Origin of the sequence: Acidovorax sp. PRC11, from assembly GCF_031844105.1 — a bacterium.
In the GTDB taxonomy this organism is placed as follows: Bacteria; Pseudomonadota; Gammaproteobacteria; order Burkholderiales; family Burkholderiaceae_C; genus Paracidovorax.
This window is the reverse complement of the sequence record NZ_JAUZUQ010000019.1, coordinates 1-57,061: the sequence shown is the minus strand read 5'-3', so window position 1 is coordinate 57,061 and position 57,061 is coordinate 1. Positions and strand designations below refer to the sequence as shown.

The 57,061-nt window shown below is 67.5% G+C and carries 49 protein-coding genes and 1 pseudogene (1 of these 50 cut by a window edge); 29 read left to right on the top strand and 21 right to left on the bottom strand.

Annotated elements, in window-relative coordinates:
* The 9 genes and pseudogenes from Q9R47_RS19090 to Q9R47_RS19050 form a co-directional block, all read right to left on the bottom strand.
* Positions 1-1,181, bottom strand: partial view of a relaxase/mobilization nuclease and DUF3363 domain-containing protein gene (locus Q9R47_RS19090; RefSeq protein ID WP_011517536.1) — the 5' portion only. Its footprint begins 796 nt before the window's first position; the window shows 1,181 of its 1,977 coding nt (coding positions 1-1,181); the start codon lies at positions 1,179-1,181; the stop codon falls past the left edge of the window.
* 435 nt (positions 1,182-1,616) lie between these two features.
* A complete protein-coding gene (locus tag Q9R47_RS19085) occupies positions 1,617-2,237 on the bottom strand; it encodes a S26 family signal peptidase (protein ID WP_061289771.1) in 621 nt (206 codons plus the stop codon).
* A complete protein-coding gene (locus Q9R47_RS19080; RefSeq protein WP_061289774.1) occupies positions 2,234-2,791 on the bottom strand; it encodes a DUF2840 domain-containing protein in 558 nt (185 codons plus the stop codon). Before Q9R47_RS19080 ends, Q9R47_RS19085 begins: the two co-directional genes overlap by 4 nt.
* The gene (locus Q9R47_RS19075) at positions 2,788-3,063 is read right to left on the bottom strand and encodes a hypothetical protein (protein WP_061289780.1); all 276 of its coding nucleotides are present in this window, start codon (positions 3,061-3,063) and stop codon (positions 2,788-2,790) included. Before Q9R47_RS19075 ends, Q9R47_RS19080 begins: the two co-directional genes overlap by 4 nt.
* Positions 3,060-3,697, bottom strand: a pseudogene (gene parA, locus Q9R47_RS19070) (ParA family partition ATPase). The gene Q9R47_RS19075 and the pseudogene parA overlap by 4 nt, the downstream one beginning before the upstream one ends.
* Positions 3,698-3,950: 253 nt before the next feature.
* Positions 3,951-4,811, bottom strand: a complete 861-nt coding sequence (locus Q9R47_RS19065) for a replication initiator protein A (protein WP_311234717.1) — start codon at positions 4,809-4,811, stop codon at positions 3,951-3,953.
* Between the two features lie 26 nt (positions 4,812-4,837).
* Entirely contained in the window at positions 4,838-5,128 is a 291-nt protein-coding gene (locus tag Q9R47_RS19060) for an AlpA family transcriptional regulator (RefSeq protein ID WP_061289704.1), read from the bottom strand.
* An 83-nt stretch (positions 5,129-5,211) separates the two neighbouring features.
* Positions 5,212-5,985 carry a DUF7011 domain-containing protein gene (locus Q9R47_RS19055; RefSeq protein WP_061289701.1) on the bottom strand — a complete coding sequence of 258 codons (774 nt, stop codon included), beginning with the start codon at positions 5,983-5,985 and terminating at the stop codon, positions 5,212-5,214.
* A gap of 345 nt (positions 5,986-6,330) precedes the next feature.
* Positions 6,331-6,678: a DUF2958 domain-containing protein gene (locus Q9R47_RS19050; protein WP_061289697.1), complete on the bottom strand. Its 348-nt coding sequence runs from the start codon at positions 6,676-6,678 to the stop codon at positions 6,331-6,333.
* A 223-nt stretch (positions 6,679-6,901) separates the two neighbouring features.
* Here Q9R47_RS19050 and Q9R47_RS19045 point away from each other — a divergent pair, with 223 nt between their 5' ends.
* Positions 6,902-7,195 (top strand): helix-turn-helix domain-containing protein, encoded by a 294-nt coding sequence (locus Q9R47_RS19045; protein ID WP_074931783.1) that lies wholly within the window; start codon positions 6,902-6,904, stop codon positions 7,193-7,195.
* Between the two features lie 222 nt (positions 7,196-7,417).
* Positions 7,418-8,458: a DUF4917 family protein gene (locus tag Q9R47_RS19040; RefSeq protein WP_061289692.1), complete on the top strand. Its 1,041-nt coding sequence runs from the start codon at positions 7,418-7,420 to the stop codon at positions 8,456-8,458.
* A 338-nt stretch (positions 8,459-8,796) separates the two neighbouring features.
* Here the strand turns inward: Q9R47_RS19040 and Q9R47_RS19035 are convergent, their stop codons facing one another.
* Positions 8,797-9,111: a DUF736 domain-containing protein gene (locus Q9R47_RS19035; RefSeq protein ID WP_019726278.1), complete on the bottom strand. Its 315-nt coding sequence runs from the start codon at positions 9,109-9,111 to the stop codon at positions 8,797-8,799.
* Between the two features lie 908 nt (positions 9,112-10,019).
* Between Q9R47_RS19035 and Q9R47_RS19030 the strand changes: the two genes are divergently transcribed.
* Complete coding sequence (locus Q9R47_RS19030) at positions 10,020-10,688, top strand: hypothetical protein (RefSeq protein WP_061289688.1); 669 nt, start codon at positions 10,020-10,022, stop codon at positions 10,686-10,688.
* Positions 10,689-10,855: 167 nt separating this feature from the next.
* Here the strand turns inward: Q9R47_RS19030 and Q9R47_RS19025 are convergent, their stop codons facing one another.
* The 3 genes from Q9R47_RS19025 to Q9R47_RS19015 all read right to left on the bottom strand — a co-directional run bounded on the left by Q9R47_RS19025 (position 10,856) and on the right by Q9R47_RS19015 (position 14,065).
* Positions 10,856-11,068, bottom strand: coding sequence for a hypothetical protein (locus Q9R47_RS19025; RefSeq protein WP_061289685.1), 213 nt, complete (start codon positions 11,066-11,068; stop codon positions 10,856-10,858).
* 61 nt (positions 11,069-11,129) lie between these two features.
* Positions 11,130-13,166, bottom strand: coding sequence for a ParB/RepB/Spo0J family partition protein (locus tag Q9R47_RS19020; RefSeq protein ID WP_061289682.1), 2,037 nt, complete (start codon positions 13,164-13,166; stop codon positions 11,130-11,132).
* Between the two features lie 74 nt (positions 13,167-13,240).
* Positions 13,241-14,065 (bottom strand): DUF932 domain-containing protein, encoded by an 825-nt coding sequence (locus Q9R47_RS19015; protein WP_061289679.1) that lies wholly within the window; start codon positions 14,063-14,065, stop codon positions 13,241-13,243.
* A gap of 669 nt (positions 14,066-14,734) precedes the next feature.
* Between Q9R47_RS19015 and Q9R47_RS19010 the strand changes: the two genes are divergently transcribed.
* The 3 genes from Q9R47_RS19010 (at position 14,735) to Q9R47_RS19000 (ending at position 20,130) form a co-directional block, all read left to right on the top strand.
* On the top strand, positions 14,735-16,105 hold the full coding sequence (locus tag Q9R47_RS19010; protein WP_050042450.1) for an RES family NAD+ phosphorylase: 1,371 nt from the start codon (positions 14,735-14,737) through the stop codon (positions 16,103-16,105).
* Positions 16,106-16,312: 207 nt separating this feature from the next.
* Positions 16,313-18,949 (top strand): AAA family ATPase, encoded by a 2,637-nt coding sequence (locus Q9R47_RS19005; protein ID WP_061289673.1) that lies wholly within the window; start codon positions 16,313-16,315, stop codon positions 18,947-18,949.
* 212 nt (positions 18,950-19,161) lie between these two features.
* Entirely contained in the window at positions 19,162-20,130 is a 969-nt protein-coding gene (locus Q9R47_RS19000) for an HNH endonuclease (RefSeq protein ID WP_061289670.1), read from the top strand.
* Between the two features lie 81 nt (positions 20,131-20,211).
* Here the strand turns inward: Q9R47_RS19000 and Q9R47_RS18995 are convergent, their stop codons facing one another.
* From Q9R47_RS18995 to dnaG, 4 genes are all read right to left on the bottom strand, one after another.
* On the bottom strand, positions 20,212-21,360 hold the full coding sequence (locus tag Q9R47_RS18995; protein ID WP_061289668.1) for a YhcG family protein: 1,149 nt from the start codon (positions 21,358-21,360) through the stop codon (positions 20,212-20,214).
* Positions 21,357-22,556: a site-specific integrase gene (locus tag Q9R47_RS18990; protein ID WP_061289664.1), complete on the bottom strand. Its 1,200-nt coding sequence runs from the start codon at positions 22,554-22,556 to the stop codon at positions 21,357-21,359. The genes Q9R47_RS18995 and Q9R47_RS18990 overlap by 4 nt, the downstream gene beginning before the upstream one ends.
* Before the next feature lie 228 nt (positions 22,557-22,784).
* The gene (gene rpoD / locus Q9R47_RS18985) at positions 22,785-25,151 is read right to left on the bottom strand and encodes an RNA polymerase sigma factor RpoD (protein ID WP_311234716.1); all 2,367 of its coding nucleotides are present in this window, start codon (positions 25,149-25,151) and stop codon (positions 22,785-22,787) included.
* Between the two features lie 234 nt (positions 25,152-25,385).
* Positions 25,386-27,440: a DNA primase gene (dnaG, locus tag Q9R47_RS18980; protein WP_311234715.1), complete on the bottom strand. Its 2,055-nt coding sequence runs from the start codon at positions 27,438-27,440 to the stop codon at positions 25,386-25,388.
* A 241-nt stretch (positions 27,441-27,681) separates the two neighbouring features.
* On the opposite strand from dnaG, the gene Q9R47_RS18975 reads away from it, so the two are divergent.
* Positions 27,682-28,566, top strand: a complete 885-nt coding sequence (locus Q9R47_RS18975) for an EAL domain-containing protein (protein ID WP_311234714.1) — start codon at positions 27,682-27,684, stop codon at positions 28,564-28,566.
* Positions 28,567-28,609: 43 nt separating this feature from the next.
* Here Q9R47_RS18975 and dctP read toward each other — a convergent pair whose 3' ends face one another.
* From dctP to Q9R47_RS18955, 4 genes are all read right to left on the bottom strand, one after another.
* Positions 28,610-29,590: a TRAP transporter substrate-binding protein DctP gene (gene dctP / locus Q9R47_RS18970; RefSeq protein WP_311234713.1), complete on the bottom strand. Its 981-nt coding sequence runs from the start codon at positions 29,588-29,590 to the stop codon at positions 28,610-28,612.
* Between the two features lie 164 nt (positions 29,591-29,754).
* The gene (locus Q9R47_RS18965; RefSeq protein WP_311234712.1) at positions 29,755-31,347 is read right to left on the bottom strand and encodes an alkaline phosphatase D family protein; all 1,593 of its coding nucleotides are present in this window, start codon (positions 31,345-31,347) and stop codon (positions 29,755-29,757) included.
* Entirely contained in the window at positions 31,331-32,881 is a 1,551-nt protein-coding gene (locus Q9R47_RS18960) for a diguanylate cyclase (RefSeq protein WP_311234711.1), read from the bottom strand. Before Q9R47_RS18960 ends, Q9R47_RS18965 begins: the two co-directional genes overlap by 17 nt.
* Before the next feature lie 81 nt (positions 32,882-32,962).
* Complete coding sequence (locus Q9R47_RS18955; protein ID WP_311234710.1) at positions 32,963-33,937, bottom strand: NADPH:quinone oxidoreductase family protein; 975 nt, start codon at positions 33,935-33,937, stop codon at positions 32,963-32,965.
* A gap of 139 nt (positions 33,938-34,076) precedes the next feature.
* Between Q9R47_RS18955 and surE the strand changes: the two genes are divergently transcribed.
* The 22 genes from surE (at position 34,077) to Q9R47_RS18845 (ending at position 56,877) form a co-directional block, all read left to right on the top strand.
* Entirely contained in the window at positions 34,077-34,898 is an 822-nt protein-coding gene (gene surE / locus Q9R47_RS18950) for a 5'/3'-nucleotidase SurE (protein WP_311234709.1), read from the top strand.
* Positions 34,898-35,683: a protein-L-isoaspartate(D-aspartate) O-methyltransferase gene (locus Q9R47_RS18945; protein WP_311234708.1), complete on the top strand. Its 786-nt coding sequence runs from the start codon at positions 34,898-34,900 to the stop codon at positions 35,681-35,683. Before surE ends, Q9R47_RS18945 begins: the two co-directional genes overlap by 1 nt.
* Before the next feature lie 11 nt (positions 35,684-35,694).
* Complete coding sequence (locus Q9R47_RS18940; protein WP_311234707.1) at positions 35,695-36,588, top strand: peptidoglycan DD-metalloendopeptidase family protein; 894 nt, start codon at positions 35,695-35,697, stop codon at positions 36,586-36,588.
* Positions 36,589-36,668: 80 nt separating this feature from the next.
* Positions 36,669-37,643: an RluA family pseudouridine synthase gene (locus Q9R47_RS18935; RefSeq protein ID WP_311234724.1), complete on the top strand. Its 975-nt coding sequence runs from the start codon at positions 36,669-36,671 to the stop codon at positions 37,641-37,643.
* Positions 37,644-37,804: 161 nt separating this feature from the next.
* Positions 37,805-38,581 carry an SMC-Scp complex subunit ScpB gene (gene scpB / locus Q9R47_RS18930; RefSeq protein ID WP_311234706.1) on the top strand — a complete coding sequence of 259 codons (777 nt, stop codon included), beginning with the start codon at positions 37,805-37,807 and terminating at the stop codon, positions 38,579-38,581.
* Positions 38,578-40,083, top strand: coding sequence for a pseudouridine synthase (locus Q9R47_RS18925; protein WP_311234705.1), 1,506 nt, complete (start codon positions 38,578-38,580; stop codon positions 40,081-40,083). Before scpB ends, Q9R47_RS18925 begins: the two co-directional genes overlap by 4 nt.
* A 95-nt stretch (positions 40,084-40,178) precedes the next feature.
* Complete coding sequence (gene ndk, locus Q9R47_RS18920) at positions 40,179-40,604, top strand: nucleoside-diphosphate kinase (RefSeq protein WP_311234704.1); 426 nt, start codon at positions 40,179-40,181, stop codon at positions 40,602-40,604.
* Positions 40,605-40,689: 85 nt separating this feature from the next.
* On the top strand, positions 40,690-41,811 hold the full coding sequence (gene rlmN, locus Q9R47_RS18915; protein ID WP_311234703.1) for a 23S rRNA (adenine(2503)-C(2))-methyltransferase RlmN: 1,122 nt from the start codon (positions 40,690-40,692) through the stop codon (positions 41,809-41,811).
* Positions 41,812-41,889: 78 nt separating this feature from the next.
* Complete coding sequence (gene pilW / locus Q9R47_RS18910) at positions 41,890-42,690, top strand: type IV pilus biogenesis/stability protein PilW (protein ID WP_311234702.1); 801 nt, start codon at positions 41,890-41,892, stop codon at positions 42,688-42,690.
* The gene (locus Q9R47_RS18905; RefSeq protein WP_311234701.1) at positions 42,683-43,669 is read left to right on the top strand and encodes a helix-turn-helix domain-containing protein; all 987 of its coding nucleotides are present in this window, start codon (positions 42,683-42,685) and stop codon (positions 43,667-43,669) included. The genes pilW and Q9R47_RS18905 overlap by 8 nt, the downstream gene beginning before the upstream one ends.
* 48 nt (positions 43,670-43,717) lie before the next feature.
* Positions 43,718-44,962: a flavodoxin-dependent (E)-4-hydroxy-3-methylbut-2-enyl-diphosphate synthase gene (ispG, locus tag Q9R47_RS18900; protein WP_311234723.1), complete on the top strand. Its 1,245-nt coding sequence runs from the start codon at positions 43,718-43,720 to the stop codon at positions 44,960-44,962.
* Positions 44,963-45,042: 80 nt separating this feature from the next.
* Positions 45,043-46,383, top strand: a complete 1,341-nt coding sequence (hisS, locus tag Q9R47_RS18895; RefSeq protein ID WP_311234700.1) for a histidine--tRNA ligase — start codon at positions 45,043-45,045, stop codon at positions 46,381-46,383.
* An 18-nt stretch (positions 46,384-46,401) separates the two neighbouring features.
* Entirely contained in the window at positions 46,402-47,067 is a 666-nt protein-coding gene (locus Q9R47_RS18890) for a tetratricopeptide repeat protein (protein WP_311234699.1), read from the top strand.
* Positions 47,068-47,123: 56 nt separating this feature from the next.
* A complete protein-coding gene (bamB, locus tag Q9R47_RS18885) occupies positions 47,124-48,251 on the top strand; it encodes an outer membrane protein assembly factor BamB (protein WP_311234722.1) in 1,128 nt (375 codons plus the stop codon).
* Between the two features lie 31 nt (positions 48,252-48,282).
* Positions 48,283-49,626: a ribosome biogenesis GTPase Der gene (der, locus tag Q9R47_RS18880; protein WP_311234698.1), complete on the top strand. Its 1,344-nt coding sequence runs from the start codon at positions 48,283-48,285 to the stop codon at positions 49,624-49,626.
* 96 nt (positions 49,627-49,722) lie between these two features.
* The gene (hfq, locus tag Q9R47_RS18875; protein ID WP_164594859.1) at positions 49,723-49,974 is read left to right on the top strand and encodes an RNA chaperone Hfq; all 252 of its coding nucleotides are present in this window, start codon (positions 49,723-49,725) and stop codon (positions 49,972-49,974) included.
* A 61-nt stretch (positions 49,975-50,035) separates the two neighbouring features.
* On the top strand, positions 50,036-51,211 hold the full coding sequence (gene hflX / locus Q9R47_RS18870; RefSeq protein WP_311234697.1) for a GTPase HflX: 1,176 nt from the start codon (positions 50,036-50,038) through the stop codon (positions 51,209-51,211).
* A gap of 56 nt (positions 51,212-51,267) precedes the next feature.
* A complete protein-coding gene (hflK, locus tag Q9R47_RS18865; protein WP_311234696.1) occupies positions 51,268-52,635 on the top strand; it encodes an FtsH protease activity modulator HflK in 1,368 nt (455 codons plus the stop codon).
* Between the two features lie 18 nt (positions 52,636-52,653).
* Positions 52,654-53,553, top strand: a complete 900-nt coding sequence (gene hflC / locus Q9R47_RS18860; RefSeq protein WP_311234695.1) for a protease modulator HflC — start codon at positions 52,654-52,656, stop codon at positions 53,551-53,553.
* 178 nt (positions 53,554-53,731) lie between these two features.
* Positions 53,732-54,886, top strand: a complete 1,155-nt coding sequence (locus tag Q9R47_RS18855) for an ATP phosphoribosyltransferase regulatory subunit (RefSeq protein ID WP_311234694.1) — start codon at positions 53,732-53,734, stop codon at positions 54,884-54,886.
* 28 nt (positions 54,887-54,914) lie between these two features.
* Positions 54,915-56,294, top strand: coding sequence for an adenylosuccinate synthase (locus Q9R47_RS18850; RefSeq protein ID WP_311234693.1), 1,380 nt, complete (start codon positions 54,915-54,917; stop codon positions 56,292-56,294).
* A 58-nt stretch (positions 56,295-56,352) separates the two neighbouring features.
* Positions 56,353-56,877 (top strand): phosphoribosyltransferase, encoded by a 525-nt coding sequence (locus Q9R47_RS18845; protein ID WP_311234692.1) that lies wholly within the window; start codon positions 56,353-56,355, stop codon positions 56,875-56,877.
* Positions 56,878-57,061: the final 184 nt, after the last annotated feature.

Here is a 57,061-nt window from a genome sequence, read left to right as displayed (position 1 = left end):
CTGGGATAGTTCGCCAGCTCGTCGCGGGCATTGAGCGCGACGTAGTGGGCCTTGCCGTCCACGCCGTCGATGACCAGATAGCCCCGGTCGCGCAGTTCGTCGGCCAGCCCCTTCGCGGCTACGCGGCCGAGAATAGTTCGGCCATCGTCGCCCGGCTCGAACACCGCCAGCTCGCGCGGCTGGCCGCTCATGGCCCGCTGGATGGTGCGGATGATGTCTCCACGCTCGCCCAGGGCGCGCAAGGTCTTCTCGGCATCGGCATGGACGGCCCAACTGCCGGGCTGCGTCTCGTCGACCAGGCCCAGGTGCTGCAAGCGTTGCAGGCGGCTGATCAGCAGCAGGCGCTGGCGTTGCAACGTCGGTTCGTTGAAGCGTTCGATCTGTACCCGGCCATCCTCGCCGGCCTCGCGTTTCAACGTGCGATCCAGGCTAGTCCACCGCTCTTGCTCCACCTCGCGCTGCAAGGTCTGCTGGATCTCCAGCTCGGTGCGTGGCCCCAGCCATTCGGTCGCCAGCTCGGCGGCGCGATGACGAAAACCATCAGTGATGTAGTCGCCCGCGATGATGAGGTCTTTGCCGGTGTCGTCGCGCCCGCGCACGATCAGGTGGGTGTGCGGGTTGTCGGTATTCCAGTGATCGACCGCCACCCATTCCAGCCGCGTGCCCAGGTCGGCCTCCATGCGTCCCATCAGGTGCCGCGTGTAGGTGCGCAGGTCTTCCAGCTCGGCCCCTTCCTCGGGCGAAACGATGAAGCGAAAGTGGTGCCGATCATCGGCGCAGCGCTCCTTGAATGCGTTCAGATCAGCTTCGTCGGTCTGCGGCCCATAGGCCCGACCCGGTTCGCCGTCGCGGCCCACGCCGTCGCGCTCGATGTAGCGCAGGTGCTTGGCGAGCGACTGCGGACTGGCCCGCTGCTGGTTGACCAGTAGTGTCTTGATGGTCACGCGCCGCGACATAGGCGTGAGCTTCGCCCCTGCGAAGCGCGCCGCCGTGTGGCCGCGTCCCAGGCGCGATCCGGGCCGCTGGCCGGTGCCCTTGCCACTGCCGCCAGGACGGCGCACCGTGGACTTGCCGCCGCTGGCCTTGCCTGCCTGCTGGAGCACCTTGGATACGAAGCCCTGGCCCCGGTTCTTCGGTGCGCTGGGGCGGATGCGGAAATCATCGTCGCGGCGGTTGGTCATGCCTGCGCTCCCTGCAAACTCTGGCGTGTCCGGGCGTGCGAAGCACGCGGACATGCCTGTATCGGTGCGTGCCTCACGCCCCAAGCGGCACGGCGGCAAAGCCGCTGCGTGCCTCGCCCCCCCACGTGCAGACTGGCTTTGCGGGCCGACAGGTGCCGCCCCCTTTTGTCTTGCCTTCCGCATTGGCCTCCCGCATCCGCTCCCAGCCCCTGCGGCCCGGTGGCGCTGCTGCGTGAGCAGCGAGCGCCCCGGCGAACGCGGCCAGGGCCACAGGCCCGGCAGGTTCGAGGCAAGACACCTGCACGTGAGAAAGCAGCGCCCAAGCCGCAGGATGGGCGCTTGCACTGCACGCGTGGCGACAGGTTGAATGCCACCGGATCAACACGCCCGATGGCACGACAAGATGCACGGCAACGTGCAGCGCGTCGGCGGCCATCACGGGCGTTTCTCCAGCCAGACCGGATGCGCGATGCCGATCACTGTGGATGCGCTGATCGGCCCGAAGTACCGGCTGTCGAACGACGCCGGATTGGTGACGCTAAGCAGAAACAGCTCACCCGGCTGAAGCCGCCTGCACTGCGGCCAGGACGCCAGCGGACGGCCCAGCCGGTCAGCGGGCAGCACGGCGGCCGAAGGCACGCCGTCGATGCGGACGCTGCCACCCGCGATGCACACTTCCTGCGGCGCGACGGCACCCACGCGCTTGAGCAGGGGCACGCGCGTCGGCAGGTAGCCGCGCTGCGCGGCCAGCGCGGCGGCGTCTGCCGGCAAGCGGGTCAGGACGATGCTACCGACGTGCAATGACGGTGGTAGCGGACGGGGTAGCGAACCCGCCCCCGGAGCGGGCGGATAGAGCGGATCGACGCGATACCAGCCGACCGCCACGCTGTCGGACGGGTTGTAGGCCAGGCGCGGCAGCGGATGCACGAAGGAGGCCCAGGCCAGCGCAGCGAGGCCGCAGGCGGCGAGGCCTGCGAGCACGATGCGAGCGCGCCGACTTGAGCGAGTGTGCGAACGAGGACGCGGCGTGGTGCCAGTGGTGGAAACGGCGCTCATGGCAGCGCCCTCCCGGCCAGCCAGGCGGCGTGCCGCTCGGCGGTGTATTCGGGCAGAGGCAGGCGGGCGGCGAGCCGATTGGCGAGCGTGCGCCAGTACGCGGGCGAGACGGCGGCGGGTGCGATGTCCAGCGCCTCGATGGTGTCGATGCGCTCCAGCACGGCGCGCACTTGCCCCTCGCCCTCGGCGTGCAGCAGCAGGCGCGCCCCCGGCTGCACGCCGGGGATGCGCTGGGCGCCGTCCAACGGCGTGCAGGCCTGCATCACCATGAGCTGCCAGCGTACGGTGCCATAGTCATTGGCCTGCCAGCGGATGCGGCAAAAGAGCGCGCCCGGCAGGAACACAGCGCTGCGCCGCCAGCGGTCGAGCTGGTGCGTACGCGCGGGTTCGCCGAAGCGCAGGTAGAGCTTGAAACGGGCCTCGATGTAGGCCAGCGCCACCCGCGTCAGCGGCGCGCTGGCCGGCTGGCCGCAGGGCGCGACGGATGATGGCTGGGGCGCAGCCGTGGCCGCGTCAGCGGCGGGCGCACAAACAGGCGAAGCGGATGCGGTCATGGTGTGTTCTCCCTGCGTTGTTCGGGAAACTCGCGCTCCAGCAGCGCGCGCAGCAGGTCGGCCACCGTCACGCCCTGCGTGAAAGCCGAGACCTTGATGCGCGAACGCATGGCGGGTGTGATGTCAAGGGTCAGGCGAGCCGTATAGACATCGCCTTTCTGGAGTTCGTCGGCGCTGCCCTGGCGAATCCACGCTTCGGCGTGCGGATTCGCGGGCGGGCGCGCGCCGATGCCAATGCGCTTGCCCGCGCGCTTGCTGGCGGGGCTGTTCATGGCGGCCACCGCAGCAGTTCGTCCACCAGGCGGTGACTTCGCGTGCGGCGGTGCTGTCGGGCGCCGTCTCGCGTGCGAGCCGGCCAGCGGCCACGCTGTCAGCGAACACGATGCGCTGATGCACTTCCGCGCGCAGCGCGGGCAGCGGCTGATCGGCCAGCGCCCCGCGAGCCTCGCGCCCGATCACGGTGGTGCTGACGCGCCGGTTGATGACGAAGGCCGCGCGCAGCACAGGCCGGAAGACTTGCGCCTCGCGGATCAGCGCCACCATCTCGGCGCTGGCCCACAGGTCGTAGGGACTCGGCTGCACCGGGATCAGCACGCGCTCGGCCGCCAGCAGCGCAGAGCGCGCCAAGGCGGCGATCCTGGGCGGCCCATCAATGACGACGTGATCGGCCCGCCTGGCGAGTTCTGGCGCTTCCTGGTGCAGCGTTTCGCGTGCCAGGCCCACGGCGCTGAACAGCCGTGGCAGACCTTGCTGGCTTCTACGCTGTGTCCAGTCCAGCGATGAACCTTGCGGGTCGGCGTCCAGCAGCACGACATGCTGGCCGCGCATCGCCAGCTCGCCGGCAATGTGGGTGGCGAGCGTGGTCTTGCCCACGCCGCCTTTCTGGTTGAGCAGCGCGACGATCATGGCCTAGCCCTCCGCGTTGGAAAGCGCGGCTGTTGCTGCTGCGTTTCTGCCCGCGCGGCGGTTGTCCACCGAGGCGCGGTGCTTCTACTAGAAGTTAGAGCATTTAAGTTAGGGAAGTTAAGGGAGGCCGAAACCCGTGCCAGCATTGGCTTTGCGGGCGAATGACACGCCTGATAGCACGATAGTCCCACGCCTGATAGCACGAGACCTGGCACGCCTGATAGCACGAGCTCGTCCACAGGCTTCGCACCGTTTATCCCCGTGCCGGCCACGGCACGGGACGCACCGGGCGGAACGTCAGCAGCTCGACTCCGTCCATCCGCTCGATGCCCAGGACATAGCCGGGCAGCGACTGCCGCGCGACCAGCGCGCGAAGGTCGCAGGCGAAGTCGTAGGGCTTCGCCGTGCTGCCCGACTTGCGGTGCAGGTGCCGGAAATCGAACTGCCAGCCGCCGGGCTGGTGCCCGCCGTGCTTGCGCACCAGGCGGTATAGCCAGCGCTCGATGCCACCCGTCAGCCGGAAATACCCCGCATCGATGGTCAGCACCAGTGCCGCATCCAGCACGCCACCATAGAACCAGTCCGGCAGGATCAGCTCGATGCCCAGCGGCGTGCCGCGGGCGTCGGCCAGCTCCTTCCACTCGTTGATCCACGAGAAGCGGTGCAGACGCCTTCCCGTGGTCTCGCGGATCGACGTGGCCACCGTGGTGGACTGCAAGCGATCCAAGGCCGCCTTGAGGCGCTGGTAGTCGCGCAGCGACGTACCGCGCCCGATGAAGCGCAGGATCTCGTAGGGTGTGGCCTGCATCAGCCGCGACGGGCGCAGGCCCGCGTCGCGCGCTTCCACGATCTGGCTGGCGGCCCAGATCAGCACGTCCGCATCCCAGATGGTGGCGATGCCGTGCTCTTGCGTGCCCTCCACGCGGATCGTCACGCCGCTGGCTTGGAAGTCGATCGGCGCCGTGCGCCGCGACTTCGCCAGCGAGAAGAACGGAAAGGCCATCAGGTCCTGGCTGTCGCGCGGCGCCATGGCGCCCGGCAAGGCGCGGAACAGGTCGAGCTGTTCGCGTTCTTGCGATAGCCGCTGCCGGGACGGCAGCGCAGGGCGGGACATGGCGATGGCCGGGCGCGTGCCAGCGATCAGCGCGCACGGGTGTCCGCCGCATGGTGCTCGGCGTACTCGGGATCGGAGGTGCTTTCGAAGCTGCGCTCGGCGGCCCAGGCATCGAGGTCGGCCACGGCGTACATCACGCGCCGGCCGAACTTGCGGAACTTGGGGCCGCCACCCAGCACGCGTTGTTTCTCCAGCGTGCGCGGCGACAGCCGCAGGTAGTCGGCGGCTTCGTCGTTGGTGAGATAGCGCTGCGGCTGCGCGGCAGCGGTCGAAGCAGTTGCGGGAGCGGCGGCAGGCCGCAGGGGAGCAGGACGCATGGGGTGTACCTCCATAGCTTTCAAAGCTCCGGCCACAGAGCGCAACCGGATGGAGGCAGTCTCAGAAAACGAAGCTCTGCTGCTCAGGGACGTTTTGCGTCCCCTTCAAAACGTCCCTTCTCAAGCGGGGGGAGCTGTGCTAGGCGGCGATAGCCGCCGCGCATCAGCGCATCGCCCCGGCGCGCCAGGCGGCGCACGCGGGCGCGCAGGTCGCCATCCGCGTGCCAGTCGGCGGCCACGGCATCGGCACCGAACAGACCCTCGGCCACCTCGCGCAAGGACGCGCCCGCCAGGGTCGCGTCGAGCGCCTGCAAGGTGTGCAGCTCCAGCAGCGCCGCAGGCGGTGGCCGGGGCCGGGCCATCGGGGCCGGCGTATCAGGCACATGCGGAGCGCCACGGCCGCGGTGGGCATAGGCGACCGCCATGCCGTCCTCCAGGCCGGGCGCCAGCGCGAAGCGCGCGCAATGGCCAGGGCCGCGCGCGATCAGCGCTAGCCCTTTGCCGTCATGCAGCAGTTGCTTGTGGCCGGGAATGCTCCAGAACGCGAAGGCCGCCGCCTCGGGCGGCGGATCGGCATCGGGATGGAGCTGCACCACAGCATCGTGGCCGGGCAGCCAGGCCGGATGCGCGTCGCGCGCATCCAGGGCCGGGTCTTCCAGCAGGCGCAGGCCCCAGCGGCGCGCCGCGTGCTGTGCGGCCTGGTGTGTGGGTTGCCGGTGATGGTGGCGCAGCCAGTCGAGCCGGTAGTCGGGATGGCGGCGCAGGTACTCCCAGGCCAGCGCGAGCGCGTCCAGGTACAGGACGTAGAGATACGCCGCTGTTGGATACCAGTGCGCAAGGTGATGCGGCTCGGCCATGACGCAAGCTCCCTTGAAACCGCAGGAAAGCCGTCACCGGTTCCGCACGCCAACGTCACCGCATCAAACTAGCATCCATTCGTGAATAAGATGGTAGATTGGTAACTTGCGTGTCAAGACGAAATGCAACACCGTCTGTTGTGCGGATCGTCTGAATGCGACGGTGGCGTGCGAGGAAATGCCGCCTCCTGCGCCATCCACCGTGCCCCATGACGCGCGCTGCGTCATGGCCGGTTTCGCCAGAGTGGCACCGGTTTGGTGCAACAGTGCCGACTAAGACCTGACAGGTCTGAAGTAAGACCCAAATAGCCTCTATGCGCCCGGTTTGGCCGTGGCGCGAACCGCTCAATCGAGGATGGAACCGTTCTCCTGGGCCAGCCGGGTGTACGCCGACAGCGTGCGTGCCGCCCGGAAATACCGATCCCGCATCACGGGCTGCCGGCGCGGCCCGACGATGGAGGCGAGGTCGGACAGCTTGATCTCGCCCAGCTCGGGCATGCCGATCCCCAAGTCGATCAGCCCGTAGGCCGTGTCGCCATCGGCCGGGTTGAGCGAAGCCAGCAGCCAGGTGGCGTGTGCGTCCGGGGTGAAGAGCCGCACGACGGGCTGCGGGTCGATGGCCTGGCCGGCAGCGCGAACCGCGCCGTGCTCCAGCAGTTGCCTGCGCTCGTCCTCGGTGATGAGTCGGTCCACGGGTTACCCCCTCATTCGCACAAAGCCGCTGAAGCGTGAAAGCGCAGAACCGTATCGGCGGGTTGGCGCAAAGACACAGAAGCGGCTTTGCGCTTCTGTGCGAAGCCGCAGATACGGATTTCCGTAAAGCACGAAAGCGGCAGATCGGCATAGACGAACACTATAGATTGTAGCCCTATAGAACTCAATCGGCTGTCATCTTGGATTTTGGGGAGATCCAGGGTTGGCAGCGAAACATACATTGTCGGAGGCACTAAAGACCATCAGGAAAGCGCGTGGATTGAGCCAGGAGGCGTTCTCCGACGTCTCCAGCCGCACCTACATGAGCACGCTGGAGCGTGACATGAAAAGCCCGACGCTGAACAAGCTCGCCGAGCTGTGCGACGTCATGGAGGTCCACCCGCTCACGCTGCTGACGCTGGCCTATGCCGGCAAGGACCTGGGGCAGGCCGACCAGTTGCTGGCGCAGGTGCGGCAGGAACTGGAGATGGTGACGAAGAAGGGTGGCACGCTCTAGCGTGTGCGCCTGCGCTGGCAAGGCTCAGCCGGTTCGGCGGTGTTCAAGCTGCGCGCGGCGGGGATAGCCCGCAGGGCTTTCCCCTGGGGTACTGCGAAGCGTGCAGCCGCGGCAGACTGAAAACGGGGCACGAGTGACCTATCCGCGGTACTTGCAGGTTATGAGTCCTTGATCACTCCCGAAAATGTCATCATGTAATCGAACAACAAGGAGGAGCCAGGGATGCCATACCCCATCGCGCAGTGGACGCAGATTGCGCCCAACTACCAACAAGGAACGATTCTTCTGGGCAACGGAGCGAGCATGGCTGTCTCGCCCAGCTTCGGCTACGGCTCATTGCTGGAGCATGCCCAGCGAACGGGATTGCTCGCCGATGATGTAAATCGCCTCTTTCGCTTTTTCGGAACATCCGACTTTGAGCTGATTCTTCGCCTGGTCTGGCAGGCGTCCAACGTCAACAAGTCGCTGGAGATACCAGACCATCGCACGCATCAGGCCTACCTGAACGTCAGAGAGTGTTTGATTCAAGCCGTTCGGAATGTGCATCCTGAATATGATCTGGTGAGTGGCCGATTGCCCAGCATGTACCAGTTCCTGAAGGGGTTCGACACGGTCATTTCGCTGAACTACGACTTGCTGGTCTATTGGACTATGACCTATGGGCTCAATGTCCAAGACGGACATCTGTTCAAGGATTGCTTCCTCGGGAACGGCGCACACGGCGCCTTCAATGATGCGTGGCAGAGGTTCCGTGAGCCCTATCGGGAGCGAACCAACACATTGGTGTTCTATCCCCATGGAAACTTGGCTCTATGCCGCAACGCTGTGGAACAGGAGCTCAAGATCCATAGTGCAGGAGCGGGCTTGCTGGAGGCGATCCTGCAGGCGTGGCGCAGCGAGCAAGTCGTGCCGCTGTTTGTCAGCGAGGGAACGATGCAGCAGAAGGTGTCCTCGATCCAGAATAGCTACTATCTGGCCACGGTGTACCGCGAGGTGCTCACGTCGCAGCGATTCACGTTGACGCTGTTCGGTTGGGGACTCGGGGAGCATGACCGGCATCTGCTGCAGCGGATGCGTGGGACCGGAATTCGGCGGGTGGCGGTCTCTGTATTCCGTGGTGATCAGGTCTACTGCAATTACGTGTATCAAGTCATTCAAGATGATCTTGGACCTGTTCAGGTAGATTTTTTCGATAGCGAAAGCCCCGGTTGCTGGATTAACGCAGTGCCGCCTCCCCCTGGGCTTGGTCAATTCGGGCAGTAAGGCGGTCTTGGACGCCCAGCCAGTGTCGAGGGCGCCAAGGACCGCGCGGCGGGGATGGGCCTTGCGCCGATCCCCGGGAGGCAAGCGAAGCGCGCAGCGCCGCAGGCGCGAAGGCGTGAGGGATTGGAGCCGAATGGCCGTGACGGCAAAGACGGCACGGGGCGCAGCCCGCAAAGCCCGGCGGCGCATCGCGCCGACACGCCATGCCCCGGGCCGTAAACACAGACACCGCTCCCAAACAGGGGGCCGCAGCTCGCTATGGACCACCATCTGCCGTTGCCGCGTTCGGGACTAACCCACAACGCAGCGCCCCGCCGTGGGCGGGGCGCTGGCGGCCGTCAGGCCGCCTGGGGCTTGCTGCGCGACCAGATCAGGTCGTGCGTGCCGTCCTCGCCTTCGATCAGACGGGCGTAGACCGTGGCCGGGAACGAAGGATCGTCGAGGGTCACGGAGATGTACTCCCGCCCGGCCTCGCTGGTCTTCTTCCACGCCGCGCCGATGTCGTGGCTGGCGGCCTGCAGGCGGAAGTCGGGGGCCTTCTCGTTGTCGCCCTTGTCGTTGGGGACCAGCTTGACCTTGACGTTGAGCGTCAGGGTGCGAAGCGTGCCGGTGAAGCCGTCTTTGTCTGCGGTGAAGGTACCGATGTTGGCCATGATGAAACTCCTTTTGGTTGAACAAGGTTCGCGCCCATCGCGTCCTTGTTGTGATCCGGCCGGCGGGGGACGGGCTGGCTGCACCGCTTGCGGCCGCAACACCGTGGAGGACCGGGAGGCGAAAAGAATTTGCTGCGCGAGGAAGCCGCCGAACGCAGTGACAAAGGCGGGGAAATTGTTTTCGCCGGACGGTTGCAGCCATGAAGACCGAGGCGCAGCCGTGCCACAGCCAGGATTCACAACGAGACAAGGACGCCTTGGGCCGAACCACCCCCAAACCGAAAGGAGACAAGGCCGACTCAGCATCCCCGCCCGAAGGCTGCTCCGGCTCGCCTCGTGACGCGGGCCAAGTCAACCAGCCAACGACGGGCGAGAACGCCCCGGCCGCACTCTGCAGTGCCGGTCTTGAGGCGTGGCGTGGAAGCTCCATAGCGATGCCGGGCGGGTTGTCCGTGAACCGTCCTTCGTGACGTGATGGGCACGAACCGCCAGCGTTGAGGACAGCACGCATTTGCACAACCTGCCGCAGCAAGCGCCGGCGTGTTCGCCAGCGCCCCGTCCATCGCAGCGGGGCGCTGGCCCGGCCGATCCGGCGCATGCCGGTTCGGCGGTATTGAGGGGCGCCAAGCCATGCGCGGCGGGGAGAGTCCGTAGGACTGTCCCCCGGAGGCAAGCGAAGCGCGCAGCGCCGCAGGCGCGAAGGCGTGAGGGATGGAAGCCGAATGGCCGTGACAGCGAAGTCGGCACGGGGCGCAGCCCGAGAGCCCGACGGCGCGTTGCGCCGGCACGCTCATGGTCGTCGAACTACGGACCGCCAACTACCATGAATCAATCAATTTACGCACAATATTGACATTTCATGCGTAACACAATACATTCACGCACAACACAGCAAAACGAGGTGAATCATGGCGTTCCGAGCAGATGAAGCAGCACAAGCAGGATACGAAGAGGTGGAGAAGTACCTTGTCCCCCGCCCTCGGGATGCGGACGAATCGCAGCGCCTCCGGAGCAAAAGGGCGCTAGAAGACATCGTGACTGAACTCGGGCCGGTAGTTGACCGATACCCCTCATGGCACCCGCTGGTACGCAATCACGATGACCGCCATCCCGTTACGACCCCCAGCGATCGCTGCGGCTACAAGGGCCTCGATCACACGCGGTACTTCGCCCACGGATTCATCACCTGCCCCTATGGCGATGGCCAGAAGGTCCTGGATTCCGTGCTGGCCCTGCCTCGCCACCACGCCGCGTACATCACGGCAGAGAAGCTGGATGTGCAGTTCTACAGCGCGGAGGCAACCCCGATCCTGGTCAAGTGCAACTGGGAAGAGCCGTTGCCCATGGACAAGATGATCCCGCTGGCCATCGCTGTGCCCTTGATCCTGGAGAAAGAAGTTCCGTGCTGGACCTGGTCGCAGGTCGCGGAGACCTGGGAGTCAATGCGTTCGTATTTCCTGGGCGCCCCTCACGGCGCCAGGTCGTCGCTGTTCGTGAGCCAGGAGACCGGACAGGGGATCAAGAAGGTTTGGGAAACGCTGATCTACACAGGGATGTTTGGCCCGATCAAGGTGTGATCGGGCCCTCGCCATCAAGCGCGCGCCAACGCCGCAACCGGAGCGGTCGCGAAGGCTGTGGCGTTCTGGTTGGCCTTCGGGGTTCGACACCGGGCGCGGCCACTGCCGCGCCCGGATTTTTGAATCCACCCGGCCCAGGCCGGAACGGCCTGGGCCGGGTGCCGGCATCAGTCTTTCGTCTCGATGATCCACCACGCGGCGCGCGCCAGGGCGCGGCCCGTGATGGGGTGAACGTCCGTGAGGTCGGCGCGGGCCGTCCACCCCGAGGGCGGACGGTAGCTCCGCACGTCGCCCTCGCCGTGCCAGCGGCGGGCGCGCACCGTACCGGGCGCATAGGTCGCCGCCATACGCGGGCGGCTTGTGGTGTCGGTGGTGGGCATGATCTGGCTCCTTGCAAGCCAGCGCCCCGGCCGGGGCCGGGGCGCTGCTCTGCGTCGAGGTTCAGGCGGCCAATGCTTCGGCCAGTTCATCCATTGCGGAGGCGCTGGCTTGCGCGCCTTCTTCCGGCCCTACCTCCTGTGGCCCTTCGGCCTTGAAGATGGCAGGCATCCAGCCCGTGCCCTTGGCCAGCCGTTCGGCCTCGCTGGCAATATCCGCTTTCTTGAGCTTGCCCAGCCGAGCGACGTGAGCCGGCGCGAACTCGCCCACGGCTTGCAGGATCGCGGCCTTCGGAACGTGCCTGAAGTAGCCTTCCGCGCACGGTTGCCACCATGACGCCATGTCGAGGCCCACAGCCTGCGCCAGTTCCTCGCCGGGCTGGTGCGGCGTGGCGCGAGGCGTCACCACGTCCACCGTCGCGGCCACGCACACGGCCAGCAGTTGGACCAGTTCGCCTTGCTCCATCGCCAGCAGCGCGGCGAACAGTGCGGCGCTGTCCTCGGGCAGTTTGTCGCCCCATACCTGTTGCAGCTCGCGCAGCGCCAGGGCGGCGGGTGATTCCGGCCAGTCCGGGGCCATGCCTTCCAGCCGGTCTTGCAGCGTGAAGCGAACCCCCATCGGCATGTCGTGCCCGTAGTAGCGCCCCTGCAAGACGCTCTGCACCATGCCATGCACCAGCGCGGCCAGCGCCACTTGCGGATGCCGGGCGACTTCGATTTGCAGCGCGGCGGTGCGGTGCGCGCTCAGGCGCTGCGCCAGCCGGTCGGAGACGGCGGGGGCCTGGGCTTCTTCCGCCGCTTCGCCATCATCGTCGTTCGCACCTTCACCCTCGGCAAAACCTTGGCGCAGCTTCTCCAGCGTGCGCAGCGCCTTGGCCTCGGCCTCGCGCAGCAGCCCGCGATGGATCACGGTTTCCCCGTTGCGGTCGATGGTGACGATGGCACCGGCTGCGGCTTTCACGTTCGCGCTGTAGCCCTGCAAGCCCTCTTCCAGCGCCTGCAACTGCTCGCCCAGGACTTCGCCTTCCTCTTGCAAGGCTTCGGCCTTGTCCTCGTCGTCGGCGTCCATCGCTGCATCCACGGCAACGCCCACGGCCTGCATCTTCTCTTGCAGCCGCTCGATGCGCTGCGCCTCGCGCTTGTTCGGCGTGCGCCGCTCCCTCGGGGCACGCTGGAAGGCTTGCAGGTCGGCATAAGTCATGGCGGGCGTGGCATCCACCCAGGCCCAGCCCTCGGCGCGGAGAGTCGAGGCATAGCTTTCCAGCTTCTCGCGCACCAGTGTTTCCAGCAGGGCGGTATCGGACACGTACACGCCCGCATCGCCTTCCGCGAACAGGTCGCGGCGGATGCCGCCGCCTGCGGCTTCGTAGGCGTCCAGCCCGACGAAGCGCACCAGCGGATGCGAGGCCCCGATCTCGCGCTCGGTCAGGCGCTCGCGCAGCGCGGAGGGATTGCGCTGCCACTGCGGCGCATCGTAGAACGCGGCCTCCTGCGCGGCGTGATCGTCGGTGATGGCCAGGGCCATCAACTGATCCAGCGTCACGGCATCGGCGCGGTAGTCGTCCATCAGGCGCGGCGAGACGTTCGCCAGCTTCAAGCGGCGCTGCACCACCAGGGGCGTGACGGAGAAATCCGCCGCAATGTCCTCGATGGGCCGGCCCTCGGCAACCAGCGCGGCGAAGGCCTCGAACTGGTCTGCCGGGTGCATGGCTTCACGCTGCACGTTCTCGGTAAGGCTGGCGGTGCGTGCCGTGCCATCGGCCACCTGCAGGCACGGCACGTTCCAATCCTTGGCGATGCGGTGTTTCTTCGCCAGCAGCTTGAGGGCCGCGAGGCGTCGGCCACCGGCCACCACCTCGTAATGCAGGCCATCGGCGGCAAGAATGACGATGAGGTTTTGCAACAGACCCACGCGCTGGATGGATGCGGCCAGTTCGGGGATGGACATGCGCGGCGCGGTCTTGCGCACGTTGCGGCCCGTGGGGCGCAGCACCAGCCGCGACAGCGGAACGAGGGTCATGTGCTTGCTCGGGTCAGCAGCTTGCAGCATGGTCGCTGCGGTGGTGACGGCGCGGGCTTCGGTGTGGGTAACAGCGTTCATGGTGAATCTCCAATCGAGTGAAACAAGGAATGGAGGGGAAACCGCCCCTCCTGCGGGGAAAACTCAGGAAGGGGTCAGGCTTTGAGGGCGCGCATGCCATCGGCCAGCAGCCACAGGGCGCGATTGAGGCGGATGTCGGAATCAATGCCTTGCACGGGGCGGGTTTGCTGGCGGCGTCCGTTGGCGCTGCGCCCATGCAGTCCACCCTTGGTGAGGTTCTCTTGCGTGCGGTTGAACACGCTCCACAGGTCGGGGCGGCGGTCCTCGAGCCGGCGCGGCATCAGGATTTGCGATTCCGTGATGGGCGCGGGCTTGTCGGGGTCGTCGTACTTGAGGGCCAGCGCGGCGCGGGCGAACACTTCCGATTCGCCATCGTCCAAAGTGATGCCGCGCATCAGGTCGCGGGATTCCTGCACCCGCTCGAAGCCGTTCAACACCTCGAAAGCGCCTTCGATGACCTGTCCCGCCACGTCCCCTTTGTGGGGCACGCGAACATCGGCCACGGTGTCTCCGCACACCAGCCCATTGGCGCAAACAAATCTGAACTGACCCGCCAGCATCTGGTAGCTGCTGGTGCCATCGTGGGAGTTCAGCAGGATGATTTCATTGGCTTCCGCGCCGTTGATCTGGCTGGCATGGCGCAGGCGGAGCATGTGCTTGGTGAAGTCGCGGCGGTCTTCGCGGCGCACGCGGGTCTGGCACACCATGAAGGGCTGAAACCCTTCCTTGCGAAGTTCGGTCAAAACCGCGACCGTGGGGATATAGGCGTACCGCTCGGAGCGGCTGTCATGCGGGGCGTCCGCGAAGATGGACGGGGCCACCCGGCGAATCTGGTCATCCGACAGCGGGGTGTCGCTGCGCAGTGCGGGGGAGTGGGAAGCAAAACGGTTGGCAAGCATGTCGTTCTCCTGACTTGACTGTTGAAGAAAGCGCACACCGGATTCCTAGATTCGGAGCCCAGCCTTTCGGCTGTTCGGTGCGGTCGGCACGAAGAACCCGGTTGGCCTCGTTGCCACCGTCTTTCCTGAGTTCATCGCCCGCGACGAAAGGGAGCGCGCGCACGGGCGCCGTCAAGGAAACAAGCGCAGGGTGGGTGCGGCCCGCAGGCGCAGCCGAGGACACGGCCCTGCGCGCCTTGATGGCGCACGGGCGCGGGCTACAGTCGCGGACAAGGTGATGGAGTCAGGAAAGATGGCTGGACAGGCAACGGCCGCCATTCACGCCGACCGCAAGGCAAGCGAAGCGCGCAGGCCCGAAGCTGGAAGCCGGGCCGGAGGCGTCAGCCGAGCGGAGCGAGGGGACGATGGAAGCCCGTCAGGGGCGAGACCCCGAAGGGGGCTCGATGCGCAGCACGACAGCGCGACCGGCCATGTTTCTTGGCCGGGGACGCCCTGCATCCACAACCGACAAAGCATGAGTGCCTAACTCAGTAGCTTGTCGTTACGCTAATCTAACGCTGGTACGCCCATGAAAAGGGACGGGACATGGCGCCCGCCTAGCAGGATTTCGCCTGCTTCGTGTAGTGCGGCGCCGAGGACAGAGCAAATCAAAAATAATGGAGCAGCATCTTGAGCGGAGTCGATCTGGATGAAAAGGCAGTCTGTGGCACATGCATCGGCAATCAGTTTCTAAGCCAGAAGATAAGTGCCAGCGAAACGACCGATGTGGCGTGTGCCTATTGCGGACGGAACGCGCCGACCTTGGAGCTATATGAAATCGCGCAGATTTTTGACCACGAGTTCCAGGACAACTATCAAGTTGCCGACAATGTTCTTCGTGAGGATCATGGGTATCCGTCTCTCGGGGATGAACTCCAGGAGGTCATTCAGCAAGAGGTAGAACCCGCATCCAATGCGCTTGCCGACGATTTATTCGAAATCGTGCGGACTATCTGGGAACGCGACGCATACGATGGCCAGGCACCAGAGGCGGACGCCTTATTCATTAAAACTGGCGTAGCAGACCACTGGCTTCATCGCCGATGGCACGACATGCAGGACAGTCTTCGGACGCGCGCCAGGTTTGTTAACCCAGACGCACTCGAAGTGCTCCAGATGGTCTTCGACAAGGTGGACACAGATGCCACTGCCTCAGGCGAACCTTTGATTATCGCGGTCGGCCCCGGTCATGAATTGGGAACTCTTTTTCGCGCACGTGTTTTTCAGAACGACGATGCCTTAGAGAAGGCGCTGGAAGACCCAGACGCTCAACTGGGACCACCGCCTTCGAGTGTTGGCAGCGCGGGACGCATGAACGCCAGAGGCATCTCGATGTTCTACGGCGCCAATTCGCCAGACGTCGCGATTGCCGAAGTACGGCCTCCCGTTGGAAGCCGTGTTGCGGTTGCAGAATTCAAAATTCTTCGTTCAATACGATTGCTGGACTTGACGCGCCTGCCGCAAATTCCATCTGTCATCAATCGCAGCATGTTTGATGCGTCATCACTGGAAAGTGCGCGGCGGCAGAAGTTTCTTTCTCAACTCGAAAGAGTACTCACCAAGCCCGTCCTCCCTGAGCACAGTGAGGATGGCTATCTGTTGACGCAAGTGATATCCGACTATCTCGCCACCCATGCGAAGCTCAATTTGGATGGATTAATCTTCCGCTCTGCACAGGTGCCAGCATCCGAAAACAAGCGCCCGCTCAACGTCACGCTATTCAACAAAGCATCGTTCGTAAAGAGATTTTTCAAGAGACATGGGCGTGAGTTAAATGCCTATCTATACGAAACGGACGATGAGGGTGATCAATGGTTTCATCCACAGGTTTGGTACAAAGAAGATCCCGCATCGCTCAACGATGACTGGGATTTCTTGGAAAGAACCGATCCGACGTTGGAGCTTATCCCACAGTCCATAGTCATCTGCGAAATCAAAGGCATCAGCTATGACATACGGAAATCGGAGGTGCAATTGATGGACGTATCTGAGCGGACTTAGGGCGGAGGGTTTTGCTCGCTACCAAATGCATGAGAAGGCAATGCCGCGTGGTGGCGGTTTGGTGCGAAACGCAAGGCACTGTGCGCGAGCCTTGCAGCGGAACCCTGGGGGGTCATAATGTTTCCGTTTGCAACAGCGCTCCCATGGCCTGTGCGGCGAATCGGGAGAGCTTCTGGACGATAAATGACACGACGGCGGGAGGGGCCTATGTCGATATTGCAGGAGATACTGGACTGGACGAAGGGGTTGCCTGAGTGGCAGAGCGATGCGGTGGCCCGCCTGCTGGCCAAGCAAACGCTCACGATAGAGGATCAGGATGACCTCTTCGCGCTACTCAAAGCGGCACATGGCATCCCAGATCCCAAAGACCGCAAGCCCAAGCCGCTGACGGCAGATCAGATTCCCGCTCCGGTCCAAGCGACAACTCACGTTGAGCTGCGAGCCATCAAGAGCATGCGGCACGTCAACGCGATTGCGGAGAATCAACGTCTGCCCTTCGGCGCCTCTGGAATGACCGTCATCTATGGCGATAACGGTTCAGGCAAGTCGGGGTACTCCCGTGTGCTCAAGCGCGCATGTCGTGCGCGCGATCAGACGGAGGCTATTCATCCGAACGCCAACTTGCCTGCAGGCAAAGCCGGGACTCCGGAAGCCACGTTCGAAATCGCAATCGATGGAGTTGCGCAAGATGCACACTGGCAACACGGCAAAGTGGCTCCTGCAGCGCTTTCGTCATTTGCGATTTTCGACTCGCGTTGCGCTCGCGCCTACCTCGACAGAGAGGACGATTTCTCCTATGTGCCCTACGGGCTCGATGTATTCGAAGGGCTGGCCAAAGTCTGCAAGCAGTTGAAGACGGCGATCGAGACTGAATACACCCAATCCGCCGCTGATCTGTCCGCCTTTGCGCCATTGCAAGGCGACACACCCGTCGGCAAGTTAGTCGCCTCGCTTTCCGCCAAGACGGCCCTAGCCCAGATTGAAGCGCTGGCAACGGTGACCCCAGAGGAACTGACCCAACATGCGTCTCTGGACAAGAGCCTGAAGGAGAACAACCCGAAGGAGAAGGCCGCGCAACTGCGCTTGCGCGCTCGCCGTATCACAGCTATCGCAGCGAATGCGGCCAGCAAAGGCGCACAGGTGGATCAAGCTGTCGTCGCCAAGCTGAAAGGTCTGGCAGACAGCTATCGCACGGCGCAGACTGCAGCCGCCCTCGCCGCGAAGCAGTTCAAGGAAGGTGAGAACCTGCTGCCGGGTACCGGCGGCGAGACATGGCGTGAACTATTCGAGGCAGCGCGCAAGTTCGCCATCGAATCCCACCCAGACAAATCGTTCCCCGCGCTGGGCGCGGACGCACCTTGCCCGCTCTGCCAACAACCCCTTGCCGAAGGCTCCGACCGCTTGCTGCGCTTCGAAGCCTTTATTCAACAGGAAGCGGAGAAGACATCCCAGGCACGCCGTGTTGCCCTGTACGCGGAATACAAGCCGTTCGCTGCGCAGGTTCTCACGCTGAATCTCGACGACGTGACATATGGAGAAATCGAGGCCTTGGACCCGCAACTGGCCGCCGATGCCAAGGCTTTCGAGCCGCTCCTGGCCGCTCGCCAGGAGGCCATCAAAGCGGCAGTGATCTCGCATCAGTGGGACGACGTCAGTCAACCTCTGGTCAATCCGACCGAGCGCCTTCAGGCTTTGGCTGACAAGCTGAATGCCGAAGCGGTGACCTTGGAGAAGGCCTCGGACGAAAAGGCCCGTGCGACCCTGCAGAAGCAGTTCCTGGAACTGGATGCACGGGTAAGACTGAGTCAGATCAAGGATGCTGTCGTCACCGCCGTCAATCGACTCGCCCACCAGGCCAAGCTCACGAAGTGCCTGTCTGCCGTGAAGACCAACGCCATCTCGTTAAAGGCGTCGGAACTGGCGGAGAAGGTTGTGTCGAAGGAACTGGCCGACGCCCTGAACCGCGAATTCAAGGCGCTCGGTGTCGGCACGTTGCGCGTTTCGCTGCAGAGTCGGTCGGATAGGGGTAAAGCCCTGCACAAGCTCAAGCTGGAACTACCACAAAGCCGCAGTCCGAGTGACATCTTGAGCGAGGGCGAGCAGCGTGCGATCGCGATCGGCTCCTTCCTTGCTGAGGTCGGCCTGAGTGGCGGTAAGGGCGGCATCGTGTTCGATGATCCGGTGTCATCGCTCGATCACCGTCGGCGTGAACGTGTGGCAAAGCGCCTGACTGCAGAGGCAGCGCAGCGGCAGGTCGTGGTGTTTACCCATGACATCTATTTCCTGTGCCTGCTGGTCGAAGAAGCGAAGTTGGCCGGTGTCCCGATTGCAACCCAAAGCCTGACCCGCCGCGCAGAGGGCTTCGGGGTTGCGGACCCCGATCTCCCATTCGAGGGAAAGACCGCGAGCAAGCGCGTCAGCGCCCTGAAAGCCCAGCATCAAGCCATCGCCAAACTCCACAAGGACGGCGAAGAGCAAGAACACAGACGGCAGACCGTTGATGCCTATTTCCGCTTGCGCATGGCATGGGAACGTGCCGTCGAGGAAGTACTACTGCGAGAGGTCATCCTTCGCTTCCGCAAAGGTGTCGAGACGCAGCGGCTGGCCGGTGTTGTAGTTGAGGATGATGACTACGCGCAAGTGAACGCGGGCATGACAAAGTGCTCGAACTACGCGCACGATAAGGCACTCATGGGTGGTGTCGCCGTCCCGGAACCCGATGAACTGCTCGCCGACATCATGGCGCTGGAAACCTGGCGCGGACAGGTCGAGACGCGCAACGTGAACACGGCCAAGAAGCGTAAGGCCGGACCTGCCGTCGCGTCACTTGCCGCAGCGCCGTAGACGGCTCAAGGTACTTTCATCGAGTTTCGGAGACTCGCAGTATCAACCTTTCCCATTCGGTGCTCAAGTCATCACACAGCGTCGCCGACACGGCGGCCGCAGTGCCCTTGGGCGTTTTGCGACGCCCAGGGGCCGGATCAAACGACAATCCGGCCTGCATGCCGTGTATCGCGCGCATAGGCGCTCAACCATCATCTCAAAACGAAAGCTTCATGACCTCTCTCGAAGCCAATATCAAGTTCTACGAAACGCACTACGACATGCTGCGGCAATGGTTCCTGCGCCCAGGAGATAAGGTTGTCCTCGGCGACAGGCAGAATCGCACTTGCAGGTTTTGCGGTAGGAAGCCGCCCGAGGTGACCTTCCGCAAGGTCGCTCATGCGATACCGGAAGCACTCGGCAACAAGAGCATAGAGAGCGTGTATGAGTGCGACGACTGCAATGAAGGGTTTGGACGCGGCATCGAGAACGATCTAGGCAACTGGTCGAAGCCAACACGTACCTTCGCACGCATTCGTGGAAAAAGTGGCGTGCCGACCTTGAAGAAAGGCGGCGACGGGAAAGGCTGGCGAATCGAGTACGGCGCTGCGGGCTTCAATATCACCTCGTATGAGGATGACCCGCTTTACCAGATAGACGAAGCGAACCAGCGGATCACCTTTCAGCTCAAGCGCGATTCCTATACGCCGGTCGCAGTGCTCAAGGCGTTCATGAAGATTGGCCTGACATTGCTCCCCGACGAAGAAGTCGGAAACTTCCCACACTTGATGAGTTGGGTGAGGTCAACCGACCACAGTCGTCGATTTGCGGATCAGTGCCCGATCATTCGTACATTTCAGCCAGGGCCAATGCCGAACGATTTGATCGCCGCATTTGTCCTGCGGCGAAAAGCTCACGTCGCGAACTATCCCTACATGTTCTTGGTACTGGCCTACGGGAACGAGGTATTCCAAGTGCAGTTACCGTCGGAAAAACACGACCTCGCCCTGAACGGTCAGCCAGTTTCAATTCTTCCCTTTCCGACACCGGGTTCACCAGACCCGGCACGGTATGGGCCATCCAAGGTTCGGGTGCTGGATCTAACCGGGCGTGAGGTAGTCAAAGGAGAGGTCGTTCCGGTTCAAGTTGGCTACGAACTTGCCGTCCACAAGACGGGGCCAGACGCGGCCTCGGAAGCGTAGAGCGATAAGAGGCGCGGGGTGCAGCCCGTGAACCCGACGGCGGCACGCCAGGACGCCCAGCTATTGCTGGAGTTTCCGGGACTACTTCGACGTACGCAGCTCCAACAGGTGCCGCGCGGTTTCCAGCTCTTTCTGCAACAGTTCGGCATCCGGCAGCACGGTACGGTAGTTCGCCGCCATCACCTTCGAAGGCAAGCCTTCCAGCGCATACCGCGCCAGCGCATGGCCCTTGTCTGCGCACAGAATCAAGCCCACGGGCGGGTTTTCCTCGGGGTAGGCCCAATGTTCCTTGGCATAGTTGCAATACATGTGCATCTGGCCCACGTCCGCATGGGTCAGGCTCCCTAGCTTCAAGTCGATGATGACCAGGCAGCGCAACTTGCGATGGAACAGCAGCAAGTCCACCCGATACCAGGTCTGGTCGATGCGCAAGCGCCGCTGCCGCCCGATGAAGGTGAACCCTTCACCCAGCTCCAGAAGAAAATCTTCCAGCCGCCGGATCAAGGCGGCTTCCAGATCGGACTCCGAATACTCGTCCTTGAGGTCGAGGAACTCCAGCACATACGGGTCTTTGATGGCATCGCCCGGAGCGACGGCATCCTCGGGCTTCGGCACCGCGCCCTTGGCCAGCATCGCCGCTTTGTTTTTCGACAGCGCCGTGCGCTCATAGAACTGGCTGCCGATCTGCCGGTCAAGCTGGCGCACGCTCCAGCCGCCACGCAGCGCCTCGATTTCGTAGAACCGGCGGGCATGGTCGTGCTTGACCACCAGCAGCCGGACATAAGCTGACCACGGCAGCGTGAACACCTGCGCCAGCTCGGCGAGGCTCAATTTCCCAGGCACCGTCTGGGATTTCTGGCCGGGCGGCTCGTTTCCCAATTTCCCAGACAGTGTCTGGGAAATCTCGGAAACAGGGTATGCGAGGAAGAACCGCCGCATGTTCTCCAGGTTGTTGACGCCAAAGCCCCGCCCGAACCGCGCGGTCAGGTCAGCGGACAACCGGGCCATCAACTGTTCGCCGTACCCCGCGCGCCGCTTGCCCTGTTGTTCGGCCTCCACGATGCGGCGGCCAATCTCCCAGTAGCTGGCCGTCATCAGCGCATTGACGCTGCGCGCTGCTGCCTGGCGCGCGGCATCGAGCAGTTCCACGATGCCGCCGTGGATGCCCGCGTAGCCGGCAGGTACGGCGGCGGGTGCGGCTCCCACCGCCGCAGGCGTCTTCCTGGTCATGCGACCACCTCCGCAGGCCGCTGCGCCTCGGTGATCGTCTTGCGCCGGTTCGCCACCAACTCGGCGGCCTTGCGCACCGGGTCGTCCTCGGTGTGGACGTAGCGCATGAACATCGCCACGGTCTTGTGCGCCGTCAGCGCCATGCCGACCTTGACAGGGATGCCCGAGTTGGCAATGTCCGTGGCCGAGCGATGGCGGATGCCGTGCGTGCCCACATGGGCCGCGCCCGCCGCCTTGAGGGCGCGGCTCCAGCCGCCGTAGTACTCGCCCGTGGTCAGATGCTTGCCGGGGTGGCGCGGAGAAGGCAGCACGTAAGGGCTGCCCTCCTGCCGTGGGGCCGTCGAGAGCAGCCGGTAGGCTTCCTCGCTCATGGGCTTGGACATGCCGCCGGTCTTGCTGTCGGGCCAGACCACACGCCGGTTTTCCAGATCCACCCAAGCCCATTCGAGCGTGACGACTTCGGAGCGGCGACCGGCGAACTCGAACTGCAGGCGGATCGCCAGCGGGATGACGTAGTTCTCCAGGCCCTCGGCCTCGATGTGCTCCAGTCGCCGAAACAGCTTGCCCATGTCCTCGTCGCTGATGAGGTGGGTGGCCTTGCCGTTGGGGTACATCGGGACGTGGCGGCAGGGGTTGGTGCCGTCCGGCCGGTGGCCCCACACCTCGGCCAGGTTGAACATCTTGCGCATCACGCTGAAAGCGCGGTTCGCCTCGGCCGGCTTGTGGGCCATCTTCTTCATCGCCGTGGCCACGTCCGGCCGCTTCACATCCTGCACCTTCATGCGGCCCAGCATCGGAACGATGCAGCGGTCTATGACGGCCTGATACCCCCGCTGGGTGCTGGGCTTGTTGCGCTGCTTGGAGTAGTCCTCCATGAACTTGGTGCACAGCTCCTTGACCGTGGGGGCTGCGCGGGCAGCGGCCTTGGCCGCGCTGGGGTCGCCGCCCCGGCGCACCTCGGCCAGCCATTCCTGGGCCAGCGAGCGGGCCTGCTCGACGGTCAGTTCCCCGTACAGGCCCAGAGCGGGCTTGCGCCGCTCGCCGGCGTTCGTGCGGTACTGGAGCATGAAGACCTTGCGGCCCGCTGGTGTAACCTTGCACAGGAAGCCGGGCACCAGCGTGTCCCGGAGTTCGACGGCCTGCGCCTGGGGTTGCGCAGCATCGACTGCGGACTTGGTGAGCTTGAGTTTTGCCACGATGACTCCTCGGAAAGACCCGATTCCCAAGAGCCATGTAGGGGCCAGCAGAGGGGAAGCCGGGTCAGGTTTCGGAAAGCACCGGCATATGTTGAACTCGCCTAAGTTATTGATAAACCTGCTGTATCGGGCTTCGGCGTAGTCCAGCGAAGTTCGGTGCTGGAGTCATGGTGAAATGAAAAAAGCCCCGGCCGGTGAGCACGGGGCTTTCGAAGGGAGCGGCGCGGATCAGAGCGAATCGATGAAGCTGCGCAGCTTGTCGCTGCGGCTCGGGTGCTTGAGCTTGCGCAGGGCCTTGGCCTCGATCTGGCGGATGCGCTCGCGGGTCACGTCGAACTGCTTGCCGACTTCTTCCAGCGTGTGGTCGGTGGACATCTCGATGCCGAAGCGCATGCGCAGCACCTTGGCTTCGCGCGGCGTGAGGCCGTCCAGGATGTCCTTGACCACGTCGCGCAGGCCGGCCTGCATGGCGGCATCGATCGGGGCGGTGTTGGCACCGTCCTCGATGAAGTCGCCCAGGTGGCTGTCGTCGTCGTCGCCGATCGGCGTTTCCATGGAGATCGGCTCCTTGGCGATCTTCATGATCTTGCGGATCTTGTCTTCCGGGATCTCCATCTTCGCGGCCAGGATCGAGGCGTCCGGCTCGAAGCCGAACTCCTGCAGATGCTGGCGCGAGATGCGGTTCATCTTGTTGATCGTCTCGATCATGTGGACCGGGATGCGGATGGTCCGCGCCTGGTCGGCGATCGAGCGCGTGATGGCCTGGCGGATCCACCACGTGGCGTAGGTCGAGAACTTGTAGCCGCGGCGGTATTCGAACTTGTCCACCGCCTTCATCAGGCCGATGTTGCCTTCCTGGATCAGGTCGAGGAACTGCAGGCCGCGGTTGGTGTACTTCTTGGCGATGGAGATCACGAGGCGCAGGTTGGCCTCGATCATTTCCTTCTTCGCGTCGCGCGAGGCGGACTCGCCTTCGTTCATGCGCTTGTTGATGTCCTTGAGCTCGGACAGCGGCACCACCACGCGGGACTGCAGGTCCATCAGGCGCTGCTGCAGTTCCTGCACCGGCGGGATGTTGCGCGCGAGCACGGCGCTCCAGGGCTTGCCGGCGGCGGCCTGCTTCTCGACCCACTGCAGGTTGAGCAGGTTGGGCGGGAATTCCTTGATGAAGGTTTCCTGCGGCATGCCGCACTTGTCCACGATGATGCGGCGCAGCTCGCGCTCCTTCTTGCGCACGTCGTCCACCTGGGCGCGCACCATGTCGCACAGCTTCTCGATGGTCTTGGCCGTGAAGCGGATGGTCATCAGCTCGGCCGAGATGGAGTGCTGGGCCTTCATGTAGGCCGGCGTGCCGTAGCCTTCCTTGTCGTAGACCTTGTGCATGCGCTCGAACAGGCCGCGCAGCGTGTCGAAGCGGCGCAGCGCCTCGTTCTTCAGCTCTTCGAGCTTCTTGGTGAGCGCCTTGGAGCCGCCCTTGCCGTCGTCGTCGTCCTCTTCGTCGAATTCGTCGAAGTCTTCCTCGGCCACGTAGTCGTCGGCCTCGTTGGGGTTCGAGAAGCCGTCCACGATGGTGGAGATGACGACCTTGCCCTCGCGGATCTCCTCGCCCATGGCGAGGATCTCGGCGATGGTGGCGGGCGAGGCGCTGATGGCTTCCATCATGGCCTGCAGGCCGCCTTCGATGCGCTTGGCGATCTCGATCTCGCCCTCGCGGGTGAGCAGCTCCACGGTGCCCATCTCGCGCATGTACATGCGGACCGGGTCGGTGGTGCGGCCGAATTCGCTGTCCACGGTGGAGAGCGCGGCCTCGGCTTCTTCCTCGGCTTCCTCGACGGTGGTGGCCGTGGGCGTCACGTTGTTCTGGAACAGCGTCTCGGCGTCGGGGGTCTGCTCGTACACGGCCACGCCCATGTCGTTGAGCATGGTGACCACGACTTCCATGGTCTCGGCATCGACCAGCTTGTCGGGCAGGTGGTCGGAGATCTCGACCTGCGTGAGGTAGCCGCGCGTCTTGCCGAGCGTGATCAGGGCCTTCAGGCGCGAGCGGCGCTTGGCCAGGTCTTCCTCGGACAGGACGGTGTCGTCCAGCCCGAATTCCTTCATCAGCGCGCGTTCCTTCGCCTTGCTGATCTTCATGCGCAGCGGCTTGACCTTCTCGGTCGTGGCGGCGGCTGCGGCAGGCGCGGCCTCGGCGGGCTCGGCCTCGACCTCGCCTTCGAGTTCGGATTCGATGTCGGACAGGTCGGCATCGTCGCCGCCGGCGTCGTCCTCGGAGGCCTTGGGCTTGCGGCCGCGCTTGGCGGGCACCTTGGCGCCGGCCGCCGCGGTGGCGGCCTTGGCCGGGCGGCCGGGACGCTTCTTGGGCGCTTCGTCGTCATCGCCCACCACGGTCGTGGCGGCCTTGGCGCGGCCGGCCTTCTTGGCGGTGGTTTCTTCGGAGGCTTCGGGCTTGTCGGCGGACTTGTTCACGGGCACGGATGGGGCTTTCTTGGCGGCAGGAGCGGCTTGCGTCGCGGCGGTTGTCGAGATCGGGGCGGCCTTCGCGGCGGTTTCAGGGGCGGACTTGGGCGGCTTCGCGGACTTTTGAGCGGGCATGGAAGACCTCAGATTCAAAAACGGACACACAAAGGAAACGCCAGCGCCTCGTCTACCGGCGCGGGTGGCACGGCGAAGGCGGGGCCTTCGCGGCTCGGAGGTGGGCCCCCGTAAGGCAAGATGTGTGGGCGAACATTTGGTGTGCAGTCCTTGCGGTGTGGAGGGCGGTGTGCGTGTGTGTCACGATTGCCCGGCCCGGAGGTGCTGCTGTCGCTCTTGCCGATGAACCTTACATTATAGCCCGCCCGGTTTTTTCAAGTCCGCGGGTGCGATCCCCTGCAGCACCTGGCGCCGCTGCTGGAGCGCACGGTAGCGCTCCAGGGCGGAGGGGTCGTGCGCCGCCTGCTGGATGAGTTCCTTTTCCTGGCGCTTGATGTCCTCGATCAGCATGCGGTCGAGCAGGTCGCGCAACTCGGCCCGCAGCTCCGCCGTCTCGCCCTCGGTCTGGGCGTGCGAGCCTGTCATCACGCGCACCGCCAGCGTTTCGCAGTCGTGGCCGCGCAGGCTCTCGCGCAGCACGGCCCAGGCGAGCGGCCCGTGCTCGTGCCACTGGCCCTCCAGCCAGTTGAAGAGCGGCCCGTGCGGCGCGGGCTGCGCGCACAGCGTGGCGTGGTCCTCGTGCGAAAGCTCTTCCAGGAACTCCATGTGCGAGAGCAGCAGGCGCGCCGCATGGTCGCCGCGCCCGGCGGCGGGCGTGGAGGGCAGGGGCGGCTGCGGCGGGCGCTGCTCTTCGCCGCGGCCGCGCCACTTGCCCTTGCCCTTCCAGTCGCCGCCGTCCTTGCGCCAGGGCTTGGCACCGCCCGTGCCCGTGCCAGGGCCGGGGCCCATGCCGCCCTGGCCGTGTCCGTAGCCTTCGTCCCGCGCGGGCGCCCAGCCGCCGCCGTCCGGCGGCCCGCCCCAGGGCGGCGCGTCGTCGGCGGCAGGGGCTCCCTGCGCCGCTGCGGCGCCCTGCGACCGGGCGCCGCCGCCATGGCGGCCGGCGTCCTGCGCGGCAGCCTGGTTCCAGAGGTCCGACAGATCGGCCGCCGTGAGCTGGGCCAGTTCCGCCAGTTCGCCGAGCAACTGCCGCTTGAGCGCGCCGTCCGGCAGCGCGCTCCAGAGCGGCCGGGCGTTCGCGGCCATGCGGGCGCGGCCCTCGGCCTGGCCCAGGTCGCAGCCGTCGCCCGCCGCCTCCACCAGGAAGCGGCTCAGCGGCAGGGCGCCCTGCACATGGCGGGCGAACGCCTCGGTGCCGTGCTCGCGGATGAAGCTGTCGGGGTCGTGCTCGGCGGGCAGGAACAGGAATTTCACGCTGCGCGTGTCGGTGGCGTAGGGCAGGGCGCCGTCGAGCGCCTTGCGCGCCGCGCGGCGCCCCGCTGCGTCGCCGTCGAAGCTGAACACCACCGTGTCGGTGAAGCGGAACAGCTTGTGCACATGGTCCGGCGTGCAGGCCGTGCCCAGGGTGGCCACGGCGTTCGGGAAACCGAGCTGCGCGAGCGCGACCACGTCCATGTAGCCCTCGGCCACGAGCGCGTAGCCGTGCTCGCGGATCGCGGTGCGCGCCTCGAACAGGCCGTAGAGCTCGCGCCCCTTGTGGAAGACGGGCGTCTCGGGCGAATTCAGGTACTTGGGCTTGTCGTCGCCCAGCACCCGCCCGCCGAAGCCGATGCATTCGCCCTTCACGTTGCGGATCGGGAACATCACGCGGTCGCGGAAGCGGTCGTAGCGCTTGGCGTCCTCTTCGTTCACGATGACCAGGCCGCTTTCGTGCAGCAGCGGGTTGTCGTATTCGGGGAACACGCTGGCGAGCGTGCGCCAGCCCTCGGGCGCGTAGCCCAGGCCATAGCGCTTGGCGATCGCCCCGGACACGCCGCGCCCCTTGAAGTACGCGATGGCCCGCGGCGAATCGCGCAGGTGCCTGCGGTAGGCGTCTCCGGCCTTCTCCAGCACGTCGGTGAGCGTGGCCTGCTTCTGGCGCTGCGCGGCGGCGCGCTCGCGCTCTTGCGGCGAGACGTCGTCCTGCGGCACCTGCAGGCCCACCTGCTGGGCAAGATCCTGCACGGCCTCGACGAAGCCCATGCCGGCATGCTCCATCAGGAAGCTGATCGCGTTGCCGTTCTTTCCGCAGCCGAAGCAGTGGTAGAACTGCTTGGAGGGGCTCACGCTGAACGAGGGCGATTTCTCTCCGTGGAAGGGGCACAGCCCCATGAAATTCGCCCCGCCTTTCTTGAGCTGCACGTAGCGCCCGACGATGTCGACCACGTCGACGCGCGAAAGCAACTCCTGGATGAACGGCTGGGGGATGGACACCGGGGGATTTTCGCCGCAATCGCCCACGGGGCTTCGCAGTCTGCCGTGCGCTATTCAAAGGATAGCGGCAGGCCTTGGCCCGGCGTGGCTTGCGGAAGGGTGGGGCTCGCGGTGCATGGTCCGCCGCGCCAGGGCCGGGAGTGTAGGACGTGGCCGCGCCCTGCAATCCGCGGCATGCACGGGGCACCCGGCTGCACTAAGCTGCGGCGAAACCTTCTGTAACCCCGATTTTTTTCCCGCCATGCCTGCGCAAGCTCCCAAAGCCACCGCCTGCACCGCGTGCCGCGATGGCGCTGCGGCGCTCGACTTCACCTTCACCATGGCGTTCCAGCCGATCGTGGACCTGCGCCACGGCGGCAGCGTGTTCGCCTACGAGGCGCTCGTGCGCGGCGCGGACGGCAGCTCGGCGGCCAGCGTGCTGGCCCGGGTGAACGACACCAACCGCTATGCGTTCGATCAGGCCTGCCGCGTGCGTGCCGTCGAACTGGCGGCCCGCCTGGGCGTGGACTGCCGCCTCAGCATCAACTTCCTGCCGAACGCCGTCTACCAGCCCGAGGCGTGCATCCGCCTCACGCTGGAGGCCGCGCGGCGCACCGGCTTCCCGGTCGAGCGCATCATCTTCGAGGTGGCCGAGCACGAGAATTCGCACGACAGGGAACACCTCAACCGCATCCTGCGCGCTTACCGCCGCCAGGGGCTGCGCACCGCCATCGACGATTTCGGCGCGGGATATGCGGGCCTGGGCCTGCTCGCGGACTTCCAGCCCGACATGCTGAAGATCGACATGGCGCTGGTGCGGGGCATCTGCACCGATCCGGTCCGCCAGGCCATCGTGCGCAGCATCGTGTCCATGGGGGAGGCCCTGGGCATCGCCGTCATCGCCGAGGGCGTGGAGACCGAGGAAGAGCTGCGGCCCCTGCGTGCCATGGGCGTGCATTTGTTCCAGGGGTATTTCTTCGCGCGCCCGGCCGTCGAGGCCCTGCCGCCCGTGCAATGGCCCGCCGGAGCCGGCTTCGGCACCGCGGCGCAGGAAGCGCCGCCCGCCGGCAGTACGGGCGCGCTGGCCGCGTCCTCCGCGCGCGGGCTCCCGCTGCGCGCCGCGGGGCTGGCGTTCGGGATCGGCTGAGCGCTGGGCCCGGAACACGGCGGCCCGCACGCCCCCGCGGCACTCACTGTTCGGAGATGATGGTCAGCAGGTCGCCCCGCACGTCGGGATGCGCGGTGTACTTCTTGTAGAGCGGCGCCATCCGCCGCACGTAGGGCGAGAAATCCGCCACGGGCGAGAACTGCACGCCTTCCTTGGTCAATGCCGTCCGTGCCGCGCTCATGCGCTGCTCCCACAGTCTGCGCATCAGCAGTGCAGAGGTCTTTCCGGCATCGAGGAACGCCCGCTGGTCTTCGGGGGCCATGCGGTCCCAGAGGCGGGTGGAGACGACCAGCGCCTCCGGCGAGATCATGTGCTGGTCCAGGAGCATGTAACGGGCCGCCTTGTAGAGTGCTCCGGCTTCGTAGTCGACCATCGTGCCTTCGGCGCAGTCGATCTTGCCGCTCCGGAAGGCTTCCAGCACCTCCTTGTCCGGCATCGGTACCGGAACCGCTCCGAGCAGCCTGACCATCTCGGCATGGGCTTCGACGTTCCGCACCCGCACGCGCAGGCCCGCCATGTCCGACTGCCGGGTGATGGGCTTCTCCGCGCAGTAGAAATAGCTGCCGCCGCCGTTGTACCAGCCCAGCACCACGTAGCCGGAGGCCTTGAGCTTTTCGGTGAAGCGCTGGCCCATCGGCCCGTCCAGATGGCGGAACATGTGCGCCGCGCCGCTGAACAGGAAAGGCAGATGGAAGGCCTCCAGCGTGGGGATCGTGTCGGAGAGCGGATCCGCGTCGATGCCGGCGACGTCGATCTCGCCGGCCTTGAGCATCTGCACGGCCAGGGCCTGCTCGCCGATCGCGGCGTTGGGCAGGAACTGGATGCGGTAGCGGCCCTGCGTGCCGGCCTGCACTGCCGCGGCGAAACTCCGCAGCGCCTCGGTGGCGGGAGCGCCATCGGGATGCGGGTTCCATGCCCGCAGCGGCGCCGGCGTCTGGCTGGCGGCGGGCCAGGCCAGCAGTATGAGCGTGCAGGCAGCCGCGGCCCGGAAAACCTGGTGCATGAGATCCCCCCTCGGTGTTGGAAAAGCTCCGCAGCGGGCGTGCGTCCGGCGACGGCGCGGCACCGCTTTACTGTCGAGCATTCTCCGCGCGCATCCTCGCGCCACGCAAGAATTTTCCGTTGCTCGGAACGGCGTAAAAACCACACCCGTGGCGTCGGACGAATTCAGTCCCTGGACGGTCCGGGCCGGCCGTCTTCCACCACGAACCGCGCGAGCGTGGAGCAGCCGCTGTCGGGCCGCAGCGGGTCGTCCACCGTGCGCAGCACCGTGGTCCAGCGCTGCGGCGTGACCTCGGCCAGGCCCCAGCCGCGCAGGTCGCTGCGCGCCAGCAGCACGTGGGGGTTGAGCCGCGCGATGGCGTCCACCCGCTCCTGGGTGGTGCCGGCCCGCGAGCTGATCGAGGTGCCGCAGAACTCGCTGGCCAGGACGGCGCCGTCCGGCCCCGGGGCGCGCACTTCGCAGACGTAGTTCTGGTGGATGTCTCCGCCCAGCAGCACGGTGTTGCGCGGCGAGCGGTCAGCGATCGTGGCGAGCAGGCGGTCGCGCGCCGCGGGGTACCCGTCCCAGCTGTCCGTGCCCTGGCGCCCGGACGGCGTGCGGCGCGGCGAGAACAGCGTCTGCTGCGCGATCACGCTCCAGCGCGGTGCCGCGCCGGCATCGCCGCCCCGGTCCGCGTCTTCCGCCAGCCCCGCATCCAGCCAGCGCTCCTGCCGCATTCCGAGGAAACTGCGCGACGGGTCCGCCAGTTCGGCGCATGCGTCCGGCCGCACCGCGTCCGCCCCGGCGCCCGTCACGCGGCAGGCCTGCCGGGTGCGGAACTGGCGCGCGTCGAGCAGGTGCAGCCGGGCCAGGCGCCCCCAGGCGAGGCGCCGGTACAGCTGCAGGCCGCCGAAGCCGCCGGCGGCCTGCAGCGCCGCGGCGCGCAGCGGCATGTGCTCGTAGTACGCCTGGTAGGCCGCGTCGCGCAGCGCCGCGAATGCGGCGGGGTCCGTCTCCCGTCCTGTCGTTCCGGCGTAGTCGTTCTCCACCTCGTGGTCGTCCCAGGTCACGGCCCAGGGGGCCGCGGCGTGGGCCGACTGCAGGGCCGGGTCGCTGCGGTGCAGCGCGTAGCGGTCGCGGAAGTCGGCCAGCGTGCGGGCGTGGCGCAGTGCATGGACGCGCGCCAGCCCCGACGCGTCGGCCGGGCTCGCGTATTCGTAGATGTAGTCGCCCAGGAACAGCACCAGATCGGGCGCGTGGCGGCAGACATCGGCCCATGCGGCGTAGTGCCCGTGCTCCCAGCGCTGGCAGGAGGCGAACGCGAGGCGCAGGCGCGGCGCGCGGTCGTCCGGCGCCGGCGCGGTCCGCGTGCGGCCGGTGGCGCTCGCGGCGTCGCCGTGCAGGAACCGGTAGAAATACCAGCGTCCGGGCTCCAGGCCGCGCAGTTCCACGTGCACGCTGTGCCCCAGTTCCGGAAGGGCGGTGGCCGTGCCCTGGCGCACGATGCGGCGGAACCGGTCGTCGTGCGCGAGTTCCCAGCGCACGGTCGCCGGGACGGATGCGGCGCCGGGCTCGGGCGGCATCAGCCGGGTCCAGAGGACGACGCCGTCGGGCGCCGGGTCGCCGCTCGCCACGCCGAGCGCGAACGGGTCGTGTCGCCACCCGGAGGACGCCCAGGCCCAGCGGGGCAGGGCGCAGGGCGCCGCCGCCGAAGCCGCCAGCCGCAGCAGCGTGCGGCGGTCCAGCGCCTGCCGGACCGGATCAGGCGGCCATGACACGGTTCTTGCCCGAGCGCTTGGCGAGGTACATGCCCTGGTCGGCGCGGCGGATGGCGTCGGCGGTGGTCTCCTGCGGGGCCACCTGCGCCACGCCGGCGCTGAAGGTGATGAGCACCTTCTCCTGGTCCTTGAGGAAGTAGCGGGTGGTCAGTTCGCGCTGCAGGCGCGCCATGGCCTCCACGCCCTGCGCCAGCGCGGTGTCGGGCAGGACGATCACGAACTCCTCGCCGCCGTAGCGCGCGAGCTGGTCCTGCGGGCGCATGACCTCGCGGGTCACGCCCGCCAGGTGCTTCAGCGCCTCGTCCCCGGCGGTGTGGCCCAGCCGGTCGTTGATGGCCTTGAAGTTGTCGACGTCCAGCAGCGCCACGCAGAGCGGCGCGTCGTTGCGCAGCGCGCGCGCCACCTCGCGCTCCAGCGCCTCGTCCAGTCCCTTGCGGTTCAGCGATCCCGTGAGCGGATCGTGGCGCGCCTGGGCGCTGGCGCGGTCCAGCTCCTCCTGCAGCTTGGCGATCTCGGCGTGGCGCGCCTCCGAACGCTCGCGCAGGTTCTGCAGTTCATCGCGCGTCAGGCGGGTGTCGAGCGCCATCGCGCGCGTGGCGCCCATGACCTCCTCCAGCAGCGGCGTGATCTGGTCGAGGCTCGTGGCCCGGCCGATCTGCTCGGCGCAGCGCTCCATCTTCTCGTGGTAGGTGCTGCTGGAGGCGGTGATCTGCGCGAGGCGCTCGATGAAGGTGGCCAGCAGGTCCTTCATCTGCTGCTGGGCCTGCACGGAGCGCTCGCGCGCCTCGTTCTGCTTGAAGATCACGTCCTTCAAGCGGCGCTGCACGTCGTCCAGGCGCCTGAGCGTGAGCGGCGGGGCGGAGGCGGCCATCAGCGCTTCGGCCTGGCCCTGCAGCCACTGGTCGTCCTGGCTCAGCACCGCGATGTTCTCGAACACCATGCGCAGCAGGGCGAGCAGCCCGGCGCGTATCGATGCCTGGTCCTCGGTGGCGAACGAGAGGCGGTAGCTGAAGTTGTTCAGCATCAGCACCAGCGTGGAGACCGGCGGCGCGGGCTGGCGCAGGAACTGGGTGAGCTGCGCGGCCAGCTCGTGCACGCGCGCGTCGTCCTCGCCCAGGCCGGGCAGGGTGTTCTCGATGAGCCGCGCCAGTTGCTCGGCCATGTCGTCGGGCAGGATGCCGGGGGACGCCGCGGCGGCGCCGGGCGCGGGTGGCGGGGCCACCTCCACCGGCGCGGTGCTGCCGCTGTGCAGGCCGAGGTTCGCATAGCCGACGAGCACGCCCTGCAGCTGCGACCAGTCGCCCTGGTCGATGGCGGCCTCGAACTGGCCCAGCAGGCGCCTCTGCGCGGGCGTCTGGCCCGGCAGCACCCGCAGGATGTGGCGCAGCGGGCCTTCCGGGAAAGCGCCCGCCATGCGCGTGCCGGCAATCTCCTCGTAGAGCGCCTGGTAGTTGTCGGGCGTGGGCGCGAGGCGGCGGGCCGCCAGCTGTTTGAGGGTTTCTCGCGCGATCTCTGAAGGGGGGCGGTCGGCCATCGGCGTGCACGGCGGGTAGAAGAGGGCCCGAGTGTGACAGACGGCCCGGGGCTTGAACAGGACGGCGGGGCCGCCGGCCCGTCAGTTCACCAGCACCAGCTTTCCCTGCACGGCACGCGAGGCCATGCGTTCATAGGCGGCATGCAGCTGCGCCATGGGCATCGTGCGGTCGATCACCGGCTTGACGGCGCCTTCGCCGTACCAGCGCGCCAGCTCGGCCATCATGGCCGCATTCGCCTTCGGCTCGCGCCGCGAGAATTCGCCCCAGAACACGCCCACGATCGACGCGCCCTTGAGCAGGGGCAGGTTGAGCGGCAGGGCGGGAATGGGGCCGGCCGCGAAGCCCACCACCAGGTAGCGGCCGCGCCAGGCGATCGAGCGGAACGCCGGCTCGGTGAAATCGCCGCCGACGGGGTCGTAGATCACGTCCGGGCCCTTGCCGTCGGTGAGGCGCTTGATCGCCTCGCGCAGGTTCTCGGCGCTGTAGTTGATGACGGCGTCGGCGCCGGTGGACAGGCACAGCGCGCACTTTTCGTCGGTCGATGCCGCCGCGATCACGCGCGCCCCCATTTTCTTGGCGATCTGGATCGCCGCGGTGCCCACGCCGCCGGCCGCGCCCAGCACCAGCACCGTCTCGCCGGCCTTCAGCTGCGCGCGGTCCACGAGCGCATGGTGCGAGGTGGCGTAGATCATGATGAAGGCCGCCGCATCCACGTGCGGGAAGCCGTCGGGCAGCGGCATGCAGAGCGCCGCGGGCGCGACGGTGTGCGTGCCGAAGCCGCCGGTGCCGGTGAGGCACGCCACGTTCTGGCCGACACGCAGGTGCTCCACGCCCTCGCCCACGGCCTGCACGACGCCGGCGTATTCCGAGCCGGGAACGAACGGCGGATCGGGCTTCATCTGGTACTTGTTCTGCACGATCAGCAGATCGGGGAAGTTCAGGCTCGCGGCGCGGATCTCGATCAGCACCTCGCCGCGCTTCGGCGCCGGCGTGGGCAGTTCGGTCCAGGCGAGGTTGTCCACGCCCGTGGGCTGGGTGCAAAGCCATGCGTGCATGCGGTGTCTCCTTCGGTCGATGGCGGGCATCATAGGCGGCGGCCGCGCGGCGCCGATGTCCCAGGAGCGACGGCCGGCCGGCGGCGCGGCCCCCCGGGGCGCGGCCTACAATCTTCGCGCACTCCGCCCTCCGCGACCCATGAAGATCCTCCTCTCCAACGACGACGGCTACCAGGCGCCCGGCATCGTGGCGCTCCACCAGGCGCTGCGGGACATGCCCGGCGTCGAGGTCGACGTCGTGGCGCCCGAGCACAACAACAGCGCCAAATCGAACGCCCTGACGCTGCATTCGCCGCTCTACGTCCAGCGCGCGCCCAATGGCTTCCGCTACGTGAACGGCACCCCGGCCGACTGCGTGCACATCGCGCTCACCGGGCTGCTGGGCTACCGGCCCGACCTGGTGGTCTCCGGCATCAACAACGGCGCCAACATGGGCGACGACACCATCTATTCCGGCACCGTCGGCGCGGCCATGGAGGGCTATCTCTTCGGCGTGCCGGCGATCGCGTTCTCGCAGGTCGACAAGGGCTGGGGCGAGATCGAATCCGCCGCCCGCAAGGCGACCGAGATCGTGGCGCAGATGCAGGCGCAGCACCTCGTCGGCGAAGTGCCGTGGCTGCTCAACATCAACATTCCCAATCTGCCGTTCGAGCGCCTGCTCGACGTGAAGGTGTGCCGCCTGGGCCGCCGGCACGCGGCCGAGCGCGTGATCGAGCAGGAGAGCCCGCGCGGGGAGCGCATGTACTGGATCGGCGGCGCCGGCCCTGCCAAGGACGATTCCGAGGGCACGGACTTCCATGCTACGGCGCTCGGGCACGTGGCGCTCACGCCGCTGAAGGTGGACCTGACCGACCACGAGGGCCTGGCCTACTGGAGCGACACGGCCGTCCGCCTGGCGCCGCGGCCCGCGGACGAGGATGGTGCCGGCGCGCCCCGCGCCGAGGCCGCCGGGGCGCTCTGATGCAGCGCCGCCCCGGTTTTCCCGCACAGCTCGATCGGGCGCCCGCGCCCGGCGCGCCGCGCGCCCCCGCGCCCGCCCGGCCGCCGCCGGGGAGCACGGCGGCCGCTGCCGTGCCGGTGCCGCAGGGGCTGGGGCTGGATTCGGCCGCCGTGCGCGCGCGCATGGTGCAGCGGCTCGCGGCAGGCGGCATCACGTCGCCGGCCGTCCTGCAGGCGATGGGGGCCGTGGAGCGGCACCGCTTCGTCGACACCGCGCTCGTCAACCAGGCCTATGAGGACACCAGCCTGCCGATCGGCCTGGGGCAGACCATCTCCAAGCCCAGCGTGGTGGCGCGCATGACCGAACTGCTGCTCGGCGCCGAAGGCGCGCGCAGCGCGGGCCTCGGGCGGGTGCTGGAAATCGGCACCGGCTGCGGCTACCAGGCGGCGGTGCTCGCGCGGGTGGCCCGCGAGGTGTACACCATCGAGCGGCTGCGCGCGTTGCATGAGAAGGCCCGCGACAATCTGCGGCCCTGGCGGCTCACCAATGCGCACCTGATCCTGGGCGACGGCATGGTGGGCTATGCCAAAGGGGCGCCGTACGCCGCCATCATCGCGGCCGCGGGCGGGGACGCCATTCCCGAGGCCTGGCTCGAGCAACTCGCCGTGGGAGGCCGCCTGGTGGCGCCCATGGCAGCGGCGGCGGGGCGGCAGGTTCTCGTGGTGATCGACCGGACTCCCCAAGGGCTTCAGCAGCGCACGCTGGAGGCCGTTCATTTTGTCCCTCTAAAATCGGGGATTGCCTGAAGGAATTGCTTATGCTGGTATCGCGTGGTCTTGTGGCTTGGAGTTCGGTGGCGTTGGCGGTCGTGGTGCTGTCCGGCTGCGGAACCCCGGTCAACAGGGCTCCGGTGGAAGACCGCGGCACCGCCGCCGGTGGTTCCGCATCGTCCCAGGCCGGCGTGGTCGTCGCGCCGGCCAAGCCCCTGCCCGGGGCCGAGAACGCCGGCAAGCCCGGCTACTACACCGTCAAGCCCGGCGACACCCTCATCCGCATCGGCCTCGAGTCCGGCCAGAGCTGGAAGGACATCGCCCGCTGGAACGGCCTGGACAACCCCAACCTGATCGAGGTCGGCCAGGTGCTGCGCGTCGTGCCGCCCGGCAGCGTGCCCTCCACCCAGGTGGCCTCCGATTCGGGCGTGGTCACGCGCCCGGTGGCGCCCAACACGCTGTCGCCGGCACCGGCGTCGGGCGCGAGCGCGCCGCGCGGCGGCGCATCGGCCTCCGCCACGCCGGCTCCGGCCCCCGCGCCCGCGCCGGCCCCTGCCGCCGCCGGCGGTGACGACGACATGGCCTTCATCTGGCCCGCGTCCGGCTCGCTCGTGGCGGGCTTCGACGAGGCGCGCAACAAGGGCTACGACATCGCCGGCAAGGCGGGCGATCCGGTGCTGGCGGCCGCAGACGGCCGCGTGGTGTATGCCGGCGCGGGCCTGCGCGGCTACGGCAACCTGGTCATCCTCAAGCACAACAACACCTACCTCACGGCGTATGCGCACAACCAGACGCTGCTCGTGAAGGAAGACCAGAGCGTGCGCCGCGGCCAGAAGATCGCCGAGATGGGCAGCTCCGATACCGACCGCGTGAAGCTGCACTTCGAGATCCGCCGGCAGGGCAAGCCCGTGGACCCGTCCCGCTACCTGCCCGCGCGTTGAGCCGAGTTCCTCCTCCGCCCGCCGCAGACGAGGACCGCGCTGCGGCGGCAGCCGCGACCGCGGCAGAGGCCGAGGCGGCGGTGGACGATCCGTCCGACACCGATTCCCCCGACGGCGCCGAGGCCGAGACGCGCACCGTCGAGGCCGCCCCGGCGCAGCACGGTATCCGCCTCGACAAGGCGCTGGCCGAGCTGGTGCCCGAGTTCTCCCGCAGCTACCTCCAGCAATTGCTGGGGGAGGGCGGGGTGCGCGTCAACGGCCGTGCCGCCGCCAAGCCCTCCGCGCGGGTGCAGGCCGGCGACGTGCTCTCGGTCGAACTCCGCCCCACGCCGCAGAGCCAGGCGTTCCGCCCCGAGGCGATGCCGCTGGACGTCGTCTACGAGGACGAGCACCTGCTGGTCATCGACAAGCCCGCCGGGCTCGTCGTGCATCCGGCCCCCGGCAACTGGAGCGGCACGCTGCTCAACGGCCTGCTGGCGCGCGATGCGAAGGCATGCCTGGTGCCGCGGGCGGGCATCGTCCACCGGCTCGACAAGGACACCAGCGGCCTGATGGTCGTGGCGCGCGAGCGCGGCGTGATGGATGCGCTGGTGCGCATGATCGCCGCGCGCGAGGTGAGCCGCCAGTACCTGGCCATCGCCCACCGCCCCTGGCAGGGGGCATCCCCCCGCACGGTGCAGGAGCCGATCGGGCGCGATCCGCGCAACCGCCTGCGCATGGCGGCGGTCGATCTCTCGCTGCATGCGGGCAAGCCGGCGCGCACCGATGTCGCCTTGCTCGACAGCTGCGCGCAGGGCTGCCTCGTCCACTGCACCCTGCACACCGGTCGCACCCACCAGATCCGCGTCCACATGGCCTGGCTGCGCCATCCGCTGGTGGCCGATGCGCTCTACGGCGGCGAGCCGGCGGCAGGCCTCGGGCGCCAGGCCCTGCATGCGTGGCGGCTCGCGTTCACCCATCCCGTCACCGGCGAGGACCTGGTCTTCCATGCGCCGCTGCCGCAGGACATGGCCGGGGCGCTCGCGCTCTGGGGCCTGCGCTACAATCCCGCCTGACTGCGGCCTTCCGGCCCCGGGCCGCCCTGCGTGCCGCCCGCCCCGCATGCCGCGCCTTCTACGGCCGAGCGCCCGCCGCTCCTGCGGCCCTGCCTGCCCGGCACACCCCGACCGCACGGCGCCCCGCGCCTGCGGCATCCCCTCTTCGCCATCGCTGAACCATGAATACGGTGGACGCCAAACGGGTCCTCGAAACCGCGCTGATCTGTGCGCCGCAGCCCACGACCCTGCGGGAGTTGCGCACGCTCTTCAACGATGCGCTGGGCTCGGACACCCTCAAGCTGCTCCTGCTGGAACTGCAGCAGGAGTGGGCGCAGCGCGGCGTCGAGCTGGTGCAGGTCGCGTCCGGCTGGCGCTTCCAGAGCCGCCCCGAGATGCGCGAATACCTCGACCGGCTGCATCCCGAGAAGCCCCCGCGCTACACCCGCGCCACGCTGGAGACGCTGGCGATCATCGCCTACCGCCAGCCCGTCACGCGCGGCGACATCGAGGAGATCCGCGGCGTCACCGTGAACAGCCTGATCATCAAGCAGCTCGAAGACCGCGGCTGGGTCGAAGTGATCGGCCACCGCGAGACCGTGGGCCGGCCGGCCCTCTTCGCCACCACGCGCCAGTTCCTCGACGATCTGGGCCTGAAATCCCTCGACGAGCTGCCGATGCTCGAAAACCCCGCGGTGCAGTCCAGCGTCCTGGAGGCCCTGGAGCGCGGGGCGGCGGAAGCCGGTGCCGGTGCCGGTGCCGGTGCCGAGCCGCAGGATGCCGGCCCCGCGGAAGAGGGCGCGGAAGCCGATGCCGCCGCGCTTCCGGACCCGGCGCCTTCCGCTGCCGGCGACCCGGTGCCTGCACCCGACCCAGAACATGAACCCGGTCCGGAATCCGGCCCGGAACCCGAACCCCGCCGGCCCGAACCGCCCGCCTCCTCCGAAAGCACGCCATGAATCCCTCCCAGCCCGAACACGACGACACCGCTCCCGCTCCGGAGGCAGCAGGCACCGAGGCCGCTGCGCCCGTGAAAAAGCCCGCGCGCCGTCCGCGCAAGCCTGCGGCGCCTGCCGAGGCCGCGCCGGCTGCCGATGCGCCGGGCGCTGTGCAGGAGGCCGCATCGACGCAGCCGAATGACGGCGCCCAGGCGGTGGAGCAGGGCGCCTCCACCCCGCCGGCCCCTGCGCCGGAGAACGGGCGGGCAGCCGGCGAGGAACTGCCGGCAGACGGCGGCCCGCAGGTCGGCCGGAAGGCGGCTCCCGCGCCGCGCGGCCCCCGTTCCGCCCGCGCCCCCAAGGGCGAGGCCGCGGCGGCCGGCGCGGGCGCCGATGAGGGCTATCGCTTCGACGACGTGGTCTCCGGCCAGCTGGACGCGGACGAAGAGCGCGCCGACGTCGCGCCCGCCAAGCGCGTGCTGCCGCCCCAGGTGGAAATGCCCAAGCTGCACAAGGTGCTCGCGCAGGCGGGCCTGGGGTCGCGGCTGGAGATGGAGCAGCTCATCCTCGAAGGCCGCATCTCCGTCAACAACGAGCCGGCCCACATCGGCCAGCGCGTGCAGTTCGGCGACCAGGTCAAGGTCAACGGCCGCCCGATCCGCTACCGCATCGATCCGCCGCCGGCGCGCGTCATCGCCTACCACAAGCCCGTCGGCGAGGTCGTCACGCACGATGATCCGCAGAACCGGCCGACCGTGTTCCGCAAGCTCCCGCGCCTGCAGCACGGCAAATGGCAGTCCGTCGGGCGGCTGGATCTGAACACCGAAGGCCTGCTGCTCTTCACGAGCGCGGGCGAACTCGCCAACAAACTCATGCACCCGCGCTTCGGCCTGGAGCGCGAATACGCCGTGCGCGTGCTGGGCGCGCTGAGCAACGAGGAAAAGCAGCGGCTGCTCGACGGCGTGCAGCTCGACGACGGCATGGCCGCCTTCGGCTCCATCGAGGACGGCGGCGGCGAGGGCTCGAACTGCTGGTACCGCGTCACCATCTCGGAAGGGCGCAACCGCGAAGTGCGGCGCCTCTTCGAGGCCGTCGGGCACGCGGTGAGCCGGCTCATCCGCATCCGCTACGGCTCGATGATGCTGCCGCGCGGCCTGAAGCGCGGCGCCTGGCTGGAACTGGACGAGCGCGACATCCGTGCGCTCATGCAGGCGGCCGGGGCCGAGACCGCTCGGCCGGCCGCTGCCGCCCCGGGCTCCGCGGCCGGCGACCGCCGGGGCGGTGGCGGCGGCCTGCGCGGCAAGGGTCCGGTGCGTGGCGGCCGGGGTGCGGGAGGCCCTCCGCCGCGGGGCGCGAATGACGGCGGCCCGCGTGCCGGCGGGTCCGGCAAGCGCGCGGCGGCGCCGAGCCAGCCCGACCCGATGAAGACCTCGGTCGGCTACATCGGCAGCGACAGCCTCTCGCGCCAACGCCAGGAGCAGAAGCAAAAGCGCAAGGCATTCAACAAGCGGGGCGGCCGCTGAGCGCCTTGCCACAATGTGGACAAATCCCGCCGTTTAGAATCGAGGGCTTTGTCCGCGGGACAAACGATTTTTCACACCGTCATTAGGAAAACACCATGGCTATCGAACGCACCCTCTCCATCATCAAGCCCGACGCAGTGGCCAAGAACGTGATCGGCCAGATCTACGCCCGCTTCGAAGCCGCCGGCCTGAAGATCGCCGCCGCCCGCATGGCCCACCTGTCGCGCCGCGAAGCCGAGCAGTTCTACGCCGTGCACAGCGAGCGTCCCTTCTTCAAGGACCTGGTGGACTTCATGATCTCCGGCCCCGTGATGATCCAGGTGCTCGAAGGCGAGAACGCCATCCTGAAGAACCGCGAACTGATGGGCGCCACCGACCCGAAGAAGGCCGCTCCCGGCACCATCCGCGCCGACTTCGCCGACAGCATCGACGCCAACGCCGTCCACGGCTCCGACGCTCCCGAAACCGCCCAGGTCGAAGTCTCGTTCTTCTTCCCCGGCCTGAACGTCTACTCGCGCTGATGCGCCGGTCCGGGCCGCGCGCCGTCGCCAGCCGGCAGCGCGCCACCCGGCCACCCGCCATCGGACAACGCCTCTCCTCCCGCCGATGACCCAAAATCTTCTCGACTTCGATCTGGACGGGCTCGCCGCATTCTGCGAACGGCTCGGGGAGAAGCGTTTCCGCGCCGTGCAGCTCTTCCGCTGGATCCACCAGCGCGGGGCGAGCGACTTCACCCAGATGAGCGATCTCGCGAAATCGCTGCGCGAGAAGCTCTCCGGCTGCGCGCACGTCGCGGCACTGCCGGTGGTGAGCGAGCACGTCTCCGCCGACGGCACCGTGAAGTGGCTCTTCGACGTGGGCGACGGCAACGCCGTGGAGTCGGTCTTCATTCCCGAAGACGACCGCGGCACCCTCTGCATTTCCTCCCAGGCCGGCTGCGCCGTGGGCTGCCGCTTCTGCTCGACCGGGCACCAGGGCTTCAGCCGCAACCTGACCAGCGGCGAGATCGTCGCCCAGCTCTGGTTCGCCGAGCATGCGCTGCGCGCGCGACTGGGCACCGAGGAGCGCGTCATCTCCAACGTGGTGATGATGGGCATGGGCGAGCCGCTGCAGAACTATTCCGCGCTGGTGCCCGCCCTGCGCACCATGCTCGACGACCATGGCTATGGTCTGTCGCGCCGCCGCCTCACCGTGTCCACCTCCGGCGTCGTGCCCATGATGGACCGGCTGTCCCAGGACTGCCCCGTGGCGCTCGCCGTCTCGCTGCATGCGCCCAACGACGCGCTGCGCGACCCGCTGGTGCCGCTCAACCGCAAGTACCCTTTGCGCGAACTGCTGGAGGCCTGCAACCGCTACCTCGAGCATGCTCCCCGCGACTTCATCACCTTCGAATACTGCATGCTCGACGGCGTCAACGACCAGCCCGAGCATGCGCGCGAACTCATCGACCTCGTGCGGCCGCGCACCGGCGAAGGCGTGCGCTGCAAGTTCAACCTGATTCCCTTCAACCCGTTCCCCGCCTCGGGGTTGCGGCGTTCCAGCGCCCCGCAGGTGGCGGCTTTCGCGAAAATGCTGAGCGATGCGGGTATCGTTACGACCGTGCGCAAGACCCGCGGCGACGACATCGACGCGGCCTGCGGACAACTGGCCGGCGACGTGAAGGACCGCACCCGTGCGGCCGAACGCATGGCCCGCCAGCGCACGATCGTTCTCAAACCGGTGGCCTGAAGGCCGCCCCCGTTTCTGGAGGCCTGGATGGAACAGCACCCCCCTGTGCGGCTTCGCCGCTTCCCTCGCTTTCTCGCCATGGGGGGCGGACTGTGCCTTGCCGCGTTCCTGGGCGGTTGCGCCGCCCGGCCGGACGCCGGCACCGCTTCCAGCGCGGCCGCCGTGGCGCTCGGCCCCGAGGCCAATCCGACGTCCGAGGCGGCCGAACTGCGCCGCCGCGCGCGCATCCGGCTGGAGCTGGCCGCCAACTACCTGGAAATGGGCCAGACCCAGGTGGCCCTGGAAGAGGTGCAGCAGTCCATCGCCACCGATCCTTCGTTCGGCGATGGCTACAACCTGCGGGGCCTGGTCTTCATGCGCCTGGGCGACTGGGCGGCGGCCGACGATAGCTTCCGCCGCGCGCTGGCCCTCAATCCGGCCGAGCCCTACTTGCTGCACAACTACGGCTGGCTGCGCTGCCAGCAGAAGAACTATGCCGAGGCCGAGCAGTTTTTCGACCGCGCCCTGGCCGTGCCGGCCTACACCGCGCGCGCGAAGACGCTCATGGCGCAGGGCCTGTGCCAGGAGCGCGCCGGCCGCGTGGCCGATGCCGAGAAGACGCTCGGCAAGGCCTACGAACTCGACGCCGGCAATCCTGTCGTCGGCTACAACCTGGCTTCGATGGCCTTGCGCCGCGGAGACCTCCAGCGCGCGCAGTTCTACAGCCGGCGGCTGAACAACAGCGAACTGGCCAATGCGGAATCGCTCTGGCTGGGCATCAAGATCGAGCGCGGCCTGGGCAATGCCCTGGAGATGCGCCAGTTGGGCGAACAATTGCACAAGCGTTTCCCGGATTCCAAGGAAGCGCTGGCATTCGATCGGGGGGCATTCAATGAGTGAACCGGTGGCGCAGGACGCGCAGGTCTCCGGAGCGGAAATGGAAAAGGCGATGGCCGACGCCGTGGCGGCGGGCGCCATGCTCCGCGAGGCGCGGGAGCAGGCCGGCATGCATGCCGCCGCACTGGCCGTGGCGCTCAAGGTGCCCGTGCACAAGCTCGAGGCGCTCGAAGCGGGCGAACTGGGCGTGTTCCCGGACGCCGTCTTCGTGCGTGCCCTCGTGTCCAGCATCTGCCGCACCCTCAAGATCGATGCGGCGCCGGTGCTGGCGCTGCTGCCCCGCAACCAGGCGCCGCGCCTGTCGTCCCACGAAGGCATCAACGCATCGTTCAAGCCCGGTTCGGGGCGGATGGCTTCCTCGTCCGGAGCGCCCGGCTCGCGCAAGGTGGCCGTGGCCGTGGCCGCGCTGCTGGTCGCGGCCGTCGCGCTGGTGTTCGTCCCGCGCGAATGGCTGGACCGGCTGCAGGCCCCTTCCGCGGGCATGACCAGCGAGACCGCCTCGGTCCCCGGCGACCACGCCGGCCCGTCCACCGGATCCGCATCCCCGGTGGCCGCCGCCTCCGATGCCGCGGTGGCGGCCGCGTCGGTGCCCTTCGCGCTGCGCCAGGACTCCGCGATCGCCGCGGGGTCGGCGGCAGCAGCCGCTTCCGTGCCTGCCCCCGCGGCCGCACCCGCCGCCGTGGCCTCCGCAGGCGCGACTCCGGCGGCCACGCCCACTGCTGCGGCAGCAGCAGCCGCCGCCGCCCAGAGCGCCCTCGTGATCCGTGCCCGGGGCGACTCGTGGGTCCAGATCCGCGGCGCGAACGGCGCCACGGTGCTCCAGAAACTCGTGCGCACCGGTGAGACGGTGGCCGTTCCCGGCTCGCCGCCCTGGTCGGTGGTGATCGGCAAGGCCGACGCGACCGAAGTGATGGTGCGCGGCCAACCCATGGACCTCGCGGCCGTCGCGCGCGAGAACGTTGCCCGGTTCGAGGTGAAATAAGTGCTCTCCATTCCCAACGCCGGCCCCGCCGAGGGCTCTCCCATCGCCATGGCATCGCCGTTGCCGAGGCGCTCGCGCCAGGCCCGCGTCGTCTGGGGCGACCGCGTGGTGACCGTGGGCGGCGATGCGCCCGTGCGCGTGCAGTCCATGACCAACACCGACACGGTGGATGCCATCGCCACGGCCATCCAGGTGAAGGAGCTGGCGCAGGCCGGCTCCGAGTTCGTCCGCATCACCGTCAACACGCCCGAGGCCGCCGCCGCCGTCCCCTACATCCGCGAGCAGCTCGACCGCATGGGCGAGACGGTGCCGCTGGTGGGCGACTTCCACTACAACGGCCACCGCCTGCTGACCGAATTCCCGGACTGCGCGCAGGCGCTGTCCAAATACCGCATCAACCCCGGCAACGTCGGCAAGGGCGACAAGCGCGACCGCCAGTTCGGCCAGATGATCGAGGCCGCCATGCGCTGGGACAAGGCCGTGCGCATCGGCGTGAACTGGGGCAGCCTCGACCAGGAACTGCTCGCCGGCCTCATGGACGCCAACAGCCGGCGTGCCCAGCCCTGGGACGCCCGCCAGGTCATGTACGAGGCGCTCATCACCTCCGCGATCGAGTCCGCGCAGCGCGCCGAAGCGATGGGCCTCGACGGCAACCAGATCATCCTGTCGTGCAAGGTGAGCGGCGTGCAGGACCTGATCGCCGTCTACCGCGAACTGGCGCGCCGCTGCGACTACGCACTGCACCTCGGCCTGACCGAAGCCGGCATGGGCACCAAGGGCACGGTCGCCTCCGCGGCGGCGCTGTCGGTGCTGCTGCAGGAGGGCATTGGCGACACCATCCGCGTCTCGCTCACGCCGCAACCCGGCGAGGCCCGCACCCAGGAAGTGGTCGTCGCCTCCGAGATCCTGCAGGCCCTGGGGCTGCGCATCTTCGTGCCCAGCGTCACCGCCTGCCCGGGCTGCGGCCGCACCACCAGCACCACCTTCCAGGAGCTGGCCAAGCAGATCGACGATTTCCTGCGCTCGCAGATGCCCGTCTGGCGCACCCGCTACCCCGGCGTCGAGAACATCAAGGTGGCCGTCATGGGCTGCATCGTGAACGGTCCCGGCGAAAGCAAGCATGCCGACATCGGCATCAGCCTGCCCGGCACCGGCGAGGCGCCGTCCGCGCCGGTCTTCATCGACGGCGAGAAGGCGATGACCCTGCGGGGCGAACACATCGCCCAGGAATTCCAGCAGGTCGTCGAGGACTACATTTCCCGCCGCTTCGGCGCCACCGCCGAAGCTCTCTGATCCGATCCGGGCCGGTGCCCCGCCTTCCCGGCGGGCGCCGGCCCTGCCCGCACCGGGGCCGCAGCCCCTTCTTTCGCCGTATGTCCGCCAGCAACTCCCCCAGTCCGTCCCCGGCCGCCAAGCCGGCCAAGCTCGCCGCCGTCAAGGGCATGAACGACATCATGCCGCCCGACTCCTTCCGCTGGGAGTGGCTGGAGGAGAAGGTGCGCCGCCTCATGGGGCAGTTCGCCTACCGCAACATGCGCACGCCCATCCTGGAGCACACGGCGCTGTTCGTGCGCGGCATCGGCGAAGTGACCGACATCGTCGAGAAGGAGATGTACTCCTTCCATGACCGCTCCGACAAGTACGGCGACAACGACCACCTCAGCCTGCGCCCGGAGAACACCGCGGGCGTGGTGCGCGCGGCCATCGAGCACAACATGCTCTACGACGGCCCCAAGCGCCTCTGGTACACCGGCCCGATGTTCCGCCGCGAGAAGCCCCAGCGCGGGCGCTTCCGCCAGTTCCACCAGATCGGCGCCGAAGCCCTCGGCTTCGCCGGCCCCGACGTGGATGCCGAACTCATCCTGCTGGCGGACGCGCTCTGGAAATCCATCGGCCTCACCGACGTGCGGCTGGAGCTCAACAGCCTCGGCCAGCCCGCGGAGCGCGCCCGCCACCGCGAGCAGCTCATCGCGCACTTCGAACGGCACGCCGATCTGCTCGACGAAGACGGCAAGCGCCGCCTGCACACCAATCCGCTGCGCATCCTCGACACCAAGAACCCGGCGATGAAGCCGGTGGTGGAGTCCGCGCCCCAGCTCATGGACTTCCTGGGCGAGGAGTCGCTCGCCCACTTCAACGGGCTGCGCGCCATCCTCGATGCCAACGGCATCGCCTACACCATCAACCCCCGCCTCGTGCGCGGGCTCGATTACTACAACCTCACCGTCTTCGAGTTCATCACCGACCGCCTGGGCTCCCAGGGCACGGTCTGCGCCGGCGGCCGCTACGACAACCTGATCGCCCAGGTGGGCGGCAAGCCCGCGCCCGCCGTCGGCTGGGCGATCGGCGTGGAGCGCGTGCTGGAACTGCTCAAGGAGCAGGGCGCCGCCATCCCCGAAGCCCGCCCGGACGTCTACGCCGTCGTGCCCGACGCAGCCGCCGCGCCCGTCGTGCTGCGCACCCTGCGGCAGCTGCGCGAGGCGGGCGTCTCGGTGCAGATGCATGCGGCCAGCGCCGAAGGGCAGGGCAGCTTCAAGTCCCAGTTCAAGCGGGCGGATGCGAGCGGCGCGGCCTATGCGCTCGTCTTCGGTGCCGACGAACTCGCGCGGGGTGCGGTCACGCTCAAGCCGCTGCGGGAGCAGGGCGCCGAACAGGTCGAGCGCCGGCTCGACGACGTCCCCGCCTGGGCGCCCACCCTACAATCCCCCCGCTAACCCTGTCGCGAACCATTCATGGCACAACACCTCGACCTCGAAGAACAAGAACAGATAGACCAGCTCAAGCATTTCTGGAATGCCTGGGGCACCCTCATCAGCGGCGTGCTGGTCGTGATCTTCGGCGGCGTCGCCGCCTGGAACGGCTACCAGTACTGGCAGAACCGCCAGGCCGGCCAGGCGGCCGCGCTGTCCGATGCCGTGCAGGTGGCGGTGCAGGGCGGTGACGCCACGCGCGCCACGCAGGCGTTCGACGACCTCAAGTCCCGCTACGGCGGTACCGTGCAGGCCGCGCAGGCAGGCTTGCTGGCCGCCAAGGCGCTGGTCGACTCCGGCAAGGCGGAAGAGGCGAAGCCCGTTCTCCAGTGGCTGGCCGAGAACGCCTCCGACGACGGCTACAAGGCCATCGCCTCGCTGCGCCTCGCGGCCCTGCTCATCGACCAGAAGGCCTACGACCAGGCCCTGGCACGCCTGTCGGGCAAGTTCCCTCCGCAGTTCGACGCGCTCGTCGCCGACCGCAAGGGCGACGTGCTGCTGCTGCAGGACAAGAAGGCCGAGGCGATCACCGAGTACCAGAAGGCCTACAAGGGCCTCGAAGAAGGCACCGAATTCCGGCGCGTGGTCGAGGTGAAGCTGGGCAGCCTGGGCGTCCAGGCGCGTACCGACGGAGAAGCTGCAAAGTGACCATCGACACCATCTCTCGCGGCGCGCGCCGCGCCTTCCCGCTCCGCCGTGCCGGGCTGGCCCTCGTGGTGGCCGCCGCGACCCTGTCCTCGGGCTGCTCGCTCTGGAACGGTTCCCTGTGGGGCGGCTCCTCCAAGCCCAAGCCCGCCGAACTGGGGCCGGTCGTGCCCGTCATCGGCGTGCGCCAGGCCTGGACCTCGAAGATCGGCAACATCGGCCGGCTGCCGCTGGACGTCCACGTCAACGGCACCACGGTGACGGTGGCTTCCGCGGACGGCACCGTCGCCGCGATCGACGCGCGCACCGGCGGCGACCTCTGGCGGGCCACCATCGGCGAATCCCTGTCCGCGGGCGTGGGCAGCGACGGCAAGTGGACCGCGGTCGTCACCCAGTCCAACCAGCTCGTCGTGCTGGCGCAGGGCCGCGAAGCCTGGCGCCAGCCGCTGACCGCGCAGACCTACACCGCGCCGCTCGTGGCCGGCAACCGTGTCTTCGTCCTCGGCGGCGACCGCTCGCTCACGGCCTTCGATGCGGCCGGCGGCACGAAGCTCTGGAACCAGCAGCGCCCCGGCGAACCCCTGGTGCTGCGGCAGGACGGCCTGCTCACCGCCGTGGGCGACACGCTGATCGCCGGCATGTCCGGCCGCATGGTCGGCTTCAATCCCGACAACGGCACCGTGCGCTGGGAAGCCCCGCTCGCCAGCCCGCGCGGCACCAACGACGTGGAGCGGCTCGTGGAGCTGCTGGGCCGCGTCAGCCGCGAAGGCGACAACGTCTGCGCGCGCGCCTACCTGGCCACCGTGGGCTGCGTGGACACCTCCCGCGGCACCGTCGCCTGGACGCGTCCCGCCAGCGGCACCGAGGGCATCCACGGCGACGGCGCCATGCTCTTCGGCACCGAAAGCAACGGCACCGTCATCGCCTGGAAACGCAGCGACGGCGCCCAGGCCTGGTCGCTCGACAAACTCCGCTACCGCCGCCTGACCGCGCCGCTGCTGCTGGGGCGCTCGGTGGTCGTCGGCGACGACTCCGGCCTCGTGCACCTGCTCTCGCGCGACGACGGCGCGTTCCTCAACCGCCTCACCACCGACGGCTCGGGCGTCGCTGCCGCACCGGTCGCCGCCGGCGAGACGCTGGTGGTGGTGACGCGCAACGGCGGCATCTACGGATTCCGGCCCGAATGACCGGCGCCATGCCAGACAGGAAAATGCTCGGATGAAGCCAGTCATCGCTCTGGTGGGCCGCCCCAACGTGGGCAAGTCCACCCTGTTCAACCGGCTCACGAAATCGCGCGACGCGATCGTCGCGGATTTCGCGGGCCTCACGCGCGATCGGCACTACGGCAACGGCCGGCTGGGCAGGCACGAATACATCGTCATCGACACCGGGGGCTTCGAGCCCGATGCCTCCTCGGGCATCTACCGCGAGATGGCCAAGCAGACGCAGCAGGCCGTGGCCGAAGCGGACGTGGTCATCTTCGTCGTGGACGCACGCGCCGGCATCTCGGCGCAGGACCACGACATCGCCAATTACCTGCGGCGCCTGGGCAAGCCCTGTCTGCTCGTCGGCAACAAGGCCGAGGGCATGCTGGGGGGCGCCCAGCTGGCCGAGTTCTACGAACTGGGCCTGGGCGAGGTCCTCCCCGTCTCCGCGGCCCATGGCCAGGGCGTGCGCAGCCTGCTGGAAACGGCGCTGGAAACGCTGCACCTCCCCGAACCCGACGACGAAGAGGACGACGGCGAGGACAAGCCCATCCGCCTGGCGGTCGCCGGCCGCCCCAACGTCGGCAAGTCCACGCTCATCAACACCTGGCTCGGCGAGGAGCGCCTCGTCGCCTTCGACATGCCGGGCACGACGCGGGACGCGATCTCCGTGCCCTTCGAGCGCAACGGCCAGAAGTTCGAGCTCATCGACACCGCGGGCCTGCGGCGCAAGGGCAAGGTATTCGAGGCGATCGAGAAGTTCTCGGTGGTCAAGACCCTGCAGGCCATCGAGTCCGCCAACGTCGTGCTGCTGCTGCTGGACGCCACCCAGGGCGTCACCGACCAGGATGCCCACATCGCCGGCTACATCCTCGAGAGCGGCCGCGCCGTCGTGCTCGCCGTGAACAAGTGGGACGCCGTGGACGACTACGGCCGCCAGATGCTCGAGCGTTCCATCGAGACGCGGCTGTCGTTCCTGAAATTCGCCACCCTGCATTTCATCTCCGCGAAGAAGCGCCAGGGCCTGGGCCCGCTGTGGACCTCGATCGCGCAGGCGCACAAGTCCGCCACGTGCAAGATGCCCACCCCGGTGCTGACCCGGCTGCTGCTCGAGGCCGTGCAGTTCCAGACGCCCAAGCGTTCGGGCATGTACCGCCCCAAGATGCGGTACGCCCACCAGGGCGGCATGAACCCTCCCGTCATCGTGATCCACGGCAACTCGCTGGAGCACGTCACCGATGCGTACAAGCGTTTCCTCGAAGGGCGGTTCCGCAAGGAATTCAACCTCGTGGGCACGCCGCTGCGCATCGAAATGAAGACATCGCACAACCCGTACGCCGACGACGGCGATTCGTAGGCGCACATCCCGTCATTGCCCCGTCTTTGTCTGGGGCGACGAAAGGCTGTGGTAAGGTGCAGCTTTACAACAATATTCCTGAACACGGAGAATATCGTGAGCAACAAAGGTCAACTTCTTCAAGACCCCTTCCTGAACGCACTGCGCCGCGAGCACGTGCCTGTCTCCATCTACCTGGTCAACGGTATCAAGCTGCAGGGGCAGATCGAATCCTTCGACCAATACGTGGTCCTGCTGCGCAACACCGTCACCCAGATGGTCTACAAGCACGCGATCTCCACCATCGTTCCCGGGCGCGCCGTCAATTTCTCGACGGCCGAGCCTGCGGAAACCGATGCCGGCCATTGAAACTCCTGCGCCCGTGTAGGTACATCCTGTGCGGGGCACACGCCCCGTCCAGGCTGCTGTCTTGAGTTCCTCCTCCTCCCCTGAACCGCAATCCGCTCCCGTCCTCCTGGTGGGGGTGGATTTCGGTCTTCCCCATTTCGACGCCGAGCTGGAAGAGCTCGGCCTGCTGGCGCAGACCGCCGGGCTGCAGCCCGTGGCGCGCCTGACCTGCAAGCGCAAGGCGCCCGACGCCGCGCTCTTCGTGGGCAGCGGCAAGGCGGACGAGATCCGTACCCTCGCCCAGATGCACGGTGCCGTCGAGGTGCTGTTCGACCAGGCCCTGAGCCCGGCGCAGCAGCGCAACCTCGAGCGGCATCTCGAACTGCCGGTCACCGACCGGACCCTGCTCATCCTGGAAATCTTCGCCCAGCGCGCCCGCAGCCACGAGGGCAAGCTGCAGGTGGAACTGGCCCGGCTGCAGTACCTGAGCACCCGCCTGGTCCGCCGCTGGTCCCACCTGGAGCGCCAGCGCGGCGGGATCGGCGCGCGCGGCGGCCCCGGCGAAACCCAGATCGAGCTTGACCGCCGCATGATCGACGATGCGATCAAGCGCACCCGCGAGCGGCTGCAGAAGGTCAAGCGCCAGCGTGCGACCCAGCGGCGCCAGCGCGCGCGCCGGGAGACCTTCAACATCTCCCTGGTGGGCTACACCAATGCCGGCAAGTCCACGCTCTTCAATGCCCTCGTGAAGGCGCGGGCGTATGCCGCCGACCAGCTGTTCGCGACGCTCGACACGACGACGCGCCAGCTCTACCTGTCCGAACTCGAGGGCACGGTCTCCCTCTCGGACACGGTGGGCTTCATCCGCGACCTGCCGCACGGGCTGATCGACGCCTTCCAGGCTACGCTGCAGGAGGCCGTCGATGCGGACCTGCTGCTGCACGTCGTGGATGCGTCCAATCCCGACTTTCCCGAGCAGATCGCCGAAGTGCAGAAGGTGCTCGCGGAGATCGGAGCCGGCGACATCCCGCAGCTCCTGGTGTTCAACAAGCTCGATGCCGTGCCGGAAGGCCAGCAGCCGCTCACGATGCAGGACACCTATGAATGGGATGGCCGCCAGCTGCCGAAGCTGTTCGTGAGTGCGCGCACGGGGCAGGGCTTGCCCGAACTGCGGGGCCAGCTGGCGGCCGCGGCGCGGTCCGGCCGGGATCAGCCGGCCATGACCCCAGGCCCCGATGCTGAATTTCCGGCGCAGTGAGGCCAGTTGGGCACAATGCCGCGAGACCATCTTCTCGAAAACCAGAGACCTATCGCATGAATCATCCTCTCAGAGCCTGGCGCTGGGCGACGCTGCCTGAACGCATCCGGGGCATGTTCAACTTGAATGATCCGCGCTGGGGGCGCAGCGATGAGAAGGGTGAAGGCGGAAACCGTCCCGATTCCGAGCGGCCGTTGCCGCCGTCCGGCAACCGCGGCCGCGATCCGCAGGGCCAGCCGCCCGACCTCGACGAACTCTGGCGCGACCTCAACCGCAAGCTCGGCGGCCTGTTCGGCGGCCGCAACGGCGGCGGGCGCGGCCCGGGCAACGGCAACGGCTCCGGCGGCGGCTTCCAGCCCGACATGAAGAACACCGGGGTGGGCGTCGGCCTCATCGCCGGCGTGGCGGTCCTGATCTGGCTCGGCTCCGGCTTCTTTATCGTGCAGGAAGGCCAGCAGGCCGTCATCACCCAGTTCGGCAAGTACAAGAGCACGGTGAACGCCGGCTTCAACTGGCGCCTGCCGTATCCCATCCAGCGGCATGAACTGGTGTTCGTCACGCAGATCCGCTCGGTGGACGTCGGCCGCGACAGCATCATCAAGAGCACCGGCCTGCGCGAATCGGCCATGCTCACGCAGGACGAGAACATCGTCGAGATCAAGTTCGCCGTGCAGTACCGGCTGAACGATGCGCGCGCCTGGCTGTTCGAGAGCCGCAACCCGGCCGAGGCCGTCATCCAGGTGGCGGAAACCTCGGTGCGCGAGATCGTGGGCAGCATGCGCATGGACACGGCGCTCGCCGAGGAGCGCGACCAGATCGCCCCGCGCGTGCGCAAGCTCATGCAGTCCATCCTCGACCGCTACAAGATCGGCGTGGAAGTGGTGGGCATCAACCTGCAGCAGGGCGGCGTGCGCCCGCCCGAGCAGGTGCAGGCGTCGTTCGACGACGTGCTCAAGGCCGGCCAGGAGCGCGAGCGCGCCAAGAACGAGGCCCAGGCCTATGCCAACGACGTGATTCCGCGCGCCGTCGGTACCGCTTCCCGCCTCACCGAGGAGGCCGCCGCGTACAAGGCGCGCATCGTCGCCCAGTCCCAGGGCGATGCGCAGCGCTTCAGCTCCGTCCTGGCCGAATACCAGAAGGCGCCGCAGGTCACCCGCGACCGCCTCTACATCGAGTCCATGCAGCAGATCTACTCGAACGTCACCAAGGTGCTGGTCGATTCCCGCCAGGGCTCGAACCTGCTCTACCTGCCGCTCGACAAGATCATGCAGAACGTGTCCCAGAGCGGTGCCGCCGCCGCGACCACGCCGGAGGCACCCCCCGCATCGGCCTCGTCGTCGATACCTTCCAGCACCACCCAGGCATTCCCCATCGACCCACGGGCGCGCGACACCAGCCGCACCCGGGATCGTGAAGTCCGCTAATCCGAGGGAGCAACAGTCGTGAACAGAGTCGGATTCATCGTTTCCTCCCTGCTGGTGGTGCTCGCCCTGCTCAGCTCCATGCTTTTCGTCGTCGACCAGCGCCAGTTCGGCGTGGTCTACCAGCTGGGGCAGATCAAGGACGTCATCACCGAGCCGGGCCTGAACTTCAAGCTGCCGCCGCCGTTCCAGAACGTGCGCTACATCGACAAGCGCCTGCTCACGCTCGACAGCACCGACACCGAGTCGATGCTCACGGCCGAGAAGCAGCGCGTCGTGATCGACTGGTACGTCCGCTGGCGCATCTCCGAGCCGTCGGAATACATCCGCAACGTGGGCCTGGACGAGAACGCCGGTGCCCTGCAGCTCAACCGCGTGGTGCGCAACGCCTTCCAGGAGGAAGTCAACCGCCGCACGGTCCGGGAACTGCTGTCCGACAAGCGCGATGCGCTCATGTCGGACGTGAAGAAGGAAGTGCTGGAAGTCGTCAAGGGCGCCAAGCCCTGGGGCGTGGACGTCGTGGACGTACGCATCACCCGCGTGGACTACGTCGAGGCCATCACCGAGTCGGTCTACCGCCGCATGGAGGCCGAGCGCAAGCGCGTGGCCAACGAGCTGCGCTCCACTGGTGCCGCCGAGGGCGAGAAGATTCGCGCCGATGCCGATCGGCAGCGCGAGATCACCATCGCCAACGCCTACCGCGACGCCCAGAAGATCAAGGGCGAGGGCGATGCCGACGCCGCGCGCGTCTACGCCGAAGCCTTCGGCCGCGATCCCCAGTTCGCCCAGTTCTACCGCAGCCTGGAAGCCTACAAGTCCAGCTTCAGCAAGAAGAGCGACGTGATGGTGGTGGACCCGTCGTCCTCGGAATTCTTCAAGAATTTCCGCGGCGCCGCTCCCGCTCCGGCTCCCCGCAACTGAGCCCCGTGCGGCGGCAGGTGTGCCGGGCCCTCGCGGGCCGGCATCCTGTCCGGGCCGCCCACCGCAGGCGTCTCCCCATCCGCCGGATGCCGGTGCTGCGGACCCGCGCGTCCGCGGCGTGACCCTCCTGCCAGCCAGTGCCCGGTAGAATCGCGTTTTTAACAGACCTCCCTTTCTCATGTCCGCTTGGGTCCTGCCGGATCACATTGCCGATGTCCTGCCTTCGGAGGCCCGGCACATCGAAGAACTGCGTCGAGGGCTCATCGACACCGCACGGGGTTACGGCTACGAGCTCGTCATGCCGCCTCTGCTGGAGCACCTGGAATCCCTGCTGTCCGGCACGGGAGAAGCGCTCGATCTCCAGACGTTCAAACTGGTCGACCAGCTGTCCGGCCGGTCCATCGGCCTGCGGGCCGACATGACGCAGCAGGTCGCCCGCATCGACGCCCACCTCCTGAACCGCACGGGCGTCACCCGGCTCTGCTACTGCGGTCCCGTGCTGCACACGCGCCCCGACCGGCCCCGCGCCACCCGCGAGCCGCTGCAGTTCGGCGCGGAAATCTACGGCCATGCCGGCATGGAAGCCGATCTGGAATCTGTGCTGCTCGCGCTCGACTGCCTCAACCTCGCCGGGGTCCAGGGCATCAGCGTCGACCTGTCGGACGCCCGCATCGTGCGTGCCTTGCTGGAACCGGCGGCGCCGGACCCGCACACCGTGCGGAAGATCCACGCCGCGCTGGCCGCCAAGGATGCGTCGGAACTCGCCAGCGCATCGGCCCAGCTGCCCGCCGCCACGCGCGACGCGCTCATGGCGGTGTCGCGCCTCTACGGCGACGAACGCGTGCTGGACGAAGCGCGGCACGCGCTGCGCGGCTTCCCCGGTGTCGACGCGGCGCTCGCCCATCTGAAATCCATCGCCTCGCACCTGCCGGGCCACGCCGTCTCGTTCGATCTCGCCGACCTCCGCGGTTATTCGTACTACAGCGGCGCGCGCTTCACCATCTATGCCCGCGGCGCCTCCGATGCCGTGGTGCGCGGCGGCCGCTACGACGAGGTCGGCGCCGCCTTCGGCAGGACCCGGCCCGCCGCGGGGTTCAGCCTCGACGTCAAACAACTGGTCGGCCTCGTGCCCCCCCGGACGCTCAAGGCCGCCATCAAGGCACCCTGGGCCGACACGCCGGAGGCCCACCAATGCATCGCGCGGCTCCGCCAGGCAGGTGAAACCGTGGTGTGCGTGCTCCCCGGGCACGAAAGCGAAGTCCAGGAATTCCAGTGCGACCGCGAACTGGTGTTCGAGCAGGGCCAGTGGGCCGTGCGGACCCTCCCCCATTGATTGAACATTGAATCGAAGCAGGTCAGACATGGAAGCAGCTATCAAAGGACGGAACGTAGTGGTGGTGGGCACCCAGTGGGGCGACGAGGGCAAGGGCAAGCTCGTCGATTGGCTCACCGAAAGCGCGCAGGGCGTCGTCCGGTTCCAGGGCGGGCACAACGCCGGCCACACCCTCGTCATCAACGGCGTGAAGACCGCGCTCCACCTGATTCCCAGCGGGATCATGCGTCCCGGCGTGAAGTGCTACATCGGCAACGGCGTGGTGCTGTCGGCCGCCAAGCTCCTCGAAGAGATCGAAGGCCTGGAGAAGGCGGGCGTGGAAGTGCGTTCGCGCCTGCGCATCAGCGAGGCCTGCCCGCTGATCCTCCCGTTCCACGCGGCACTCGACGTGGCCCGCGAAGCGGCCCGCGAGCACGGCGGCAGCGAGAAGATCGGCACCACCGGCCGCGGCATCGGCCCCGCCTATGAAGACAAGGTGGCGCGCCGCGCCCTGCGCGTCCAGGACCTGAAGCACCCCGAGCGCTTCGCCGCCAAGCTCAAGGACCTGCTGGCCCTGCACAACCACGTCCTCAAGACGTTCCTGAATTCCGGCTCCTTCCAGTTCGGCAGCGCACTGCAGCCCTATCTGAAGGACGGCGAAGTGCAGTTCGACGCGGTCTATGAAGAGGCCATGCGCCATGCCGAACTGCTCAAGCCGATGATCGCGGACGTGTCCCGCGAGCTCAACGACGCGCACACCGCCGGTGCCAACCTGCTGTTCGAAGGCGCGCAGGGCACGCTCCTCGACGTGGACCACGGCACCTATCCGTATGTGACCTCCAGCAACTGCGTGGCGGGCAATGCGGCGGCCGGTGCCGGCGTGGGCCCGAACCTGCTGCATTACGTGCTCGGCATCACCAAGGCCTACTGCACCCGTGTCGGCGGCGGCCCGTTCCCCACCGAACTCGACTGGGAAAAGCCCGGCACTCCCGGCTACCACATGAGCACCGTCGGCGCCGAGAAGGGCGTGACCACGGGCCGCAGCCGCCGTTGCGGCTGGTTCGACGCCGCGCTGCTCAAGCGCAGCGCCCAGGTCAACGGCCTCACGGGCCTGTGCATCACCAAGCTCGACGTGCTGGACGGCCTGGAGGAGCTCAAGCTCTGCGTCGGCTACGACCTGGACGGCGAACGCATCGACATCCTGCCCATGGGCGCCGAAGAGATCGCACGCTGCGTGCCCGTCTATGAAACTCTTGCGGGCTGGAGCGACTCCACCGTCGGTGTCACGCGCTACGACGCGCTGCCCGCCAACGCACGCCGCTACCTCGAGCGCATCGCCGAAGTGACGGGCGTGCCGATCGCCGTCATCTCCACCAGCCCCGACCGCGATCACACCATCATGATGCAGCACCCCTACGCTGCCCAGTGACCGACCGCGCCCCGAACAGCAACCCATTTCAGGCACAGAGCCCCCGGAGCCCCCATCCATGTTGACAGAAGACGGCAAGCACCTCTACGTAAGCTACGACGAATACCACGGCCTCATCGAAAAGCTGGCGTTGAAGGTGCACCAGTCGGGCTGGCAGTTCGACACCATCCTGTGCCTGGCCCGTGGCGGCCTGCGCCCGGGCGACATCCTGAGCCGGATCTTCGACAAGCCCCTGGCGATCATGTCCACCAGCTCCTACCGTGCCGAGGCCGGCACGGTGCAGGGCCACCTGGACATCGCACGCTTCATCACCACGCCCAAGGGCGAGATCGCCGGCCGCGTGCTGCTGGTGGACGACCTGGCGGATTCCGGCCACACCCTGAACGCCGTGATCTCCATGCTCAAGACCAACTACGCTCCCATCACCGAGCTGCGCAGCGCGGTGATCTGGACCAAGGCCATGTCGACCTTCACGCCCGACTATTCCGTGGAGTTCCTGCCCACCAATCCGTGGATCCATCAGCCGTTCGAGGGGTACGACCACCTCACGCCGGAAAAATTGATGGAAAAATGGACCCTGTGACGAAAACTGTGTGTATACTCGTGGGCTTCGCTACTGAAGATTAGCAACAGCCGGAAGGTGGTTGCGGAGATTGCAGGTAGCGAGGGTGGTTGAGAAAAGTTTTGAAAAACTTGCGCTGGTGCTAAAAACTGGTGTAGAATTCAAGGCTTCGCTGATCGGAGGTGCTGCAAGAGATTGTGGTGAT

What these genes read in the sequence shown, in the direction of transcription:
- Q9R47_RS19085 (WP_061289771.1), bottom strand. Translation starts at nt 2,237, where the DNA reads ATGAGCGCCGTTTCCACCACTGGCACCACGCCGCGTCCTCGTTCGCAC.
- Q9R47_RS19080 (WP_061289774.1), bottom strand. Translation starts at nt 2,791, where the DNA reads ATGACCGCATCCGCTTCGCCTGTTTGTGCGCCCGCCGCTGACGCGGCC.
- Q9R47_RS19075 (WP_061289780.1), bottom strand. Translation starts at nt 3,063, where the DNA reads ATGAACAGCCCCGCCAGCAAGCGCGCGGGCAAGCGCATTGGCATCGGC.
- Q9R47_RS19065 (WP_311234717.1), bottom strand. Translation starts at nt 4,811, where the DNA reads ATGTCCCGCCCTGCGCTGCCGTCCCGGCAGCGGCTATCGCAAGAACGC.
- Q9R47_RS19060 (WP_061289704.1), bottom strand. Translation starts at nt 5,128, where the DNA reads ATGCGTCCTGCTCCCCTGCGGCCTGCCGCCGCTCCCGCAACTGCTTCG.
- Q9R47_RS19055 (WP_061289701.1), bottom strand. Translation starts at nt 5,985, where the DNA reads ATGGCCGAGCCGCATCACCTTGCGCACTGGTATCCAACAGCGGCGTAT.
- Q9R47_RS19040 (WP_061289692.1), top strand. Translation starts at nt 7,418, where the DNA reads ATGCCATACCCCATCGCGCAGTGGACGCAGATTGCGCCCAACTACCAA.
- Q9R47_RS19035 (WP_019726278.1), bottom strand. Translation starts at nt 9,111, where the DNA reads ATGGCCAACATCGGTACCTTCACCGCAGACAAAGACGGCTTCACCGGC.
- Q9R47_RS19030 (WP_061289688.1), top strand. Translation starts at nt 10,020, where the DNA reads ATGGCGTTCCGAGCAGATGAAGCAGCACAAGCAGGATACGAAGAGGTG.
- Q9R47_RS19025 (WP_061289685.1), bottom strand. Translation starts at nt 11,068, where the DNA reads ATGCCCACCACCGACACCACAAGCCGCCCGCGTATGGCGGCGACCTAT.
- Q9R47_RS19020 (WP_061289682.1), bottom strand. Translation starts at nt 13,166, where the DNA reads ATGAACGCTGTTACCCACACCGAAGCCCGCGCCGTCACCACCGCAGCG.
- Q9R47_RS19015 (WP_061289679.1), bottom strand. Translation starts at nt 14,065, where the DNA reads ATGCTTGCCAACCGTTTTGCTTCCCACTCCCCCGCACTGCGCAGCGAC.
- Q9R47_RS19005 (WP_061289673.1), top strand. Translation starts at nt 16,313, where the DNA reads ATGTCGATATTGCAGGAGATACTGGACTGGACGAAGGGGTTGCCTGAG.
- Q9R47_RS19000 (WP_061289670.1), top strand. Translation starts at nt 19,162, where the DNA reads ATGACCTCTCTCGAAGCCAATATCAAGTTCTACGAAACGCACTACGAC.
- Q9R47_RS18995 (WP_061289668.1), bottom strand. Translation starts at nt 21,360, where the DNA reads ATGACCAGGAAGACGCCTGCGGCGGTGGGAGCCGCACCCGCCGCCGTA.
- rpoD (WP_311234716.1), bottom strand. Translation starts at nt 25,151, where the DNA reads ATGCCCGCTCAAAAGTCCGCGAAGCCGCCCAAGTCCGCCCCTGAAACC.
- Q9R47_RS18975 (WP_311234714.1), top strand. Translation starts at nt 27,682, where the DNA reads ATGCCTGCGCAAGCTCCCAAAGCCACCGCCTGCACCGCGTGCCGCGAT.
- dctP (WP_311234713.1), bottom strand. Translation starts at nt 29,590, where the DNA reads ATGCACCAGGTTTTCCGGGCCGCGGCTGCCTGCACGCTCATACTGCTG.
- Q9R47_RS18960 (WP_311234711.1), bottom strand. Translation starts at nt 32,881, where the DNA reads ATGGCCGACCGCCCCCCTTCAGAGATCGCGCGAGAAACCCTCAAACAG.
- Q9R47_RS18955 (WP_311234710.1), bottom strand. Translation starts at nt 33,937, where the DNA reads ATGCACGCATGGCTTTGCACCCAGCCCACGGGCGTGGACAACCTCGCC.
- surE (WP_311234709.1), top strand. Translation starts at nt 34,077, where the DNA reads ATGAAGATCCTCCTCTCCAACGACGACGGCTACCAGGCGCCCGGCATC.
- Q9R47_RS18945 (WP_311234708.1), top strand. Translation starts at nt 34,898, where the DNA reads ATGCAGCGCCGCCCCGGTTTTCCCGCACAGCTCGATCGGGCGCCCGCG.
- Q9R47_RS18940 (WP_311234707.1), top strand. Translation starts at nt 35,695, where the DNA reads ATGCTGGTATCGCGTGGTCTTGTGGCTTGGAGTTCGGTGGCGTTGGCG.
- scpB (WP_311234706.1), top strand. Translation starts at nt 37,805, where the DNA reads ATGAATACGGTGGACGCCAAACGGGTCCTCGAAACCGCGCTGATCTGT.
- Q9R47_RS18925 (WP_311234705.1), top strand. Translation starts at nt 38,578, where the DNA reads ATGAATCCCTCCCAGCCCGAACACGACGACACCGCTCCCGCTCCGGAG.
- ndk (WP_311234704.1), top strand. Translation starts at nt 40,179, where the DNA reads ATGGCTATCGAACGCACCCTCTCCATCATCAAGCCCGACGCAGTGGCC.
- rlmN (WP_311234703.1), top strand. Translation starts at nt 40,690, where the DNA reads ATGACCCAAAATCTTCTCGACTTCGATCTGGACGGGCTCGCCGCATTC.
- pilW (WP_311234702.1), top strand. Translation starts at nt 41,890, where the DNA reads ATGGGGGGCGGACTGTGCCTTGCCGCGTTCCTGGGCGGTTGCGCCGCC.
- Q9R47_RS18905 (WP_311234701.1), top strand. Translation starts at nt 42,683, where the DNA reads ATGAGTGAACCGGTGGCGCAGGACGCGCAGGTCTCCGGAGCGGAAATG.
- ispG (WP_311234723.1), top strand. Translation starts at nt 43,718, where the DNA reads ATGGCATCGCCGTTGCCGAGGCGCTCGCGCCAGGCCCGCGTCGTCTGG.
- hisS (WP_311234700.1), top strand. Translation starts at nt 45,043, where the DNA reads ATGTCCGCCAGCAACTCCCCCAGTCCGTCCCCGGCCGCCAAGCCGGCC.
- Q9R47_RS18890 (WP_311234699.1), top strand. Translation starts at nt 46,402, where the DNA reads ATGGCACAACACCTCGACCTCGAAGAACAAGAACAGATAGACCAGCTC.
- der (WP_311234698.1), top strand. Translation starts at nt 48,283, where the DNA reads ATGAAGCCAGTCATCGCTCTGGTGGGCCGCCCCAACGTGGGCAAGTCC.
- hflK (WP_311234696.1), top strand. Translation starts at nt 51,268, where the DNA reads ATGAATCATCCTCTCAGAGCCTGGCGCTGGGCGACGCTGCCTGAACGC.
- Q9R47_RS18855 (WP_311234694.1), top strand. Translation starts at nt 53,732, where the DNA reads ATGTCCGCTTGGGTCCTGCCGGATCACATTGCCGATGTCCTGCCTTCG.
- Q9R47_RS18850 (WP_311234693.1), top strand. Translation starts at nt 54,915, where the DNA reads ATGGAAGCAGCTATCAAAGGACGGAACGTAGTGGTGGTGGGCACCCAG.
- Q9R47_RS18845 (WP_311234692.1), top strand. Translation starts at nt 56,353, where the DNA reads ATGTTGACAGAAGACGGCAAGCACCTCTACGTAAGCTACGACGAATAC.